The organism is Polaromonas sp. (assembly GCF_039930745.1).
GTDB lineage: Bacteria > Pseudomonadota > Gammaproteobacteria > Burkholderiales > Burkholderiaceae_C > Polaromonas.
Genome location: NZ_JBDTTH010000020.1, coordinates 1 through 55897, shown reverse-complemented (window position 1 = coordinate 55897; position 55897 = coordinate 1). Strand labels below are relative to the sequence as shown.

Genomic DNA, 55897 nt, shown 5'->3' with positions numbered 1-55897 from the left:
GCGTTGGCCGGGTTCACGCCAGGGCTCCAGCCAGGGCCGATCCCAATCGACAGGCAAAGCAGAACCCGGCGCGCCAGCGCTCATCCGTTCCTGGCTGCAGCCGGCCGGGACTGCCTCTTGTCGCGCACCATCACGGTGGACTTGCCTTCGTCAGCAATTTCGAAAAGCTGGGTCGCCACCAGCAGCTTGGTCAGCGTGGCGTAGCCGTAATTGCGATGGTCAAACGAGGCCTGGTTGGCGATCTGGGTCCCGACTGCCCCAACGCGCGCCCAGCCCTCGTCGTCGGCCGCGGCCTGTACGGCATTGCGCAGCAGCATGACCAGCTTGGCGTCCTGCTTGAGCTGCGCCGGCGTGGCACGCAGGGGCGCAGCGGCCACAGCGTCGGCTTCTTCCTTGCCGCCTGCCGGCGTGTCCACTGCGACCATGGGGCGGAGCTTGTCGAGGTACAGAAAGCGCGAACAGGCATTCACAAAGGGTTCGGGTGTTTTTTGCGCACCAAAGCCATAGACCGCGGCGCCCTTGGCGCGCAGGTGCATGACCAGTGGTGTGAAATCCGCGTCGGACGAGACAATGCCGAAGGCATCAGGCCTGTCGGTGTAAAGCAGCTCCAGCGCGTCGATCACCATGGCCATGTCGCTGGCGTTTTTGCCTTTGCTGTAGTCGAACTGCTGCATGGGCCGGATCGCGTGTTCGTGCAGCGCTTCTTCCCACCCCTTGAGCTCGTTTTTCTTCCAGTTGCCGTAGGCACGGCGAATGTTCGTTTCGCCGAAGGTGGAGAGTTCGTTAAGGATCAGGTCGATTTTGGAGGCCGGCGAGTTGTCGGCGTCGATCAGCAGTGCGACGCGCGGTTTGCGTTCCATCAGGACCTCCCGTTGCTAGTGAGCTTCCATGCCAGCGCTTCACCCGAGCGCAGGGGTTTGAGTTCGGCCTCGCCAAAGGCAAAACTCTCCGGCGGCGTCCAGCTCTCTTTTTTCAACGTGATGGTGCCGGTGTTGCGCGGCAGGCCATAGAAGTCGGCGCCATTGAAGCTGGCGAAAGCCTCCAGCCTGTCCATGGCGCCCACGGCGTCAAAGGCCTCGGCATACAGCTCCATGGCCGCATGGGCGGTGTAGCAACCAGCGCAACCGGTGGCGTGTTCCTTCAGGTGGGCCGGATGCGGCGCGCTGTCGGTGCCCAGGAAAAACCGCGGATTGCCACCGGTGGCCGCTTCCACGAGGGCGACGCGGTGGGTTTCGCGTTTGAGCACCGGCAGGCAGTAGTAGTGGGGGCGAATGCCTCCGGTAAAAATGGCGTTGCGGTTGTAGAGCAGATGGTGTGCCGTGAGGGTGGCGCCCGTAAAGCGGTTCGCCTCGTGCACATACTGCGCGGCCTCTTTGGTGGTGATGTGCTCTAACACGATCTTGAGTTCGGGAAAATCGCGGCGCAGCGGAATCAGCTGGGTGTCAATGAACACCGCCTCGCGGTCGAACAGGTCAATCTCCGGGCTGGTCACTTCACCGTGCACCAGCAGCAGCAGGCCCTCGCGCTGCATGGCTTCCAGGGTCTTGTAGGTCTTGCGCAGGTCGGTCACGCCGGCATCGCTGTTGGTGGTGGCCCCGGCCGGGTAAAGCTTGGCGGCCACCACACCGGCATCTTTCGCCCGCTTGATCTCGTCGGGGGGCAGGTTGTCGGTCAGGTACAGGGTCATCAGCGGCTCGAAAGCCGCACCGGCCGGCACGGCGGCCTGGATGCGCTCGCGGTAAGCGACAGCCTGCGCGGCCGTGGTCACCGGCGGGCGCAGGTTAGGCATGATGATGGCGCGGCCAAACTGCGCCGCGGTGTGCGGGACGACGGTGTTCAGAGAATCGCCATCGCGCACATGCAGGTGCCAATCGTCGGGGCGAGTGATGGTGAATTGAGTCATGTCGCCATTGTCCCAGACCGGCGCCTCGAAGGTCAGTGCCAGCGACCACCACGGAACCGGCGTCGCCGACCGTAGGTGGCGCCCCCCCGGCGGCCCAAAGAGCCGCCTCGGGGGCGTGCTCAATGCGCCAGGATCTTGTCCAGGAAGTCCTTGGTGCGCGGCTGGCGGTTCTCGGGGTGGCCAAAGAACTCGTCGGTGGAGCAGTCCTCAAGGATGCGGCCGCCCACATCAATGAAGATCACGCGGCTGGCCACCTTGCGGGCAAAACCCATCTCGTGCGTGACCACCATCATGGTCATGCCTTCTTTGGCCAGCTTGACCATCACGTCGAGCACCTCACCAACCATCTCAGGGTCGAGCGCGGAGGTGGGCTCGTCAAACAGCATCACGATCGGGTCCATGCTCAGCGCGCGGGCGATCGCCACGCGCTGCTGCTGGCCGCCCGAAAGCTGGCCGGGGTATTTGTCCTTGTGCGCCATCAGGCCCACGCGGTCCAGCATCTTGAGGCCGCGGGTCTTGGCTTCGTCGGCGCTGCGGCCCAGAACCTTGATCTGCGCGATGGTCAGGTTTTCGGTCACGCTCAGGTGCGGGAACAGCTCGAAGTGCTGGAACACCATGCCGACGCGGCTGCGCAGCTTGGGCAGGTTGGTTTTGGGATCGTGCAGGCCCACGCCGTCGACGAAGATCTCGCCCTTCTGGATCGGCTCCAGGCCGTTCACGGTCTTGATCAGTGTGGACTTGCCCGAGCCCGACGGCCCGCACACTACCACCACGTCGCCCTTGTTGATCTTGACGTTGCAGTCATTGAGGACCTGCACCGGGCCATACCATTTGGATACGTTCTTGATTTCAATCATGTTGATGTTCTCCAGGAATCAGTTGACGCAGGGCCGCCCCAAGGCAACTGCAGCCCTCTCGGGGGCAGCGCAGCACACGAAGTGGCAAGCGTGGGGGCGTTGTTCATCGAATGATGGCGATTTTTTTCTGCAGCATCTTCACCAGATACGACAGCGAATAGCAAATCACGAAATAGGCGACGGCGGCCAGGATGTAGGCCTCGCGCGTGTGGCTCAGGTTGGCGCCGGCGATCGAGAAGCCGTGCAGCATGTCATGCGCCGTGATGATGTAGACCAGGGAGGTGTCCTGGAACAGGATGATGGTCTGCGTCAGCAGGATGGGCAGCATGTTACGGAAGGCCTGCGGCAGGATCACCAGTTTCATGTTCTGGCCATAGCTCATGCCCATTGCCTGGCCGGCGAACACCTGGCCGCGCGGAATGGACTGGATGCCGGCACGCATGATCTCGCTGAAGTACGCCGCCTCGAAGGCGATGAAGGTGATGATCGCGGACCATTCGGCCCCGATCGACCGCCCGATCAGCATCGGCACCAGCAGGAAGAACCACAGCAGCACCATCAGCAGCGGGACGGAACGCATGCCGTTGACGTAGATGACGGCAGGCAATTCCAGCGCCTTGATGCCAGACAGGCGCATCAGCGCCAGCAGCGTGCCGAAAACAATGCCGCCCACGGTGGCCACAGCCGTCAGTGTCACACTGAAATAGAGCCCCTTGAGCACATAGCTGCGGAACACTTCAAGCGTGAAGAAGGAAAAGTCGAGTTCGGCCATATCAGTGTCCCCCGTTGCCGGTGGAGGCCACAAAGCCCGGAACCCGCACGCGCTTTTCAACGTAGGTCATGATCCGGTTGATGGTGAAGGCCGAGATCACGTAGAGGATGGTCACCCCCAGGTAGATCTCGACGCCGCGCGAGGTTTCTTCCCCAGCCTGCTGCGCAAAGAAGGTCAGTTCGGTGATGGACACCGCGTACGCCACCGACGAGTTCTTGAAGATATTCATGCTCTCGCTGGTCAGCGGAGGAATGATGATGCGAAACGCCATGGGCAGGAGCACATAGCGGTAGTACTGGAAGGTGGTGAAACCCATGGCCATGCCGGCATAGCGCTGCCCCTTGGGCAGGGCCTGAATGCCGGCGCGCACCTGTTCCGCGATACGCGCCGAGGTGAAGAAGCCGAGACCAAAGACCACCAGCGCCAGTTTGGGCGTCTGGGCAAACGCCGGAAAAAGAACAGGGATGACGTGGTACCAGAGAAAGATCTGGACCAGCAGGGGGATGTTGCGGAACAACTCCACCCAGAAATTGCCGATACGCATCAGCCAGGGGCTATCCGGCAGAGTGCGTATGGTGCCAATGAGCGAGCCGACGATCAGCGCGATTGCCAGCGAAAAAAGCGACACCTCGATAGTCTGCACCCAGGCGGACAGCAGCCAGTCGAGATAGGTCTGTGTCCGGCCCGAGCCGAAGCACCCAGCCACCTTCTCCCGGTCAATCGTGTCCAGGCAAAAAATCTGCCACTCCAGACTCATGACTTCTCCTTGTTGTTATGGACAACAGCCCCGCAATCCGGGTACGGATTGCGGGGCTGGACTTTCCGCTTGACTTACTTCTTGGCGTTGAAGTCTTCAGCAGGCTTGTCGTTGGGCGACTTGATCAGTTCCTTGAGCACGTTGCCCATGGCCAGGTTCACGCTGGTGTTCTTGGGCGGGATCGGGTTCATGAACCACTTGTCGTAGAGCTTGTTGATTTCGCCGTTCTTCATCATGCCCTGAATCTGGGCGTCCACCGCCTTCAGGAAAGCAGGGTCGTCCTTGCGGACCATGATGGCGATGGGTTCGACGTTCAGGGTTTCGCCAACGATGGCGTAGTCCTTGGGCGACTTGGACGAGGCAATCAGGCCGGCCAGGATGTTGTCGTCCATCACGAAGGCGTCAGCGCGGCCCGACTCCAGCAGCAGGAAGCTGTCGGCATGATCCTTGCCATAGACTTCCTTGAAGTTGACATCATTGGCACGCTCGTGCTTGCGCAACAGCGCCACCGACGTGGTGCCCGTGGTGGTGGCCAGGCTCTTGCCATTGAGTTGCGAAATGGACTTGATGCCCGATGCCACTTTGACGGCCGTGCGCACTTCGGTCACGAAGGTCGTGTAGGCGAAGCTCACGTCCTTCTGGCGCGTGGCATTGTTGGTGGTGGAGCCGCACTCGATGTCCACGGTGCCGTTTTGCACCAGTGGAATGCGGTTGGCCGAGGTCACGGGCGTGTACTCGATCTTGGCGGCCGGGGCCAGTGCCTTGATGATGTGCTCGCACAGTTCGACGTGGTAACCGGCGTACTTGCCGTCACCCAGAGTGTAGGACAGCGGAGCCGAGGACTCGCGAACGCCCATCACGATCTTGCCGGAAGCCTTGACTTTGGCGAGCGTGTCGGTGGCCTGGGCAAAAGCGCCGCTGCTGGCAAGCAAGGCAATGGATAAAGCGGCCAGTTTGAGTTTCATGGATTTTCCTTCGGGTTAAGTGAAACGATTGATGAACGCCATTCTAAGGAGGGGCATCGGGGCGAACCCCAAGGTTTACCCCAGCTTCTGGAACGGCATCGGGTGAACTGAACGGCTCCTCCGGAGGGAGGAGGAACAGGAAGTCGGCAGCGCGGGGTTGAGGCCTGGACGGTCGAAAGCAGTCAGCAGCAGATCAAACAAAAAACAGTCCCCAAGACAGTGCATGCGTTTATTGAGATGGAACACCAGCGTCATACCAAGCAGCCTTTGTGCCAACCGGCCGCCAACTTTCGCAGGTCCCGCCGGGGTGCACGCCACCCGCGTTTGCAGAACGTGACGGACTGTAGATTTAGGGACCATGAAAAGCCAATGCTGTTTGCGTGCAGCATTATGCATTTTGTTTATAACCACTAAGGGTTGCTACCAAGGCGCGGTTTGCCGGGTGCCTTGAGCTGGGCCTGGCTTTCCAGGTAGTGCCACAGCGCCTGCGCCGGACTTTTCGCCACGTCCTTGCCGACCGGCCGCTCGCGGTACACACGCACGTCCATGGTCATTTCCAGTCCCGGGCCGGCACTGACCAGCTTCTTGGCCCGAAGTTCTTTCTTGACGGCGCTGAAGGGCAAAAACGCAATGCCGTGGCCTTCGAGCGCCATCGCCTTGAGGCCTTCGGCCATGTCGGTTTCGTACACCCGGTCCAGATGGATGGCGGTGCTCGACTGCTTGAGGATCAGGTCCACCACCCGGCCCAGATAGGCGCCCGGGGCATAACCCAGGTAAGGCAGCGGCTGGCCGGCCCGGCCCGGCAGCCTGAACAACGGTGACCCATCGACGTCGGCCTTGACGAAAGGCGCCAACACCTCCTGCCCCAGGCTGACCATCTCGTAACGGTCGGCATCCAGCTGGAAAGGCTGGGAATCGTGGTGATAGGCAATCAGCAGATCGCAGCTGCCTTCGACCAGGCGCAGCACGGCGTCGTGGACATTAAGCGCAATCAGCCGGCTTTTCATGGGGCCAAACTTCTCGCGCAGGCTGCTGACCCAGGCCGGAAAGAAAGTGAAGGCCAGGGTGTGCGGCACGGCGAATTCGATGACGTCATGGCCGGCCGAATTGTGGCCGCGCAGCATGGCGCGGGTTGACTGCAGGCTTTGCAGCATTTCCAGCGATTCGCTGTATAAGGTTTCTCCGGCCGGTGTCAGGCGTGTCGGGTAGGAGCTCCGGTCCACCAGGTCGGTGCCGGCCCATGCCTCCAGTGCCTGGATGCGGCGCGAGAACGCCGGTTGCGTCACATGCCGCAGCGTGGCCGAGCGGCTGAAACTGCGGGTTTCAGCGAGACTGACGAAATCTTCCAGCCATTTGGTTTCCATGCTTTTTATTATGCGAGCGCGGCTCACGCTTTTGTCTACGGAAATCCCTCATGGCGGGAAGAAGCTCCAGACCGAGCCAGGATTGCTACTAAATAGATAGCTATCAGCCACCGCCCATCAAGGGCTGGAGACCTAAAACACTTAAAATCTATTCGGAACTCTGCTGCAGCGCCCACATGGCCGCATACCGCCCGCGCAGGGCCAGCAGGGCGGCGTGGGTGCCGCGCTCGATGATCTGGCCGGCTTCCATCACGAGAATTTCATGCGCATCAACCACCGTGGACAGCCGGTGCGCCACCACCAGGGTGGTCTTGTTTTCGGCAATGCTACGCAGCTCGGCCTGGATGGCGCGTTCGTTGGCCGAATCCAGCGCCGAGGTGGCTTCGTCAAAAATCATGATGGGCGGGTTTTTCAGCAGGGTGCGGGCAATCGCCACGCGCTGCTTTTCGCCGCCCGAGAGTTTCAGGCCGCGCTCGCCGACCATGGTGGCGTAGCCGGCCGGCGTCGAAGTAATGAAGTCGTGGATGCGGGCGGCGCGCGCGGCTTCTTCCACCTGGGCGCGGCTGGCGCCGGGCTGGCCATAGGCGATGTTGTATTCGACCGTGTCGTTGAAGAGCACGGTGTCCTGCGGCACGATGCCGATGGCCTGGCGGATACTGGCTTGCGTCACCTGCTTGATGTCCTGGCCGGCCACAGTGATGCGGCCTTGCTGGACGTCATAAAACCGGAACAGCAGACGCGCCAGCGTGGACTTGCCGGCGCCGGAAGACCCCACCACAGCCACTGTTTTGCCCGGCGGTATCTCAAAGCTGATGTTGTGCAGGATGGGCCGGGACGCCTCGTAGGCAAAACTGACATTTTCGAAGCGTACGGAAGAGTCCAGCAGCGGGGAGCCCTCACCCCGGCCCTCTACCAGCGGGAGAAGGTGGAAGACCAAGGGCTGCGCGCCGGGTTCGTCGGCGATCTCGCGTTCTTTCTCCATCAGGGTGAACATCTTCGACAGATCGGTCAGGCTCTGCTTGATCTCGCGGTAGAGCACGCCAAGGAAGCCCAGCGGAATGTAGAGCTGGATCATGAAGGCATTGACCATGACCAGGTCGCCCAATGTCATGCGGCCATCCACCACGCCCTGAGTGGCGCGCCAGAGCATGGCCACCAGCCCGGCGGCAATGATCAATTGCTGACCGGTGTTGAGCAGGCTCAGCGTGGTCTGGCTCTTGACGGCGGCGGCACGGTAACGCTTGAGGTTTTCGTCGTAACGGTGTGCCTCGAACTCTTCGTTGTTGAAGTACTTGACGGTTTCGTAGTTGAGCAGCGAGTCGATGGCGCGGCTGTGCGCCGAGGAGTCGAGTTCGTTCATTTCCTTGCGGAACTTGGTGCGCCATTCCGTCACCGTGACGGTAAAGGTGATGTAGAACACCAGCGCGATGATGGTGATGCCGGCAAACCAGACATCGAACTTGACCGCCAGCAGGGTCAGCACCAGCGTCACTTCTATCAGCGTCGGGATGATGCTGTAGAGAGAATAGGAAATCAGCGAATGCACACCGCGCGTGCCGCGTTCGATATCGCGTGTCATGCCGCCGGTCTGGCGTTCCAGGTGAAAGCGCAGGCTCAGCGCGTGCAGGTGACGAAACACCTCCAGCGAAATGCGGCGCGCTGCGCCTTCGGTGGCTTTGGCGAACACCAGTTCGCGCAGCTCGGTGAAGAGCGAGGTGGACAGCCGCAGCAGGCCGTAACCCACCAGCAGCGCGGCCGGCACCACCAGCACGGCCTGCACGTCGCCCGGTTTGAAGCTCATCGCATCCACCAGGTTTTTCAGCAGCAGCGGCACGCCAACGTTGGCCACTTTGGCGCCCACCATGAAGGCCAGGGCGGCCAGCACCCGCCATTTGTAATCCCAAAGATAGGGAAACAGGCGTTGCAGCGTGGCCCAGTCAGAGCGGTTTATTTCAGGTTTAGGGGGCGAGCCGGGAACGGGCGTCGGTTCGGTGGCGGGGGCATAGGAGCGCATCGGAGACAATTGTCCTGTTGTTTTAATTTTCCAATACTGATTGTGCCTATGTCTGATGAATCCAGCCTTCCCCCTGACCCGCTGAGTGTCAAGCTGCCCCTGGACAAGGAGCTGGTGCTCAAGGTGATTCCCATGCCGGCGGACTGCAACGCCAACGGTGACATCTTCGGCGGCTGGGTCATGGCCCAGGTCGACCTGGCCGGCTCGGTGATTCCGGCGCGTTATGCCGAGGGCCGCATGGCCACGGTTGCGGTCAATGAGTTCATCTTCAAGCAGCCGGTGCGGGTCGGTGACATCCTGTCTTTCTATTCAGAACTCACCCGGGTGGGCCGCACGTCCATGACGGTCAAGGTCGAGGTGTATGCCGAGCGCTTCCGTTCGCAGGGGCGCTATATCAAGGTCACCGAGGCCAGCGTGACCTATGTGGCCATCGACGACAACGGCCAGCCGCGGCCGGTGCCGCCCTCTTCTCTGCCGCGTCCGCTATAGTTTTTATAGCTGACAGCGTCCATGCAGCAAGGGCTGGAGGCCAATTTCATCACTAAAACCTGCCGTGCCGCCCCTGGCCGCCGGCGAAACGGGCGGCGTCCTGCAGGCCTTCGCCTATGCAGCCGCTGCCCCGGTCCCACTCCTGCTTGAGTGCCTGTGGCAAGGGCAGGTTCCACTGCGCGTAGGCACTCTGGCGGTCGGCCAGCATGGTCTTCTGGGGAAACTTCGCGAGCTGGTGCGCGAGCACCAGCGCCGCTTCACGCGCCGTGCCCGTGGGCACCACCCGGTTGCATAGCCCCATCTGCAGGGCTTCTGCTGCCTCGACCTTGCGGCCGGTCAGGATCAGGTCCATGGCACGGCCCATGCCGATCAGGCGCGGCAGGCGCACGGTGCCGCCGTCAATCAGCGGCACGCCAAAACGGCGGCAATAAACGCCGAAATAGGCGTCTTCGTCCATCACGCGCATGTCGCACCACAATGCCAGCTCCATGCCGCCGGCCACAGCCGCGCCGCTGACCGCGGCAATCACGGGTTTGGACAGCAGCAGACGGGACGGTCCCATCGGGCCGAGCGGCTGGTGGTCGTCAGCCTCAAAGTCCAGCCCGGCAAACACATCTGATTCACCACCCTGTGATTCGCGCAGCATCTTCGCGCCAGACTGCAAGTCCCAGCCGGCGCAAAAATGGCCGTGGGCACCGTGGAACACCGCGACTTTCGCGCTGATGTCTGCATCGAACGCCAGGAAAGCTTCATGCAAGGCGTGGGCATGTTCGCTATCCACCGCGTTGCGCACGTCGGGCCGGTCCAGCGTGATGATGGTCACCTCGCCTTGCTTCTCTGTATGTGCGCTCACGCCTTGTCTCCCCACCAGCCGACACGCGGTGCGGCAAGGCAAGCGGCCAGCTCGTCGGCATTGACATTGATTTCCATGCGCAGCAAGGCTGCCGCCATGGACTTGCCCAGGTTGTCCAGGCGCAGGTTGCGCGCGCCGCCGCCCTGCAAGGCGTCGTGCAGTACCAGCTTGATCGCCAGGATGTTCGGCAGGTACCAGCACTCGACTTCACCCGGCAGCCAGGGTGCAAAGTGGGTCTGTACGCGCTGCGCCGTCACCTCGCGCGCCAGCACGGCGTAACCTGCCGCATTCCAGGCAAACAGGCCGAAGTCCACCCAGTCGGCCTTGTCGCCACTGCGCGCATGGGCCAGCCGGGCCAGCTGTATTTTTTGGGCAGGTGTGTTCATGTCTGCTGCATCTCCACACATGTCTTCGGCTCAACGAGGCTGCGGTCTATCAGTGCCGGCCAGATGCCCAGCAGCTCGCTGGTGTTGTGCAGGCCGTGGAAACCGCAGGTGTAAGCCGGGCCGCTCAGCCCCATCCACGGGAACAGGCGGCCAAAACCGTCCGCGGTTTTTTTGTCGCGCGTGCGCAGCACCATGCGCACCCAGACTTCGTTGAGGTCAGCCAGCGCCGCGGCATCGGGCATGGGCGCCAGCGCACCATGGGCTGAATTGAGTCCTGGAAACTCGACAAACAGGGCTTCATGCGGCACCGCCTTGTCGGCCAGCTGGCTCTTGACCATCTCCACCGCCGCCAGCGCCTTGTCATAGGCATCGGGCCAGCTGAAGCCCCAAGTCACCTCAGCCTTGAACCCATCGCGGTAGCCACCGACCACCTTGAGCTGGCCGGTACGTGGATGGCCGGTGGCGCCCGTCATGCGCACCCGGTCCTGGCCCAGGTCTTCCAGATGAACCGTGGACAGGTCCAGCACCACGTCGGGCGACACATAGCGGTTCGGGTTGTGCACTTCATACAGCAGCTGCTGTCGCACGGTGTCAAAGTTGATGCGTCCGCCAGTGCCCGGCGCCTTCATGATCACCGCTTCGCCATCCTCGCTGACCTCGGCGATCGGATAACCGATGTGTGCCAGATCGGGAATGCCCTTCCAGGCCTGCAGGCTGCCGAAGTTGCCACCACTCCCCTGTCCCGAACACTCCAGCAGGTGCCCGACCGCCAGGCCCTGCGCCAGGCGATTCAGATCGGCAGGCGTCGTCGGGGCCGGGCCGTCGCCAAGGTTCCAGTCGAACTCATGCACCAGCGGCGCGAGAAAAAGGGCGGCGTCGGCCACACGTCCGGTGATCACGATGTCGGCACCCTGCTGCAGTGCAGAAACAATCGGACGCGCGCCGAGATAGGCATTGGCAAACACCATGCGCTCACGCACGGAATCGAAAGGCGCGCCGTTGAACATGTGTGCCGGTGCGAGCCCGGGAAGCTGCGCCATGACTTCGTCGCCTGTCACAACGGCGACGCGCGCGGTCCATCCTTTTGCAGAAAAAGCATCACGAACGGCGGCCGCAGCACCGGCCGGATTGAGCCCGCCGGCATTGCAGATGAAGCGTACCTTTCGCTGCGCCATCGCCGGCCACAAACGCATGAGCATGGGCACCACGTCCCTGGCGTAGCCGAGGGAAACATCGCGCTGCAGGTCCTTCTGCAGGATGGCCAGTGTGAGCTCTGCGAGGTGGTCGCTGGCGATGTACTGGACACCACCGCGCTCGATGCTTGCAAGCACCGGCTCCCATGCGTCTCCGTAGAAACCCAACCCGGCACCAATCCGGATTGATTTTTTCATTGAATGCAGCTCATGATCAGTCCCGTCAGATTCGAGTCAGGAAGAAAAGCGGCGTGTCCCGCCTTCCGGCTATTGGTTTATTTTTACCAAGCGCCTGCTTTGTAAAAAATAATTGTGGAGTAAAAGTGCAGTTATTGCAATTGATCATCAGCGGCATCGCGCAAGGCTGCATTTACGGGCTCATCGCCCTTGGCTTCGTCCTCATCTACAAGGCCACCGAGACGGTCAGCTTCGCCCAGGGCGAGCTCATGATGCTGGGCGCCTTCGGCGGCCTGGCCTGCATGACCATGCTGGGTTTTCCGTTCTGGCTTTCCATCCTGAGCGCCATCGCCGGCATGGCCCTGTTCGGTGTGTTGCTCGAGCGGCTGGTGATACGCCCCATCCTGGGCCAGCCGGCTTTTTCCATCGTGATGCTGACCATTGGCGTCGGCTACGTGGCACGCGGGCTGATCACCATGATCCCCGGCATAGGCACCGAAACCCACATCCTGCCCGTGCCCTACAAGGACATGATCTGGCAAATCGGCGGCGATGCCAATGCGCAAGGCGCGTTGATCCTCAATGTCGAGCAGATGGTGGTGATTGCCAGCACGGCGTTGATGTGCCTGATTCTATTTGCACTGTTCAAGTACAGCAAGCTGGGCATTGCCATGCAGGCCTCGTCGCAGAACCAGCTCGCTGCTTACTACATGGGCATTCCGGTCAAGCGGCTTAACGGCCTGGTCTGGGGACTGGCTGCCGCGGTGGCCGCCGTGGCGGGCCTGCTGCTGGCGCCGATCACCTTTGTCCATGCCAACATGGGTTTCATCGGGCTGAAGGCTTTTCCGGCGGCGGTGGTCGGCGGCTTCGGCAGCCTGCCTGGCGCCATTGTGGGCGGCTTGATCATCGGCATCGTGGAATCGCTGGCAGGCTTCTACGCCCCAGACGGCATCAAGGACATAGCGGCCTACGTGGTGGTGCTGATCATGTTGATGGTCAAGCCCAACGGCCTGTTCGGCGAGAAATTACGGAAAAAGGTATAGGTATGGCCCCCACGCTTTTCACTTCGTGTAATGCGCTGCCCCCCGAGGGGGCCGCTGCGCCTGCGGGCCGGCAAAGCCGGACCCGCGGCCCCTGCTGGAAAAAGAGTATCCCGCTCCCGTTTTCAGTGCACTCATAAAAAACAGAACACATGCGCTTCATATTTAAAACTGACTACGGGCAGGACATCAAGCTTGCCAAGCACGGCGGCCATATCTTCTGGTACAGCGCGCTGCTGCTGCTGCTGGTGGCCGCGCCCTGGCTCTTTGCCGAGTACTGGCTGGCTCAGCTGACCTTCATCCTGATTTATTCCATTGCCGGCCTGGGGCTGATGCTGCTGGCCGGGTTCACAGGTCTGTTTTCGCTGGGGCACGCGGCCTTTCTCGGCGTCGGCGCCTACACACAGGCGGTCATGACCAATGCGGGCGTGCCTTTTCCGATTGCGCTGGCGTGTGCGGCAGGGCTGTCCGCTGCCGTAGGCCTGGTGGTCGGGTTGCCGGCCCTGCGCGTCAAGGGCATCTACCTTGGCATTGCCACGCTGTCCTTCGGCTTTATCGTCGAGGAAGTGTTTGCACGCTGGGAAAAAGTCACCGGCGGCAACTCGGGCATCCACATCAAGGCGCCCGACCTGTTCGGCTGGAAGCTGAGCAGCGGGGAAGAGTTTTATTTCCTCTGCCTGGTGATCGCTATCGGCGCCACGCTGGCGATTCTGAACTTGCTGCGCTCACCAACAGGCCGCGCATTTGTTGCCATTCGCGATTCGGAAATTTCGGCACAGAGCATGGGCATTCACCTGGCCCGCTACAAGACACTGTCGTTTGCGCTGTCGGCCGCACTGGCCGGCATTGCCGGGGCGCTCTATGCCCACAAGCTGCAGTTCATCTCGCCTGACCAGTTCAACATTCTGCAGTCCATCGACCTGCTGCTGATGATTGTGGTCGGCGGCCTGGGTTCGGTGCACGGGGCTTTCCTGGGCGCCATCTTCCTGATTTCGATGCCGCAGGCCATCGCGCTGGTCAAAGACTACCTGCCGGCCTTCATCGGGCAAGCCCCGGGTCTGCAGGGCCTGGTGTACGGCCTGGTGCTGATTGGTTTTGTCCTGTTTGAACCCCTGGGTCTGTATGGGCGCTGGCTGAAGATCCGCACCTACCTGCAGACCTTTCCCTTCTACCGCAAGGGCATGTTCAAGCGCCAGAAATCTTTTCAAAAATCAGATCGCCTGAAATGAGCCAGATACAAGAAACCGCCGGGCAGCCCCTGCTGTCGGCACGCAATCTCAGCGTCCGCTTTGGCGGCGTGCTGGCTGTGAACAATGTCAGCTTCGATGTCAAGCAGGGCGAGGTGTTCACCCTGATCGGCCCCAACGGCGCCGGCAAGACAACGGTATTCAACCTGATCAGCCGCATCTATACACCGACCTCCGGCGAGATCAAGTACCTGGGTGCCAAACTGATCGACCAGCCGCCGCACAAGATTGCCGCGCTGGGCATCGCCCGCACCTTTCAGAACATCGAACTGTTTGAGCATGCGACCGTGCTGCACAACCTGCTGATCGGGCGGCATACGCATCGGCAAACCGGCTTGTGGAGCGAAATTTTCTTTACGAAGAAAACACGTGAAGCTGAACTGCAGGCACGTGAAAAGGCCGAGCAGATCATTGACCTGCTGGACCTGCAGCACCACCGCGATTCCTATGTGGCCGGCCTGCCCTACGGTGTTCGCAAGGTAGTGGAGCTGGCCCGGGCCTTGTGCACCGAACCCAAGCTGCTGCTGCTTGACGAGCCTTCCTCGGGGCTCAATGTGGAGGAAACCGACGACATGGCCTTCTGGATCCAGGACATCAAGAACGAACTGGGCATCACCGTGCTGATGGTCGAGCACGACATGACACTGGTCTCCAAGGTGTCCGACCGCGTGCTGGCGATGAACCAGGGCGAAGTGCTGGCCATGGGCACGCCACGCGAAGTGCAGAACGACCCTGGCGTGATCGAGGCCTACCTGGGCTCCATCGACGATGTGTCCTCGCTGCGCCGGCAGCACCAGCCGGTCAACTTGCATAGAGGGGAAATCCGCTCATGAGCGCCGTACCTCCACCGGTGAGCGACCAGCCCGTGCTCAAGCTGCTCAACGTCGAAAGCTCCTACGGCCCGATCAAGGCCATACGCGGCGTCAGCCTGCAGGTGCGCCGCGGCGAAATTGCCACCGTGCTGGGTTCCAATGGCGCGGGCAAGACCACCATCCTGAAAACCATCTCCGGCATCATCGACCCGCGCAAAGGCTCCATCGAGTTCAAGGGTGGCAACATCACCGCGCAGGACCCGGCCTACATCGTGCAGCAGGGCCTGAGCCATGTGCCCGAAGGCCGCGAAGTGTTCCCGCTGCTCAGCGTGCGCGACAACCTGCTGATGGGCGCCTACACCCGCAAGGACCGTGACGGCGTGAACCGGGATATCGAAGCGGTGTTCGGCTACTTTCCGATCCTGCGTGAACGCGCGCTGCAGGACGCTGGCCTGCTGTCGGGCGGGCAGCAGCAGATGCTGTCGATCTCGCGCGCACTGATGGCGTCGCCCGACTTGATCCTGCTGGACGAACCCAGCCTGGGCCTCAGCCCCAAACTGACCAAGGAAATCTTCGAGATCGTGGTGCGCATCAACCGCGAACGCGGCACCACCATCTTGCTGGTCGAGCAGAACGCCAACATGGCCCTGAACGCCTCCGACTACGGCTACGTGCTGGAGAACGGCCGCATTGTGATGGAAGACACCTGTGCCCGCCTGCGGGAAAAGGAAGACATCAAGGAGTTCTACCTCGGCATGAAGGAAGACGGCGTGCGCAGCGAGCGCCGCTGGAAGAAAAAGAAAACATGGCGGTAAGTAGGACGCCCCCCCAAGCGGCCTTCGGCCGCCCCGAACAGCCGCCAGAGGCGGCAGCTCTTCGGGTCCGTCCAAGCCTGCACAGGCTGGCTTGGAGCCGCGGCCCTCAGCCCCCACTGGGGGACGCCACTGGCGGCCCGGCAAAGCCGGTTCCGCGGCGGCCTGGAATTAATTCAACTGTCGCCTCTGGCCGTGGAGCTCGAAATGTCTAATCTTTGGGATTTGTCCCACATTCAGCCAGAAACCCGCGTGGTGCTTGAAGGTGAAACCATTCCGGAACTGTTCTGGAACGGTGTGGCGCAGCGCCAGGACAAGGTCTGGATGCGCCAGAAAAAACTGGGCATCTGGCGCAGCTGGTCCTGGAACCAGACCGGCGAAGCCGTACGCGAGATCGCCGGCGGTCTGATCAGCCTGGGTTTTGCGCCTGGTGAATGCGCTTCCATTCTCTCGAACACGGTGATCGAATGGGTACTGGCCGATCTGGCCGTCCTGAGCTGCGGCGGCGTGGCCAACGGCATTTACCCGACCGATGCAGCGTCGCAGGTGCATTACCTGTGCGAAGACTCGCGCACGACCATCCTGTTTGTCGAAGACGACGAGCAGCTCGACAAGGCCCTGGAAGTGCGCACGCAGCTTCCCGGGCTGCGCAAGATTGTGGTGTTTGACATGGAAGGCCTGCGCGACCTCGACGAGGCGGATGTCATCAGCCTGGCCGGCCTGCGCGAACTGGGCCGCAGCTATGTGGCGCAGCATCCCGATGCCGTGGAGACGCGTGTCAAGGCCTGCCGGCCTGAAAACCTGGCCATCCTGGTCTATACCTCGGGCACCACCGGCAAACCCAAGGGGGCCATGCACAGCCACCGCGGGCTGGTGTTCACAGCGCGCGGCTACAACACCCTGGTGGCGCAGGACGAGAACGATGAGCGTATGTGCTTCCTGCCGCTGTGCCACATTGCCGAACGCATGGGCGGCGAGTACTTTGCCATGTACACGGGGGCCAAACTCAACTTTGTCGAAAACCCTGAAACCATTCCTGAAAACGTGCGCGAAATTGCGCCCACGGTGTTTACCGCCGTGCCGCGCGTCTGGGAGAAGTTCTACTCGGGTGTGATGATCGCGCTCAAGGAGGCCAGCCGCCTGCAGCAAGCCGCCTACGCCTGGGGCATTGGCGTGGGCAGCGAGATCGCCGACAAGGTCATGGCCGGCCAGCCGGTGAGCAGCTCACTCAAGCTGAAGTTCACCATCGCCCGGTGGATCGCCCTGGACAACGCGCGCAAGCTCATAGGCATCCACCGCGCCCGCTTCTGCGTGACCGGCGCCGCCCCCATTTCCCCGGAATTGGTCAAGTGGTACATGGCGCTCGGCGTGCCCATGCTCGAGGTCTGGGGCATGACGGAAACCTGCGGCGCCTCGACGGGTGTGCCGGCCAGCCGTATCAAGCCCGGCTCCATCGGCCCGGCCGCAGGTTACAACGAGGTCAAATTGGACCCGGCGACCGGTGAAATCCTGGTGCGTGGCCCGAACGTCTTCATGGGTTACCTGAACCTGCCGGAGAAGACCGCGGAAACCATTGATGCCGATGGCTGGCTCCACACCGGCGACGTCGGTCTTGTGGACGAAGAAGGTTTTTACCGCATCACCGACCGCATGAAAGACATCATCATCACAGCCGGCGGCAAGAACGTAACCCCCAGCGAGCTGGAAAACGAGCTGAAGTTTTCGCCTTACATCACCGATGCGGTGGTGATCGGCGACAAACGGCCTTACCTGACCGCGATCATCATGATCGACCAGGAAAACGTCGAGAAATACGCGCAGGACAACGACGTGCCTTTCAGCAACTATCAGAGCCTGACGCGCTCCACAGAGGTCCAGGAACTGATCCAGGCTGAGCTGGACCGGGTCAACAAAAAGTTCGCACGCGTCGAGCAGATCAAGAAGTTTTTCCTGCTTGAAACGCAGCTGAGCGCGGAAGACGAAGAACTGACACCAACCATGAAGCTCAAACGCAAGCTGGTCGAGAAAAAATACGCCGACACCATCGAAGCGATGTACCGCTAAAACTGGCCCGGATCAGGAACAACTCCAGCAGGGTCGCGCATGTGACAAAACCCTCCCCTCGGACGGTCTTTTTCCTGAAGCATGAACTGCGATGGCAGGGCTGCCCCCTAAGTGAATACGCCAGCTTGACAGGCGCGGGCGAAGGTTAAGAATGCCTAGCTGCAAGCACCCTAGTTTTACAGGAGACATCAATGAAATTCAAAACCACTCTGGCACTGGCCGTCCTGGCGCTCAGTACCAGCTACGCCACAGCCCAGCAAGGCGTGAGCAAGACCGAGATCACCCTGGGTTCGATCCAGGACCTGTCCGGACCGATTGCGGGCTTTGGCAAACAGGCCCGGCTGGGCATGCTGCTGCGGGTTGACGAGATCAATGAGCAGGGCGGCATCAACGGCCGCAAGCTGAAAATCATCGTCGAAGACTCGGCCTATGACCCGAAAAAAGCCGTGCTGGCCGCCCAGAAGCTGGTCAACCAGGACAAGATTTTCATGATGGTCGGCCACATCGGCACGGCGCAAAACCTGGCGGCCATGCCCGTCCAGTTCGACAAGAACGTGATCAACTTCTTCCCCATCACCGCAGCGCGCGAGATGTACGAGCCCTTTCACAAACTCAAGTACTCGTTCGCCGCCACCTACTTCGACCAGATGCGCAACGCAGCGCCCAAACTGGCCAAGGAAAAAGGCGTCAAGAAGGTCTGCACCATGTACCAGGACGACGAGTTCGGCCTGGAAGTGATGCGCGGCGGTGAAGCCGGCCTCAAGACCATCGGCATGGAGTTCGCTGAAAAAACATCTTACAAACGCGGGGCCACCGATTTCTCGTCCCAGGTCGCCAAGATGAAAGCCGCGGGTTGCGAGATGGTTGTGCTCGGCACCATCATTCGCGAAACCATTGGCGCCATCGGTGAATCACGCAAAACCGGTTTCAACCCGGTGTTTCTGGGCTCCAGCGCGGCTTACACGGACCTGATCCACAAGCTGGGCGGCCCGGCCATGAACGGCTTGTACGCCACCATGACGGTGCAGAACCCTTACCTGGACGAGGCTTCGCAGCCGATCCGCTTCTGGGCCAACAAGTACAAGACCAAGTTCAACGAAGACCCGACCGTCTTCTCGGTTTACGGCTACATCATCATCGACACCTTTGCCAGGGCAGCTCAAAAGGCCGGCCCCAACCTGACAACCGACAGCTTCATCAAGGTCATGGACACCCTGTCCAGCCCACCAGACATGTTCGGCGGCGCGCCGTCCAGCTTTTCGCCCACCAAGCGCTTGGGCAGCGATGCCTCGCGCCTCTCACAAATTACCGACGGCAAATGGAAAGTGATGTCCGACTACATCAATTAAGCGTCCAAACGCTGCACGCAGAAGAAAGCCACCTCCGGGTGGCTTTCCTTATGCCTGATCGTCCTGTGACCTATTCAAGCCTCCGAGTGGCAAGCCAGGATCAAGGCATTGCCTGCTTCAAGCGCAGCCCGCCAATCACGCGGTCGGGCGTCCCGCTGGCCGAGATGGCGGGTGTTGAAATCACGATTGTTCTGGGGCACCGCGCCGCGCTGCTCGAGACGTTGTGGCTCGGCCCCGTCCCGGTGCCGTCAAGACAACCCAAAAGCACCATTGCCAGACATATAGCGGCGATGTCCACGACCGTCACGGATTTTTCCACGTCCCCTCCTTGCAACAGGGCAAATTCTGGTCGCCTCCACCTTTACGCCAGCCAAAATCGCGACCTTCTGTCTTTGGCTTTTCTTAAGCTTGGAGCAGGCACAATCGCGCGATGCATATCCTGCTCATCGAAGACGACATGGATTTGGGGCGGGCCTTGCAATCTGCGCTCAAGGTCGAAGGGCTGACCAGCGAATGGCGGCGCCGGGCAGTTGATGCGCCTCGCGGCGTCGATGCCAGTTTCGTGGACTGCATCCTGTTGGACCTGACTTTGCCTGATGGAAGCGGCTTCGATCTGCTGGCGCGCTGGCGGCGGGAGGGAGTCCAGGTGCCCATCATCGTCATCACAGCGCGATCCGCCGTGGAGGACCGCCTGGCAGGGCTTGACGGCGGCGCCGACGACTTTGTGGTGAAACCTTTTGCCATTGCCGAGCTGATCTCCCGCATCCGCGCCGTGCTGCGGCGCGCGGCGCGCCAGGCTAGCGAAACCTGGACGCTGGGGGACCTGGTCATCGAACCCCGACGTCACCAGGCTCAGCGCTGCGGCGAGCCCATCGAGTTGTCTGGACGCGAGTTCCAGCTACTGCTCGAACTGGCGCGCGAACCCGGAGCCGTGGTCGCCAAGGGCGTGTTGGCGCAAAAACTCGATCCCCTGGGTGAACCGGTCAACTTCAGTGCCATCGAAGTCCACGTCTCCAACCTGCGCCGCAAGATTGGGGCCGAGCGCATCCGTACCGTGCGGGGTGTGGGTTACATGTTGGCATCATGAACCCGTGGCTGAAAAAGGCTCATGCCTTCCTGGTTGAACCCACGCTGGCGCGGCGCAGTGTCCTGATGGTGATGCTGGCCTTTGTTCTGGTGTGGGCCGTCCTGCTGGGATACATCTATATCCAGGCCAAACAAACCATAGCCAACAACTCGGGCTTCCAGAAATTCGGCAATGCGCTGACTCTCGCGCTGACCGATGTGGATGACCGTGCGCAAGCCACCTCCGTCGTTGCGGCGACAGCAGTATGGGTCAATATCCGCCGCCGTGAAATCGGTGTGCTGCCGGGCCGCATGCTGTTTGAGCTGCTAGATCGCAACGGGCAGCGAATATACGCATCTGCTGCGCTCGAGACCCAGACACTGGACCGCAGGCAAGCGCAACTGGCGGAGCAGGTGTTGCATGGCGAGATCTACCGCGTGTACCAGGGAGATACACCACGGTGGAAACTGCGAATCGCAGAACCCAAACGCAGCGACGCTGACCTGTTGGCGTACAACGGGCGTTTCATACTGCCTTACCTGCTACTGGCATTACCCTTCGTGCTGCTGCCGGTTTCGCTTTCGGTGCGCCACGGCCTGCGTCCCCTGAAGGAGTTGGCTGCGCGTATTTCACGGCGCAATGCCAATGATCTCGATCCCGTGGACTTCAAGGCCCGGCATCGCGAACTCAAACCTTTGGTGCACGCGCTCGATGCCATGCTGATCCAGTTGCGCCAGAAAGTGGAGCGCGAACGCGCCTTTGTTCACGACGCTGCCCATGAAATCAGGACGCCGATGGCGGTGATCGCCGCTCAGGCACATGCCTTGTCAGGGGCAACCAACAGCCAGGACCGGGAACACGCGCAAGCTCACCTCGAACAGGCGATCGCACGCGCTTCCCATCTCACCCAGCAGTTGCTTGAGCTCGCATCGCTGGATGATGCGCAACGTGCCGCACCCAGGCAGGTCGATGCCGCACAGCTCGTGCGGCAAATCATTGCGCAGGCCGCGCCGCAAGCCATGAAGCGCAGCATCGACTTGGCGCTTGACGCCCCCGACAGTCTGACAGCGCGCATCGATGTCCCGGCCTTCCAGTCGATTGTGGAAAACCTTCTCAACAATGCATTGCGTTATGTGCAGGGCGGCGCGCAAGTGGCTGTGACGCTAAAGGACTGCGACGATGGTGATGTCAGCAGCCTCATGTTGTCCGTCGAAGACGACGGGCCCGGCATTGCCGCCGCAGACCGCCAGCTTGTGTTTGAACGCTTTTACCGAGCTGTAAATCCCGAAACACCTGGCTCCGGCCTTGGTTTGGCCATTGTCAAACAGGCCGTCACCCGGATGGGAGGAAGTGTGCTTGTTTCTACTGGCCTGAAAGACCAGGGAGCGGGATTCCACGTGTCTCTTCCGCTGGTGCGGTAGGCACAACACGCGCTTTCAGGAGACGATGTAAGCCCCTGCCCCGGTGGACAGCAGTTTGCCGTCGGCACCCAGAAACTCCATGCGGGTGCTCGCCACGCGCGAGCCCAGGCGCATCACTTCGGCACGCAACTCAAAATACTCGCCGATGCCGGGGCGCAGGTAGTCCACACGCAGATCGATGGTGCCTAGCTTGCTGAAGCGCTGGAGGCGCTGCAGCGGCGACTCGTCCATGTGGCGGGCACCGATGGCGGCCATCACGGCCAGCCCGCCCATGGCGTCCAGACCCGCGCTGATCACCCCGCCATGGATGCGGTTGTGTGCATAGTGGCCGATCAGGTGTTCCCCCATGGTGATGCGGGCGGTGACGCGGTCCGGCTTGAGCGAGGTGATCTTCAGCCCCAGCACGCGGTTGAAGGAGATCTTTTCCTCAAAAAGCGTTTTCAGGCCGGCAACAAACTCGGGCTCGAAGTCAATCGCAGCAGTGGCAGGAGGGGTGGACGTCATAGGCCCAATTGTCGTGCAGCCAGGTCTTTCATGATTTCCTCGGCACCGCCGCCAATCATCATGACCTTGACCTCGCGGTAAATGCGCTCGCTTTTGGTGCCGCGCATGAAACCCATACCGCCCAGGATCTGCACCGCCTGGTCAGCGCAGAACTGCATGGTTTGCGTCGCATGGTTCTTCAGCATGCAGACATGGGCCACCCAGTCGGGGCTCTGGTCCCCGTCATCGGCGCGATCCGCCACCGCATCAACCCAGGCCTGAGTGGAAGCAATGCGCATCTGCATGTCCACCAGCTTGTGGCGAATCACCTGCTTGTCGACCAGCGTGCTGCCGAAGGTCTTGCGCTGGCGCGCCCAGTCCAGTGCCTCGTCGTAACAGGCCTGGGCAAAACCCAGCGCCGCGGCCGACATTCCCATGCGCTCGCCATTGAAGTTGCCCATGATGATCTTGAATCCACTGCCCTCCTCGCCCAGAAGATGGCTGGCCGGCACACGCACGCCATCAAAGCGCAACTGCGCGGTGTCCGAACACCACCAACCCATTTTCTCCAGCCGGCTGCGGGACAGGCCTGGGCTGTCGCCAGGCACGAGGACCATCGAAATGCCGCTTGAGCCTTTGCTGCCGGCGTCACCGGTGCGCACCGCCACCGTGATGAAATCTGCGCGCATGCCCGAGGTGATGAAGACCTTCTCTCCATCGATCACATAATCGGCCCCATCACGCCGCGCAGTGGCGCGCAGCGCCGCAACGTCCGAACCACCGCCGGGTTCCGTGATCGCCAGCGCCGCAATCTTTTCCCCACGCAGTACTTGCGGAATCACCGCCTGCTGCAGCGCCATCGATCCATAAGCGAGTACCGGCGGCAGGCCAATGTTGTGCGAGAACAGGCTGGCCAGTACACCGCCGCTACCGCCGTAGCGGCACAGGGCCAGGGTCATCGCATTGCGCAGCCGCCAGGATGCCGGGGTGCCACCCAGCGCTTCCGGGTAGCCGAGCGCCAGCAGGCCCAGTTCGGCCGCCTGGCGGTACAGGGCACGCGGGAATTCGCCAGCGTCGTCCCACTGGCCGACATGTGGTGCGATCTCGCGCTGGGCAAAACGTTTGACCGACTCCGTGATGTCGGCCCATGTCTCCGGATCAACAGTGGGGATCATGCTTCGAACCTCAACAAAACCTGGCCCGGCGTCGTCTGCTGGCCGGGCTCCACCGCAACGGCGGCCACGACGGCATCACGCGTCGCGCAGACCGCGTGTTCCAGCTTCATTGACTCAATCACCAGCAGCGTGTCGCCGCGTTTGACCGATGCCCCGGCGCCGACCCTGACAGCGATCACCTTGCCATTGAAGGGAGCCTTCAGTTCCGTGGCCTGGCTGCCGGAAGAAACCCCGGCCGCGGGTTCAAAACTCACGTCCTGCAGCCAGACGTCGGTAGCCCCGACCTGCACATGCCAGCGCCCGTCGGCGACTTGGCAAGCCCGCACCGTGTTGCCGAGGCCATCAATCGTGACCCGCGTCTGCCCCGCACCAACACGCACACAGGAGGCGGTCTGCCGCACCGAGCCGGCAGAAACATCCAGGCCGCCCTGGCCGGTTTCCGTGACGTGGACAGTGAACACCCGCTCGCCGTGCAACATGCGCAGGGTTTTTGTAAACGGGCATGGCAAAAACTGCGCCGCACCGTCGCCGAAGTGCAGGCCCAGAACAGCGGGCAACAATACCTGCGCCTGCCGCTCCTGCAAGTTTGTCCGGATGCTGTCGCCGTGTTCGGCCAGAAAGGGAATCAGGGCCTGGCCCGCGCGGAACACCGGGTGCCCCAGGCAGGCGGCCAGGAAGGCACGGTTGGTCGGCAAGCCCAGCACTTGCGTGTTGGCCAGGGCTGAGATCATCTTCTCGATGGCTTCGCCACGGCTGGCTCCGTGAACAATGAGTTTGCCCAACATGGAGTCGTAATGCGGCGTAACCTCGCCGCCGACCTGCAGCGCATGGTCAAACCGCGCATGCCCAGGTTCGGCGAAATGCTGAACCCGTCCCGCATGCGGCGCAAAGTGGTCGTCCTCGGCGCACAGTCGCACTTCGATCGCGTGCCCACGAAACACCACCTCTTCCTGGTGCAACGGCAGAGCCTCGCCTTGTGCAATACGCAATTGCCACTCCACCAAGTCCAGGCCGGTCACAGCTTCCGTAACGGGATGCTCCACCTGCAGCCGCGTGTTCATTTCCATCAAATAGAAATTAGCCCCCACGCTCCCCACTTCGTGTGGTTCGCTGCACCTTGCAGGCCGCCGCTCGCCGGAGGCTTCGCTTCTGGTGCCTGTCCAAACCTGCGCGGGCAGGTTCGGAGCCGCAGGCACCAGCCCCGGGGGGGCGCTGCGCCTGCGGCCCGGCGAAGCCGGTTCCGCGGCCCCGGCTGGTAAAAAGGGAGCCTCCACTAAAAACTCCACCGTACCGGCGCCCACATACCCGGCCGCCTGCGCCAGCGCCACCGCACAGGCACCCATGCGTTCGCGCAGCTCGGCGTTCACTGCCGGGCTCGGTGACTCCTCGATCAGCTTCTGGTGGCGCCGCTGCACCGAGCAGTCGCGCTCACCCAGGTGGATGCAGTGACCGTACGCATCGGCAAACACCTGCACCTCCACATGGCGCGGCTGCAGCAGTGCGCGTTCGAGCAGCAACTCGCCACTACCAAAAGACGACAGGGCTTCGGAGCGTGCACTCGCCAGCGACGCCTGCAACTGGGACGGCTCCAGCACCAGGCGCATGCCGCGGCCACCACCACCCGCCGTGGCCTTGACCATCACCGGGTAGCCGATGCGTTCGGCCTCGGCGGCAAAACGGGCGTCAGACTGGTCCGCGCCCTGGTAACCGGGCAAACAGGACACTTTTTTTTCGAGGGCGAGTTGTTTGGCGGCCGCCTTGTTGCCCAGCGCGCGTATCGCATCCGGCGGCGGGCCGACCCAAACCAGGCCGGCGTCCAGCACCGCCTGTGCAAAGTCGGCGTTTTCGCTCAGGAAGCCGTAGCCTGGGTGCACGGCATCGGCCCCCGAGACCTTCGCGGCGGCCAACACCTTGTCGATGCGAAGGTAGGTGTCGGCCGAGGAATCACCGACCAACGCCACGGCGCCGCCAGCTTCGTGCACATGCAGGGCCTGCGCGTCAGCATCGGAATACACGGCCACCGTCGAAATCCCCATGCGGTGCGCGGTGCTGATAATGCGGCGGGCGATTTCGCCCCGGTTCGCAATCAACAAGCGGTGAATCGTCATGGCAGTCATGCTGCCCACCCGGGCTTGCGCTTTTGCGCAAAGGCTGCCAGCCCTTCGGCGGCTTCCGGGCTGCGCAAATTTGCTGCAAATTTGATAGCTGCTTGCGCAGGCAGGTCATGGACTGAGGCCTGATTCAGTATGAAAAGTAAAGCCTTGGTGTGGGCCACGGCACCCGGGGCCGCGCGCCGCAGGGTGCTGATGCGACTGGCCACTGCGGCCAGCAGATCATCAGCGACCTCGTCAACCAGGCCTTGGGCCAGGGCTTGTTGCGCAGAAAGTTTTTCTCCGGACAACATCATCTGCCGCGCCAGCCTGTCGCCCAGGCGCCGATGTACAAAAGGCGCAATCTGGGCCGGCACGATGCCCAGCGTCACTTCCGGCGTGGCAAACACTGCGGAAGGTGTCGCCAGCACAAAGTCCCCGCAGCACACCAGCCCCAAGCCTCCGCCCATGGCCGGCCCGTCCACCGCCACCAGCAGCAGCTGCGGCAGCGCGCCCAAGGCGTTGAGCAGATGGCCGAAGCCGGCATTCATCGCGATCAGGGGGTCGGTTTCTCCGGCCGGAAGCGCCTGGCCTATCGATTGGGCAAAACCACCCAGGCTGCCGCCCGCACAGAAGGAGCCGGCGCTGCCTTGCAGCACGACGAAGCGCAAGGCCGTGTCCTGCGCGGCGCGTTCGCAGGCCTGTGCCAGCGCCGCCACCACCTCGTCGGTCAGCGCGTTGCGTTTGGCCGGGTCGTTAAGGGTCCAGTGCTCAACTTCTCCGGACCGGAAAATCTGCAGCTTGTCGCTCATGGCCGTCGTCATCATCACGCGGCAGGTTTCTTGCCGCTTTTGGCCAGCCCCATGTACTTAGCGATGATGCTCATCATCACCTCGTCGGCGCCGCCGCCTATGGAGGCCAGCCGGCCGTCGCGAAACATGCGCGCCACCTTGTTCTCCCAGGTAAAACCCATGCCACCCCAGAACTGCAGGCAGGTGTCAGGCACCAGGCGGTTCAGCCGCCCGGCCTTGAGCTTGGCCATGGATGCCAATTCGGTCACGTCCTGGCCCTGCACATAGAGTTCGCAGGCGCGGTAAGTCATGGCGCGCAGGCTCTCCACCTCGGTCTTCATCTCGGCCAGCTTGAACTGCACCCACTGCTGGTCGGCCAGGGTGGCGCCGAATAATTTCCGGTCGTGGGCCCACTCCACCGTCCAGTCAATGCAATTGGTGAGCGACTGGATGCAGCTGGCCGCGCACCAGAGTCGCTCTTCCTGGAACTGCATCATCTGGTACATGAAGCCCGAGCCCTCGGCGCCTATCAGGTAGCGCTGTGGCACCCGCACCTCGTCGAAATAAATCAGGCCGGTATCGCTGGCGTTCATGCCTATCTTTTTGATTTTTTTACCGACCTCGATGCCCTTGCGCAGCTTGCCCTTCTCGCGCATGGGCACCATGACCAGGCTTTTGTTCTTGTGTTGAGGCCCGTCGCCGGTGTTGACCAGCATGCACATCCAGTCAGCCTGCAGGCTGTTGGTGATCCACATCTTCTGGCCGCTGATCACATAATCGTCACCGTCTTTGCGGGCATGGCTCTTGATGGAAGCCACGTCGCTGCCGGCCCCCGGCTCACTCACACCGATGCAGCCAACCATGTCGCCCGCGATGGCCGGAGCGAGGAACTCTCGCTTGAGTTCGTTGCTGCCGAAACGCGCCAGCGCCGGCGTACACATGTCGGTCTGCACGCCGATGGCCATGGGAACGCCGCCGCAGTCGATGTGGCCCAGGGCTTCGGCCATGGCCACACCGTAGGAATAGTCCAGCCCCGCGCCGCCGTATTCCTCGGGTTTGGTCAGGCCCAGCAGGCCCAGATTGCCGAGTTTCTTGAAAACTTCATGGGCCGGGAAAATTTCAGCCGTTTCCCATTCGTCCACATGCGGGTTGATCTCGGCGGCTATGAAACGCTTGAGGGTTTTCTGGATTTCCAGGTGTTCGTGGGTGTATTGCATTTTTGTCTCCTTGAGGAATGTGGTTCACATTCGCGCCACACCAAACTGCATGGGCCGCAACTGCCGCGCTTGCGCCTCTGCACACATGGCCAGGCATTGCGCAAGCACCGCGCGCGTGTCGCGCGGATCGATCACACCGTCGTCGAGCAGCAGGCCCGAGGTGTAGAAAGCATCGGCCTGCGCCTCGAACACTGCCACGATCTTGTCGAACTGCGCCTGCGATTGCACGGCGTCAATGGGGATGCCCTTGCGAACCATCGCGGCCTCGGTGACGATCTGCATGGTGCGTGCCGCCTGCTCGCCGCCCATCACTGCGGTTTTGGCGCTTGGCCAGCTGAACAGGAATCGCGGTGCATACCCCCGGCCGCACATACCGTAGTTGCCGGCGCCAAACGAGGCGCCACACTGGATGGTGATCTGCGGCACGGTCGCGTTGGTCACCGCCTGGATCATCTTGGAGCCGTGTTTGATCATGCCGCCCTGCTCGCTGTCCTTGCCGACCATGTAGCCGGTGGTGTTCTGCAGGTAAACGATGGGATGGCCCAGTTGGCACATCATCTGGATGAAATGCGTGGCCTTGTTCGCACCCGCCACGTCAATGGGGCCGTTGTTGCTGATGATGCCCACCGCATGGCCGCCAATCGCCGCCTGCACACAGACGGTGGCAGCGCCGTACAAGGCCTTGAAGGGCAGGAAATCCGAGCCATCGACCAGCCGCGCAATCACCTCATGCATGTCCACCGGTTGGCGCAGGTCATCGGCCATCAGCCCGAGCAGCTCATCAGCCGGATACAGCGGCTCGCTTGCTCCTGAATTTGTAGCTGCTTGCGCCCGTTCCATATGGGCTGGAGCCCGATTCGACCATGAAATCCGGGCCACCTGCTGCCTGGCCAGGCCCAGCGCCTGGCGGTCGTCTTCGGCCAGTTGCTCGCCCAGGCCCGACACACTGGTGTGCATTTCGGCACCGCCCAGTTCTTCTTCCGTCGCCACCTCCCCGGTAGCCGCCATTAGCAAAGGGGGACCGGCCAGAAAGGCTCGCGAGCGGTTCCTCACCATGATCACCACATCGCTCAGGCCTGGCATGTAAGCACCGCCCGCCGTGCCGGAGCCGTGCTGCACCGTGATGACCGGAATGCCCGCCGCCGACAGACGCGCCAAGTTGCGGAACAGCGCCCCACCGTGGACAAAGCCCTCCACGCGGTAGCGCATCAGGTTGGCGCCGGCACTTTCCACCAGATGAATGAAGGGCAGCTTGTTTTGCAACGCGATTTCCTGCACGCGCAAAATCTTGTCCAGTCCCATGGCCTGGATGGCACCGGCCTCGATGCCGGAATCGCTGGCCACCACCATGCAGCGAGCGCCTTCGATAAAACCGATGCCCGCCACGATGCCGCCCCCGGGGACCGACTGCGCCGAGTCTTTGTTGTCCTGCATGAACCCCGCCAACGAACACAAAGGAAGGTAAGGCGCACCCGGGTCCAGCAGCAGTGCGACCCGCTCACGCGGCAACAGCTGGCCGCGCTTGTCGAACACCGGCCTTGATTTTTCCGAGGCCTGGGCGGCGCGTGCCTCGATGGCACGCAACGCGGCGATACGCGCCAACATGGCGTCGCGCCGCTGCACAGCCACGCTGCCTTGCGCATTCCAGGCAGACTGGAAGATGGTCATGACTGGAACAACTTTGGCGTGCTGGCCAGATGGAAGCCGTCAAACGGTTTGATCGCATCGCGCTGCTGCTCCTCGGCGTCAGGCAGGCGCAGGGGCCAGCCCATGCGCACCTGCGGGCGAGCGCCATCCACACGCAGCACGGTGCCGCTGATGAAACTGGCTGCCGGGCTGAGCAAAAAAACAATCGCGGCCGAGGTTTCTGCTTCGGTGCCAAAACGGCCCAGCGGCACGGTGGTGCGCATCTCGCGCAGCATCTCCCCGGCTTCGGGCGGGTAGTGGTCCATGCCGCTGGAAGCAATGTAGCCGGGCGCTACCGCGTTGACGCGGACTCCGTTGTGCGCCCATTCGACGGCAGCCGTTTCGGTGAAGCTGACCATGCCGGCACGCGCTGCGCCGCTGTGGCCCATCGACGGCATCGAACCCCAGATGTCTGCAACGATGTTGACCATGCTGCCGCCGTGCGCGGCCATGGACTGCAGATAACACTCGCGCGCCATCAGAAAACCACCGGTCAGGTTGGTGTTGATGACCGCTTCCCAGCCTTTGGCGCTGATACTTTCCAGCGGGGAAATGTACTGGCCGCCCGCATTGTTGACCAGGCCGTCGATGCGGCCATGGGCCAGCACCACCGCCGCCACCGTGCTCTGCACCGCTTCTTCCTGGCGAATATCGCAGGGGTGAAAACTGGCGCGGCCGCCGGTGGCCACAATTTCGCCGGCCACGTCATGCAGCTTGGCGAGTTTTCGTCCTATCAGCACCACATGGGTGCCCAGCGCCGCCAACTCGTGCGCGGTGCAGCGGCCAATGCCGGAGCCCCCGCCCGTCACCACCACCACCTTGCCGGCAAACAGGCCGGGACTGAACACCGATTGATAACTCATGCGCGGTTTCTCCTCATGGGTTTCTGCAGGCTTTCCCCGATAAACAGCGCCATCGCCGCATCGGCCAGCTCATCCAGCGACGCACCTTTTTTGGCATCAAACCATTGCACCGACCAGTTCAGCGCCCCGAAGATCAGCAGGCGGGCCAGCTTCACCGGGCACTGCAGACGGCCATCGCTGCTGAGCGCCTGGAGCACGGGCTCCCAGACCGATTCGTAATCGCCTTGCAGCCTGGCCAGCGAAGCCCGCTGTTTGGCCGTGATGGAGCGCGACTCGTACAGCATCACGGGAATGAAATCGCTGCCCGTTCCGAGCAGCACATCAAAATGGTTGCGGATCAGCAGCCGCAGCAAGGCCGCTGCATCGGGTGCGTCCTGCGCCGCCGCGGCCAGCGCCGCCGTCTGCCGCAGGATGGCTGAGCGCATGCCTTCGTCCATCACCGCATACAGCAGCGCGCCTTTGCTTTTGAAATGGTAGAACGGCGATCCGCTGTGCATGCCCACGGCGGCAGCGATGTCGCGCGTGCTGGTCGCATCGAACCCCTTGCGCCGGAACAGCTTTGCCGCGGCATTGACCAGCTCGACCCGGCGGTTGCCGTCGTCGCGCTCGTCGATGGTTTTGCGCGGTCGGCCGCGTGGCCGTTTTTCTGCGAGAGCGGGCAGGGAATGACCGTCGGCAACAGCGTGAACAGCGGAACGGGTGCGTACGGCAGGTTTGTCCATGGACACAGACCATAACAAAAGCCGCTATTTTTAGCAAGCACGTGCTTTGTAAAAATAGAACTGGCTGGCCACCACAGCTGGTGGCAACTCTTTACACAAAAGCGTCGGGGCTTTGTGCGGCGTACACCTGGCCGGCCCACCATCAAGGCTCACCAACCACTGGAGTTTCTCCATGAAATCGAAAGCCCTTGTTTGCGCCATCACCCTGGCATCGCTGGGTTTCAGTTCGCTCTCATTTGCCGAGGGCTACGACCGGCGTGGCCGGGGCGCCGAGCCACAGCGTTTCGAGCAGCCCGGCCCTATGCACCGGGATGGGCATGATTTCAACGCCCGCCATCTTGACCGCCAGGACATGCGTCATGATCGGTACGCCGACGCGCGCGGCCCACGCTTTCACCGCGGCGACCGCGTACCCACGGAGTACCGCCACCGGGGCTACGCCATGAACAACTGGCGTGCGCAGCACCTGAACGCGCCGGCCCACGACCAGCAGTGGGTGCAGGTGGGTGCGGACTATGCACTGATTGCGATTGCCACCGGCGTGATTGCGCAGCTGGTGCTTAGCCGCTAGCGACGGTGGTGCATGCGGAATCCGCTTTCACACGCACTACATTTTCGATAGCTGCCTGCGCCCGTGGGATAAGGGCTTCGGTCATTTTTCATGAATAGTTGCAGCTACTCAGTCCTGCGCCGCGCTTGCCCTCACCCCTACCCTCTCCCAGAGGGAGAGGGAAAAAGACGAGCCTCTTCTTTTTCCCTCTCCCTCTGGGAGAGGGTTAGGGTGAGGGCCTCCCGATGTACGTGTGGCCAGGGAATGCTGAGTAGTTACGAATAACTGGAGGACTCGCCGCCAGCTAAAACCTGTCGTTGCCCCGCAAACCCAGGTTGTTGATTTTTGTCTTGCGCAGCATTTTCAGCAGCAGGTTGCGGCAGCTGCGCAGCAGGGGATAAAGCAGGCGAGCCCGCCACTTCGAGCGGAACACCCAGTGGTTCAAGCGGTTGAAAACACCCGAGGGACTGCCCATCAGCGACAGCGCGTGAATCGCGTCCGCGCCGTAGTACAGGACGTCGCCGACCTTGAGTACCATGCCCTGGTCAATATCCAGGCCGTGGTGCGTGATCTCCTGCATGACCGCGCTGGACTTCCGCGCATTCACGAGTTTCAGGGTCCCGACCGTGTCGCGGATCCGGACCATCCTGCAGTAGTTGTCACAGGCGGGGCATTCGTCGTCGTAAACCAGCAGGATGTCGGAGTGTAGGGTGGGCACCAGGCACTCGTCTTTGGCGTTCGCGCGGGCCAAGCTTACGGCTGCCTGCGCAAGGTCGGCAAACCCACGCCGGCAGCGTCGAAGCCGCCGTCAACGGCCAGCACCTGGCCGTTGACATAACTCGCGGCCTCACTGCAAAGAAAACCCGCGACCGAGGCGATTTCTTCGGTGGTGCCGTAGCGGTTCAGCGGAATGGCGTCGTGATAGTCGGCCCGGATGGCCGCACTGTGCACCAGCCTGGCCATCTCGGTCTCGACCGGACCCGGCGCAATGGCGTTCACGCGAATGCCGACATTGCCCAGTTCAACAGCCTGCTGCTTGGTGAGATGAATCAGCGCAGCCTTGCTTGTGCCGTAGGCAGAACGCAGCGTGCTGGCGCGCAGCCCGGAGATGGAAGCGATGTTGACAATGCTGCCGCCACCCGTCTTCTGCATCACGGGTGCACAGGCCTGGGTGCAGAGAAAGACACCGTCCAGGTTAGTCCCCATCACGTAGCGCCACTCCTCGAACGTCGTTTCGGCCAGGGGTTTGAAAACGGCTACGCCGGCGTTGTTCACGAGCGCATCGATCCGGCCAAACACGGCCTCTACCTTGTCAACCGCGGCCTGCACCTGTTTCGGGTCAGACACGTCGCAGTGGATGGCCAGTACATGGCTGGCCCGGTCCAACGCGCCTGCCGCTTGCGCCAGTGTGGTGGCGTCGATATCTATCAGTACCACGCGATGGCTGTTCGCCAGGAACCAGCGCCCCATGGCAAGGCCGATGCCGCGTGCACCGCCGGTGATCACGGCAACCGGCAACAACGATTCGTCAGGCTTCATGAGATGTGCTTGTAAAAAGGAGAGCTGCCGCAAAGAAGGCAGTGAGCGCAACTATATAGGTCAGGCTAGGGAGTCAGTTCCCGTGCGCGCTCAAGCAGCAGCTCACGCTCGCGCATGTTCTGCGCCAGCGTTGCGGCGCGCTCGAATTCCACGCGCGCCTCGGCATGGCGCCCCAGCTTGGCGAGCAGGTCGCCGCGCACACTCGGCAGCCACTGGTAGTTTTGCAGGGACTTTTCCCCGCGCAACATGTCGATGATTTCCAGCCCGGCGGCCGGCCCAAAGGCCATGCTGACGGCGACCGCGCGGTTGAGTTCCACCACGGGCGACGGCGCCGTCTGCGCCAGCGCGTCGTACAGGGCGGCAATACCTGCCCAGTCGGTCTGCCCGGCCGTGGGCGCACGCGCATGGCAGGCGGCAATGGCTGCCTGCAGCGCATAAGGGCCCAGCACATGCACAGACGACCCAGCCAGCGCCTGTGCACGGTCGAGTGCCGCCAGGCCACGCCGGATCAGCAGGTGATCCCAGCGTGCGCGGTCCTGGTCGGGCAGCAGCACCGGCCTGCCTGCCGCATCGACCCGGGCCGCCATGCGCGAGGCTTGCAGCTCCATCAGCGCAAGCAGGCCATGCACCTCGGACGCATCTGGCGCCAGGCCGGCCAGCATGCGACCCAGGCGCAGCGCTTCGTCCGTCAGGGCGGGCCGCATCCAGTGGTCACCCGCGGTGGCGGTGTAGCCTTCGTTGAACACCAGGTACACCACCTCCAGCACCGAGGCCAGGCGGGCGCCGAGTTCGTCACCGCGCGGCACTTCAAAGGGAACACGCGCCTCGGCCAAGGTGCGCTTGGCGCGCACGATGCGCTGGGCAATCGCCGGCTCGGACACCAAAAAGGCGCGGGCAATCTCGTGCGTGGTCAGGCCGCCCAGCAGCTTGAGCGTGAGCGCCGCCCGCGCCTCTGTTGAAAGCACGGGATGGCAGGCGGTGAAGATGAGGCGCAGCAGGTCGTCGCCGATATCGTCCTGGCGGGCCTCGTCCAGTGCATCAACAAAATCCGGCACGATCAGGGCCTCCTGTGCTTCAAGGTCATGACCGATCTGCTCGAGCTTCTCGCCCTGCATCTTCCGGTGCCGCAGATGGTCCAGCGCGCGGTTTTTCGCGGCGGTCATCAGCCAGGCACCGGGCTTGTCCGGCACGCCCTTGCCGGGCCAGCTTTCCAGCGCGGAAACCAGCGCGTCCTGCGCCAGTTCCTCGGCCAGACCGATGTCTCGCACCATGCGCGCGACCACGGCCACGATCTTCGCGGACTCGATGCGCCAGACAGCTGAAATCGCTTCATGGGTGGAGGAATGCATGGATCAATGGTACCGGTATGCGAACGCCCGGGGCGACAAGCGAAGACCGTCGATCTTCATACCAGCCGGGGCCGCGGATCTGGCTCCGCCAGTCCGCAGGCGCAGCGGCCCCCTCGCGGGGCAGCGACCCACACGCAGTGGGGGAGCGTGGGGGCTCAATTAGACATCCAGAACACTTCCCAAACATGGCCATCAAGGTCGGTGAAGCCGTGGCTGTACATGAAGCCGTGGTCCTGTTGCGGATTGGGAGCCGTGCCGCCGGCGGCCAGCGCCTTCTTCACGAGCTCGTCCACCTCGGCGCGGCTTTCACACGACAGGGCGATCAACACCTCGGTAGTTTTGGTGGCGTCGGCGATCGGCTTTTTGGTGAAGCCCTGGAAGAAGGGCTCGACCAGCAGCATCACGTAGTTGTGGTCTTCGCTGACCACCATGCAGGCGCCCTGCTCGTTGGTGAATTGCGGGTTGAAGGAAAAACCCAGGCTCTTGAAGAAGGCCTGGCTTTTTTCCATGTTCTTGATGGGAAGGTTGACGAACATCTGGCGGGACATGGGGTTCTCCTTGAAAGACGAAAGTAGATAACGCTGGTTCAGGTCTTCTCGGCCTGGGTCTTGAGATCGGACAGGCCGGCCTCAAAGGCGCCACCCACCATCTGGTCCATGTTGAAGACCACACCCATCACTTTGGCGAGAAAGGGCTGGGCGCCCTCCATCGACCAAGTGACGCGGGTGCTGCCATCCTGCGGCGTCAACTCGAAGTTCACGGTGTTGTGCGTTTCCATCAAGCCCGTCATGTGCAGGTCCATGGTGACGCGGGACGGCGCGTTGGCCTGGGTAATGCGCATGCTCCCGCTGTTGCGGCCGCGAAAGTCGTACACGGCGCCAAGGCCGGCGGCCGGGCCGCTATAACTGCCGCTGGCATCCGGATCCATTTTGACAAACGGGTTCCAGCTGTTCATTTGCCGTAGGTCGTTGACCAGCGGGAAGATGCGCTCCGGCGGCGCCGCGATGCTCGCCGTGCGTTCGACGCGGAAGCTATCGGGCTGGCGTGTTGCCAGCAGCAACACGACAGCGATGGCCAGCACGGCCAGGCCGAGAATCACAAGCAAAGTGGTCTTGATCATGGCTGTTCCTTATTTCTGGCTGGGGGTGTTCATCTCGCGGAAGCGCTCGACCTGTTCGCTGGGCGCGAAGTCGTCCAGCTCATACAGCTGGCGCACCTCGATCACGGCCGGTGCGTTTTCGCCCACGGGGTTGGGGTAGCGGCGCGACCATTCCAGTGCTTCCTCGCGGCTGCGTACCTGGATGGTGGTGAAGCCGGCAATCAGTTCCTTGGCCTCCGTGAAGGGTCCGTCGATCACGGTGCGTTTCTGGCCGTCATAGTGGATGCGCCAGCCCTTGCGGCTGGGCTGCAAGCCGCTGCCGTCCAGCAGTACGCCGGCCCGGGACAACTCCTCGTGATAGTCGGCCATGGCGGCCATCAGCTTTTCGTCAGGGGTTTGTGGGGTCGTCTCGGCCTCGAACTCGGGCGTGGACTTGACGATGATCATGAATCGCATGCGGTTCTCCTTCGTAGTGAGCCTGGAAGCCGGGGCCCGGCGGACCCGCACAACAACGGCTTCTACCTCCACGACGAACCAGGCGCTGCGAAATCGACAGACTTACGCCCAAAAAAACCTTTTGTTACTTTTTTGTAATCGCACTCAGGCGAAGCAGGGGCCGAGCGAGCGCACTTCAATGGTGGCCCACTCCGCTGCCGGGCACTGGGCGGCAATCGCAAGCGCCTCTTCGCGCGTGGCGCAGTTGACCAGGAAAAACCCACCGACCATCTCCTTGGCTTCGGAAAAGGGCCCGTCCAGCACCTGGGGCCGCCCGCCCCTGACCTGCACCTGGGCCGCGTCGTCCTGGGACGCCAACGACTCAGCGGCGAGCAGCAGGCCGCGCGCCTTCAGATCCGCGCCGAAATCCAGCATGCGCCCATAAACAGCGCGCCCCTCAGCCTCGGTACGCGTCAGCCGCTGGCCTTTCGGTTCATGAATCAAGAGCATGTAAGTCATGGCATTCCCGCAATAAAAGTTGCTGGCGATGATACGCGCGTCGGCCAGCGTCAACCAGTGGCCAGGTAGACATACAAACCCTCGACCGGCCGCTGCTGATCCTCACGCAGCGGCGCGCGCAGCAGCTTCGTCACTTCAAAGCCGTGCTCGTGGGCCAGCCGGCGAATGTAGGTTTCGGAGTGTGCATAACGCAGGCTGGGGAGCAACACGAGTTCTTCTTCATCAGCCGCGCGCTCGACGGTAAAGCAGAACAGGCCGCCCGGCCGTAAAACACGGGCCACCCCCGCGAACACTACAGAAAGGTCGCCCACATAAATGAAGACATCAGCTGCCAGCACCAGGTCATCGCGGCGCTCGGCACCACGCAGGTAGTCCGCCACGTCAGCGTGGATCAGCGCGGTGTAAACACCCAGCGCGCGCGCCTTGTCCAGCATGCCGCGCGAAATGTCCACACCGTCCACACGATCAGCCAGCGGCGCTATCAGCGGCCCGCACAACCCGGTGCCGCAACCCAGGTCGAGCACGGAACTGAAGCGACGCGGCTCGCCCCGTGCCAGATGCCGGATCAGGACCTCATGCGCGCGGTAGCGCAGAACACCCACGAGATGGCTCTGGAACTCCGCAGCGTAATCATCAAACAGGTACTCCACATACTCTCGTGGCGCAGTGGCCGGCGCCTCGGCGCCGCGCACCGAAGCAAGAAAATAGCCGTTGATCTGCGGATCGGCGCCCAGCGCGAGCGCTTTCTCGAAACACGCAGCGGCGTCTTGCAAACGGTTCATTTCGCGCAGCAGCGTTCCCCGGTGGCTCCACGCCTCGGCCAGCCCGGCGTCGCGCGCCAGCGCCTGCTCGAAGGAACCCAGTGCCTCTTCGGGCCGGCCCAGCCGCACCAGCGCCTGGGCATGCTGCGTCCAGAGCAATGCGTTGCCGTCATCCAGCGCCAGGGCCTGTTCGTAACAGGCCAGGGCCTGAGCATGCTGCGCGAGGCAGGCGTGCGCCAGCCCCAGGTAAGACCAGGCTTCGATATTCCCGGGTTCGGCCGCGGTGGCCTGTTCGAGCAGCGGTAGCGCCTCGGCTTCCTTGCCGAACTTGACCTTTGTGGCGCCCAGGTTGGTGAGGGTGGAGGCGCGGCCGGGTACCAGTGCCAGGGCAAGCTCAAAACAGCGCTCGGCCTCGGGTAGCGCACCGGCCTGGAAATGCCCAAGGCCTTCCAGAAAGCTTTGCCGGGCGCGCTCAAACACTTCGTTCATGAAACCCCTTTTTCAACAGGCTTCATTGTCCGCCGAACACCTGACGCCAGACTAATCCACGAAAAAGTCAGGAATGAATTTTTTGGTTCCGGGTGTCACCGAATACTTCTCCAGGTCGGTCACACCGTGGGCGGCCAGCAATTCGTCGTCGATGTAGAAATTGCCGGTGGCCAAGGCGGTGCTGGTGAGAATCAGCCAGGCCGCATCGGACAGGATCTCCGGCTTGCGGCACAGCTTCAGGTCCACGCCGGGAATCATCTGCAACGCCGCCGTGGCAATGGCGGTGCGCGGCCACAGGCTGTTGACGGCGATGCCGTATTTTTTGAATTCGCCCGCATGGCCCAGTGTGCACATGCTCATGCCGTACTTGGCCATGCTGTAAGCCGTGTGGTTCTCGAACCAGTGCTGCTTCATGCTCAGTGGGGGCGACATGGTCAGAACCTGCGGGTTGCGCCCGGCCTGTGCAGATTTTTTCAGCTCAGCCAGGCAGGCCTGGGTACACAGGTAGGTACCGCGCGCGTTGATGCCGTTCATCAGGTCGTAACGCTTCATCGGGGTGTGTTCGGTGTCGGTCAGGCTGATGGCGCTGGCGTTGTTGACGAGGATGTCGATGCCGCCAAAAGTTTCCACCGCCTTAGCCACCGCGGCCGCGACAGCCTCTTCCTCACGGATATCCACCGCCAGCGGCAGCGCCTGCCCTCCGGCTGCTTTCACCGCTTCTGCAGCGCTGTAAATTGTGCCCGGCAGCTTGGGGTTGGGGTCGGTGGTTTTGGCCAGGATCACGATGTTGGCGCCATCGGCCGCCGCACGTGTGGCAATGGCCAGGCCAATGCCGCGCGAAGCGCCGGTGATGAACAGGGTTTTGCCTTTGAGACCGGGGACTGAACTCATGACGACTCCTTTACGCTACAAAATTAATAGCTGGTTGCGACCGCTACATATGGGCTGAATGCCATTTTTATGCTCAAACTCTGAGGAAGCCTGGATGGCGCCCTGCTTTTGCAAAAGCGCCTCCCCTTCTTGCACCGCCCTTCGACCTCGTACTTCAAACTTGGCTGAAATCCGGCTTGCGCTTTTGCATAAACGCGCCGAAGGCTTCCTTGGCTGCGGGCTCCTGCAGCATACGGCCGAAGCTCGCGCCCTCCTCTGCCATCTGCTGGATCACCAGCGCCTGCTGGCCTTTTTTCATCAGGCGTTTGGTCTCGACCAGTGAGGACAGCGGCTTGGCAGCGAGCTTGCGCGCAATCGCCTGCGCGATGCCATTGGCTTCGGTCGGCGGCACGACCCGGTTGACCAGGCCCACCTCCATCGCGGCTTCGGCCATGAAGGGCTCGCCCAGCAGCAAGGCTTCGGCGGCGCGGTGGTAGCCCAGCATCTGCGGCACCAGCAGGCTGGACGCTGCCTCAGGGCACAGGCCCAGGTTAACGAAAGGCATGGAGAAAGCCGCGTTGTCCCCGGCGTAGACCAGATCGCAGTGAAACAGCAGGGTGGTGCCCACACCCACGGCCGGGCCGCAGACGGCGGCAACCAGCGGCTTGGGGAAGGCTGCGATGCCTCGCAGAAAGCGAAACACCGGCGAGTCCATGCCGGCAGGCGGCTTGTTCAGGAAGTCGCCAATGTCGTTGCCGGCGGAGAAGATGCTCTCCTGGCCCTGCAACAGCACCACACGCACAGTGGCGTCCGCTTCGGCCGCAGCCAGCGCGTCAGCCAGCGCGCCGTACATGGCAGAGGTGATGGAGTTCTTGCGCTCCGGCCGGTTGAAGGTGATGGTCATCACACCGGCTTCGGTGTGGGTGAGGATGTCTGTGCTCATGTGGTTTCCAGTGCTTGTTTGACAAAATCGAGCCGGTCCTGCCCCCAGTGCATCTGCCCGTCGACGAAAAAAGTAGGGGCGCCGAACACGCCCCGTTCGACCGCTTCCTGGGTGACGGCCTTGAGGCGGTCTTTCACCGCGGGATCAGCGGCCAGCGCAAATATCGCTGCCGGATCAAAGCCGGCCGCCTGCAAGACCTCGCCCACCACCTGCGGGTCGTTCATGTTTTTCCTGTCCACCCAGATCGCCCGGTACACCGCTTCCACAAAAGGCACGAAGCGGTCAGCTTGCTGCATCTGCAAGGCAGTTGCGGCGCGCATCAGGGTCAGGGTGTTGATCGGAAAATGCGGGTTCTCTTCAAAAGCGACACCATAACGCGCTGCGAAGCGACCCAGGTCGCCCATCATGTAGCGGCCCTTGGCCGGAACGGTGGTGGGTGAATGGTTGCCCGTGGCCTGGAACACACCACCGAGCAGCATCGGCTTGTAATCAATGGTGCCGGCAGCTTCACGGCAGACATGTGGCAGCTGCTTCCAGGCAATGTAGGCGGCCGGACTGCCCACATCAAAAAAGAACTCGACGGTTTTTGTCATCAGAACTTCTCCAGGTAGGGCCGCAGGTCGATCTCATGCGTCCAAGCATCGCGCGGCTGCTTGTGCAGCATCCAGTAGGTGTCGGCGATGTGCTCGGGGTTGAGAATGCCGTCCTCGGCCTTCAGCGCGTACCGCTCAGGAAAGTTGTCGCGGATGAAGGCGGTGTCGATGGCGCCATCCACCACCACATGGGCCACATGAATGCCGCGCGGCCCGAGCTCGCGCGCCATGCTTTGCGCCAGCGCGCGCAACGCCATCTTGGCGCCCGAGAACGCCGCGAAGTGCGCACCGCCGCGCAGGGACGCCGTGGCGCCGGTGAAGATGATGGTGCCTTTGTGGCCCTCACCCCCGCGCTGCACCATGCGTTTGGCGACTTCACGGCCATTGAGAAAACCACCGAAACAGGCCATCTCCCAGATCTTGAAATATTTGCGCGCGCTTTCTTCCAGGACACTGCTGGGCGCATTGGCGCCGATGTTGAAGACCAGCACCTCGATCGGCCCGAGCGTGCTTTCGATTTGTTCAACCAGCGCGACAACTTCTTCTTCCTTGCGCGCGTCAGAGGCAAAGCCATGGGCCGTGCCACCGTCCGCTCGAATCTGTTCGAGCAGCGGCTGCAGCTTGTCGAGGCTGCGGCGCGTCACGCAGGCGGAGTAGCCCTCGCGCGCAAAGCGCCGGGCAATCGCACCGCCGGTGGCGTCACCCGCGCCGATGACCAAGGCCACTTTGTTCATGACCAAGTCTCCGACGGGCCGCCCCTAGGAGCCTTGCGCCCCCTCGGGGGGCAGCGACGACACGTCAGTGCGGTGCGTGGGGGCATATTCATTCTTTGTAATAGACGACCTGGTGTGTCGTCACCAGCAACTCACCGGCCTCATTCCACAACTGCGCCGTCTGGTCAAAGTAGCCATTGCGAAATGCCTGGGCCTGCGTCTGCCCCAGCAGGTGGCCGCTGCCGGTTGCCTGCAGCAGAGCCGCATCGGCATGGTAGTACACCGTCATCGACACTGTGCCGATCGGCACCAGCACCGGCCGGCGCCGCCAGACCCGGGGGAAAAACACATCCGACAACGCGGTCAGCGAGGCAAAATCCAGCGGGCGCGGCGGGTCGTCGCGCAGCCACAGCCGGGTACGGCTGATGCCCTGGTCAGCACCGTTCCATTCGACCGGAATCGCGCCTTCGGCAAAACGCATCTCATAACGCTTGACCCACTCCACGCGCGCCGGACCTGCGGCACGCGGAACATCAGCCGCTGCCGGAACATTCGGCATGGTGTGTTCATCAGCGCCCCAGGTGTCGCGCCGCAAGCCGAAAAAGGCGGTGCCTGTCAGCACGGTCTCGCCGTTCTGCTGCATTTCGATCACCCAGTGCTGGGTCGAGCGATTGGTGCGCGCAGGCCGCGCCGTCACGGTGAACGGACCATCGGCCAGCGCTGCCGCAAAGTTGACAGTCAGCGAAATCGGATCACCCAGGCGCTGCGGGTGCTGCAGCACGGCGTTCAGTGCCTGCGCCGCCGTGACGCCGCCGAAGGGCCCGACCATGTTGGCGTAGGCGGCACTCGTGTGGCCGAGAAATGTGCCATCGTCCTGCACCTGCAGGGCGATGGCTTCATCGAAAGGGTGAGAATTCATGGAACCAGTATGCCGCTGCAGCGGCCATCAGGCAGTCGTGCCGGCGACGCTTGTGGCGGCCGAAGCGGGCGCCATTCGCTCCAGCATGTCCACCGTTCGCGGCCACAGGCTCTGGCTGAACTGCTGGCGGAAAAATCCGAAATGCCCGATGCGTTTGACACCCAGATCAGCCGGCGTGATGCGCTCAAAGCTGCGCTCAGTGCCGGTGTACAGATTGATGAGGTTTTGCGTGCCACGCCAGGTCATCAGTTCGTCGTCGGTGATGGACAAGGCCAGCACCGGAAAAGTCGCCTGCGCATAAGCCAGGCGCGCACCCTCGCCCTCGGCGCCCACGCTGTAGAGCGGATCCAGGCACCACTTGCGCCACTGCAGCATCACACCCGCCGGCAGGTCACCGACCTTCTTCAACTTGCGCCCGGGAAAATAGCCGCACAGGCGCGTGGACAGCGGCACCAGCACGTACCAGAAATAGAGAATCATGCGTCTGAGTTGCGGCGCGTTGTCGCGCCAGTAGCCGCTGCCGGCGGCGATACTGACCAGCCCGTCCACCTTGCCCTGGTTTTTCAGGAAACCCGGCAGTTGCGCACCCAGGCTATGGGCATGTGGCAAAGCCGCCTTTGCCGAATCGACAACCGCTTCATAGTCGCTGGCCCAGTCGAACAGATCAGCCTTGAAGCCGCGCAGGGTGCCACCCGGCGTGCCCGGCAAGGACTCGCCGGAACCGCGGTAATCAAACGTCGTCACGCGAAAACCCTGGCCTGACAGCCACTCCGCAAACGGCGCGTAGTAGTCCTGCCGAACCCCCATCGCGCCGCCAATCACCACACTCGCACGCGCAGTTTCCGCCGGGTCATAGATCCGCAAGGAGAGTTGTGATGTGCCCGATTCAAGAACCTGCTTTTGCATGACTTTTCCCTTAAACAACCACGTAGCCGCCGGGGCGTAGCGAGCGGGATGCAGTGCTAGGCGCGGGCGCCCGAAGAAAACCGGAGCGACCTAAAGGGTCGTGAGGATTTTCTTCGGGCTGCAACAACGCAATGCGCCCACGCAGTAGCCTATCTCCAGGGCATAGCGAGCGGGATGAGCTGCAAGGCGGCCGGAGCGGACCCACCGGAACGTACTTCAGGTACGTGAGGGTGGGGAGCACCGGACCAACGCCGCAGATCGCCCGCGTAGTAGCCCAACCCTACACCCGTTCAAAGATGCCTGCGGCGCCTTGCCCCATCCCTACACACATCGTCACCATCCCATACTTCAGCTGATGCCGATGCAAGGCATGAATCACCGTCGCGGCGCGAATCGCACCTGTCGCGCCCAGCGGGTGGCCCAGCGCAATCGCGCCACCCATCCGGTTAACCTTGCTGGCATCAAGGCCCAGGGTATTGATCACCGCCAGCGATTGCGCAGCAAAAGCTTCGTTCAGTTCATACCAGTCGATGTCGCCCTGCTTCAGGCCCGCATAACGCAGCGCGGCCGGAATCGCTTCGATCGGACCTATGCCCATGATGTGCGGCGGCACGCCCTTGGCGGCGTAGCTGACAAAGCGTGCGAGTGGCTTGAGGCCATGTTCCTTCACAGCTTTTTCGCTGGCCAGGATCAACGCGCCGGCGCCGTCGGAGGTTTGCGAGCTGTTGCCGGCGGTGACCGAGCCGCGCGCGGCAAACACGGTCTTGAGCTTGGCCAGGCCTTCGAGCGAGGTGTCGGGACGCGGGCCTTCGTCCAGGCTCACGGTACGGGTCTTGCTGATCACCTCGCCGCTTTCGAGATCAGGTGAACGGTCGGTGACTTCGACTGGCGTGATCTCGGCGGTGAACTCGCCGTCCTTCTGCGCCTTGATGGCCTTCTGATGCGATTCGAGCGCAAACTGGTCCTGCGCGTCGCGCGACACTTTCCACTGCTGTGCTACCTTCTCGGCGGTCAGACCCATGCCGTAGGCAATGCCGATGTTCTCGTCGTTGGCAAACATGGCGGGCGACAGCGAAGGCGAGTTGCCCGACATCGGCACCATGCTCATGCTTTCAGTGCCGGCGGCAATCATCACATCGGCCTCGCCGACACGAATGCGGTCGGCCGCCATCTGGATGGCGCTCAGGCCGGAAGCGCAAAAGCGGTTCACGGTGATGCCGCCCACGCTGGTCGGCAAGCCGGCCAGCACCGCGCCAATACGCGCAATGTTCAGGCCTTGCGGTCCCTCGGGAATCGCGCAGCCGCAGATGATGTCTTCGATGGCTTTCGGATCCAGCGTTGGCACTTGCGCCAGCGCGGCTTGCAGCGCGCGCACCAGCAGGTCGTCGGGACGGGTGTTGCGGAAAAATCCCCGGTGCGAGCGCCCAATGGGCGTGCGCGTGGCGGCAACGATGTAGGCTTCCTGGACTTGTTTGGCCATGATGTCAGTTCCTTTGATTCTTTACTTAACTTTTTCGCGGGCCGGACGGAATCCAGGCCCACACAAATTCACATTCGACCGGGTTCACGCCGGCCTCGTCAGTCACGGTGACTGCCACGGTCACTTCACCCTTGTCGCTGGCCTGCATGGCGGCGCGCTGCTCGTCGCTCAAGGTGGCCACGGCCCGGAGCGATCCGGTCGCGCGCTTTTTGAACGCCATCTTCAACTCTTTGGCCAGCGGTGTGCAGTCGTCCCGCACATTCATGCCCACCACCATGCCGGTGGCGGTTTCCGCCAGCAGGTTCATCGCCGAAGCATGAATGCCACCAATGTGGTTTTGCACCTTCTTCTCGTTCCTGATACCGATCTCGACCCTGCCCGTCGTCATCTGCAGAAAGTCCAGCCCCGCCGTGCCCGTGAAAGGCACGGCGCGGTGCATCACCACACCCCGAAACCAGGTGCGCGCAAACGCAGGCAGGTCCGACAGCCGGTCCAGCTGGCGCTCAAGGCGGTTGGGAGAATGAGTGGTCATGGCCTTCATTGGTTGAATAAGCGAGAAGTGCGCGGCTGAGCAAGCGTAGCGAGGGATCGTCAGGCTAGGCGCGGGTGCCCGAGAGCAACCGGAGCGTACTTCTGTACGTGAGGATTGGTCTAGGGCTGCAACGACGCATGGCGATTCCGCAGTAGCTTGATCAGTTGCGCACAGGTTTGCCCGTGCTCATCATTCCCATAATCCTCTCTTGAGTTTTGGGATGTTCGAGCAACGAGCAGAAGGCCTTGCGCTCCAACGTCATCAAGTACTCTTCCGTCACCAGCGAACCCGCATCGACATCGCCGCCGCACACCACGTTGGCGATCAGGCTGGCAATGTGGAAGTCATGCGGGCTGATAAAACCGCCGTCGCGCATGTTCACCAGTTGGCCCTTGATGGTGGCCAGGCCGCTGCGGCCCACCACCGGGAATTGGCGTTTGTGCGGCGCGCGGTAGCCGGAGTTGAACAGGGCACGCGCTTCGTTGAGCGCGACAAACAGCAACTCGTCCTTGTTCGGCACGATGACATCGCTGTCGAGAAGATACCCGATCTTGCGGCTTTCGATCGCGCTGGTACCGACCTTGGCCATGGCCGCGGCGGTGAATCCTTCGGTGAGGAAAGGCAGGATGTCCTTGTTGGTGGACGCGGCGGCATTTTCCGCGGCACGGCGGGCGATGTAGGCCAGACCGCCGGCGCCGGGCACCAGGCCCACTCCGACTTCAACCAGACCGATGTAGCTTTCCATCGCGGCCACGCGCTTTGCCGAGTACACCGCCATCTCGCAACCACCGCCCAGCGCCAGGCCGCGAATGGCCGACACCACGGGCACGGCCGCATAACGCAGCTTGAGCATCACGTTCTGCAATTCGGCCTCCGCGCCTTCAATCGCCTTGGCGCCGCCCATCATGAAAGCCGGCAACATGGCCTGAAGGTCAGCGCCGGCGGAGAACATCTCGTCGTTGGACCAGATCACCATGCCTTTGTAGCTTTTTTCGGCGAGGTCTACACCCATCGCCAGGCCTTCGGCGACATCGGGGCTGATGGCGTGCATCTTGGTCTTGATGCTGGCAATGACCACGTCGCCCTGGTCACCGTCCAGCGTCCACAAGCGGATCGCATCGTCTTCATGCAGCGTGGTGCCTGCCGTCTGGAACGCAAGGGCGTTGGAACCCAGCACGTTCTCCGGAAAGAACTGGCGCTTGTAGACCGGCAGCTCGCGGCGCGCAATGAATTTGTTGGCAGAAGCACTCCAAGAGCCTTCGGCCGTGTGCACACCACCGGCGGCGACCACCGAACCCTTGAACACCCAGTCGGGCAGTGGCGCCTTGCTCAGCGCGCGGCCGGCATCAATGTCTTCCTTGATCCAGTTCGCCACCTGCAGCCAGCCAGCTTCCTGCCAGAGCTCGAAAGGGCCCTGTTTGGCGCCGAAGCCCCAGCGCATCGCAAAGTCAATGTCGCGCGCGGTTTCGGCAATGCTGGCCAGGTGCACGGCGGCGTAATGAAACTGGTCGCGCAGGATGGCCCAGAGGAAACGCGGCTCGGCGCCTTCGGCTTCGCGCAACAGCTTCAGCCGCTCGCCGGCCGGTTTTTTGAGCATGCGGCCCACCACTTCATCGGCCTTGGCGCCGCCAGCAACATACTCCATGCTCTCCGGGTCCAGGCGCAGGATGTCGCGGCCGACTTTTTTGTAAAAGCCGGCTCCGGTTTTCTGTCCCAGGCTTTTGGATTCCAACAGTTTCGATAGCACGGCCGGCGTGCCGTAGATATCGGAGAACGGATCTTCCACCTTTCCGCTGCCGACAGGGCCGAGGTTGTCCTGCAGCGTCTTGATGACATGCGCCATGGTGTCCAGGCCCACCACATCGGCAGTGCGGAAAGTGCCGGAACTGGCGCGGCCCAGCTTCTTGCCGGTGAGGTCATCGACCACGTCGTAGCTCAGGCCAAAGTTCTCGGCTTCCTTGATGGTGGCCAGCATGCCGGCAATGCCGACGCGGTTGGCAATGAAGTTGGGCGTGTCATGTGCGCGGATCACGCCTTTGCCCAGCCCGCTGGTCACGAAGGCTTCGAGGTCGTCGAGCACTTTGGGTTCGGTAGTCGGCGTATTGATCAGCTCGACCAGCGTCATGTAGCGCGGCGGGTTGAAAAAGTGGATGCCGCAGAAACGCGGCTTGATGGCTTCGGGCAACGCCTCGCTCAGCTTGGTGATCGACAGGCCCGAGGTGTTGCTGGCCACGATGGCGCCTTCGCCGATGAAGGGCGCTATCTTGTGGTACAGGTCGGTCTTCCAGTCCATGCGTTCGGCAATCGCCTCGATGATCAGGTCGCACTCTTTCAGAACATCCATGTGTTCTTCGTAGTTGGCCTGCTGGATCAGCGCCGCATCTTCCGGCACGCCGAGCGGTGCGGGCTTGAGTTTTTTCAGGCCTTCAATGGCTTTGATGACAATACCGTTCTTCGGGCCCTCTTTGGCAGGCAGATCGAACAGGACGACAGGTACCTTGAGGTTGACCAGATGGGCGGCAATCTGCGCACCCATCACGCCGGCGCCGAGCACCGCGACTTTTTTGACTTGGAAACGTGACATGGTTAAGACCTGGTTGGGGTTATCTGGTTGAAAAATTCGAACACGGCGCTCCAGTAGCGCTGTGGTTCGTCGCGCATGCCATGCGTGTGGTCGGCGTGTTCAAGAACCAGGCGCTGGATGCGTTCCGGCCGCGAAGCGGCTTGCTGCAACGCGTCGCCGAAATGCACCGGCGTCCAGCGATCGGCCTGGCTGTGGATGAGCAGCACGTCCACATCGCGCATGCTGGCGAGGTGATGAACCGGCCGAAGGTGCAGTTCACTTTCGGGATTGATACGCCGGCCCACAGTGAGCACCGCATGGGCCAAGGGGTAGGCTTTCCAGAAATCGGGCAGCGTGGGCGGGCAGCCCTCGGCCACGACCTTGTCGAAAGGGAAGTCCGCCTCGGCGATGGCGCTGAGCGTATTGATCGCACCAAAGGAAGCCGTCAGCGCATGCACCGGCAGGCCGGGAAAGGCGCTGCGCGCCCACTGCCCCACGGACAACACGTCGCCGGGGAAATCGAAATTGGTCGAAGGGCTTTCGCCGAAACCGTTGAAGTCAAAGGCCACCACGTGAAAGCCTGCATCCAGCAGCTTTTGCGCGTGCCCGTGGCGCAGCCAGAAGCCCTTGCAGGCTAGGCCCATGGGATGGGCACACACCACCACGCCGTGCGCGGCAAGCGGCGTGCGCGCCACGATGGCCTCCAGCCGGCTCGTGCTGCGGCTGGCAACCTGCACCCGCTCCCAGCCTTCCTGCGGCACACCCGCCGGCCAGCGCCAGGGCTTCATGAACCGGCCGAAAAACGGCTTCTTGAGCAGGTGGTGCCCATACCAACGGCGCTCCGCCGGGCCGCTACCCTGGCCGATGCGCAGGGCCCGGGAAATAGCCTCACCCATGGCGTGCCACCGCTTGAGTCGGGTTCATGGCACACGCACCCAGGTCTGGGTCCGTCCGAAGGGGCCGAAGGAGCCGCGCACTTCCAGCTTTTTTCCGCCGTCGATGGGCGTCATGCGCAGCGTGTAATCGCGTCCGTTTTCGGGGTCGAGAATCTTGCCGCCTTCCCAAACATCCTTGCCTTCCGCCTTTTTGGCGCCGCGGATGATCTCCAGGCCCAGGATGGGCTGGTCCTTGCGTTCATCACTGCATTTGTCGCAGGTGTCGTCAGGCTTGACGTCCTTCCCGAGGCGCTTGTCGATCTTGCCGCTGAGCACGCCGCCGCTCTCGACAATCCGGATGTCGGCTTTCGCCTCGCCGGTCTTGTCGTCGATGTTGCGCCACAGTCCCACCGGCGTCACCTGGGCCAGCGCGGGCAGGGAAAACACTCCGAAAATGATAGCTAATGAGGCACGGTACATAAGGGCTCCAGTGCTAAAAGGCTTGATAAATCGGGCCATCAGGCCAGTGCGGCGTCAGTGTCCATCAGCACCTTGCTGCCGCTGCGCGCGGTGCGCATCAGCGTCGCGGTCTCAGGGAAAAGCTTGGCGAAGTAAAAGCGCGCAGTCTGCAGCTTGGCCTGGTAGAAGGGGTCGGTGTTGCCGGCCGCCACTTCGCGCAGTGCCACCTGCGCCATGCGGGCCCAGAAATAACCAAACACCAGGTGGCCGGCGACACGCAGGTAGTCCACCGCGGCGGCGCCCACTTCGTCGGGATTCTGGAAACCCTTGAAGCCCAGCTCGGTCGTGAACTTGGTCATCTGGTCAGCCAGGTAAGCCAGCGGGTTGATGAACTCGGCCATCTTCTCGTTGACGCCTTCCTCGGCTACCAGCGCGCCTATCAGTTTGCCGAATTTCTTCAGCGTGGCGCCGTTGTTGCCCAGCACCTTGCGACCCAGCAGGTCCAGCGACTGGACGGTGTTGGTGCCTTCGTAAATCATGTTGATGCGGTTGTCGCGCACAAACTGCTCCATGCCCCATTCCTTGATGAAGCCGTGGCCGCCGAAGACCTGCATGCAGGCGTTGGTGGCGATGTGGCCGTTGTCGGTCAGGAAGGCCTTGACGATGGGTGTGAGCAGCGCGACGACTTCGGCTGAGTCCTTGCGCACCTTTTCGTCGGGATGGTTGATTTCCTTGTCGAGCAGCAGCGTGCAATAGATCGCCAGTGCACGGCCGCCTTCAGCATAGGCCTTGGCCGTCAGCAGCATCTTGCGCACGTCGGGGTGCACGATGATCGGATCGGCCGGCTTGTCCTTGGCTTTCACACCCGACAGGCTGCGCATCTGGATGCGGTCCTTGGCGTAGGCCAGCGCGTTCTGGAAAGCCACCTCGGTCAGGCCCAGCGACTGGTTGCCCACACCGAGGCGCGCGGCATTCATCATCACAAACATCGCGGCCAGGCCCTTGTTAGGCTGGCCGACCAGGCTGCCGCTGGCGTTTTCCATGACGATCTGCGCGGTGGCGTTGCCGTGGATGCCCATCTTGTGTTCCAGGCCGGAGCAGAAGATGCCGTTGCGCTCGCCCAGCGAACCATCGGGCTTGACGTTGAACTTGGGCACGACAAACAGGCTGATACCCTTGCTGCCTTGCGGCGCGTCCGGCAGGCGGGCCAACACCAGGTGCACGATATTGCCGGCCATGTTGTGTTCACCGGCGCTGATGAAAATCTTGTTGCCGGTGATTTTGTAGCTGCCATCGGGCTGCGGCTCGGCCTTGCTGCGCAGCAGGCCCAGGTCGGTGCCGCAATGCGGCTCGGTCAGGCACATGGTGCCGGTCCACTCGCCGCTGACCAGCTTGGGCAGGTAGGTTTTTTTCTGCTCGTCGGTGCCGTGCGCGTGCAGGGCTTCATAAGCGCCGTGCGACAGGCCCGGGTACATGGTCCAGGCCTGGTTCGCCGAATTCAGCATCTCGTACAGGCACTGGTTCAGCACAAAAGGGAGGCCCTGGCCGCCGTATTCGGGGTCGCAGGACAGTGCCGCCCAGCCGCCTTCAACATATTTGGCGTAGGCCTCCTTGAAACCCTTGGGAGGCGTCACCTCATGCGTGGCCTGGTCGAGCTTGCAGCCTTCGGTGTCGCCGCTGATGTTCAGCGGAAAGGTCACCTCGGCCGCAAACTTGCCGGCTTCTTCAAGCACGGCATTGATGGTGTCGACATCCACCTCGGCGTGTTTGGGCAAGGCCTTGAACTCGTCGGTCACCTTGAGCACTTCGTGCATGACGAATTGCATGTCGCGCAGCGGCGGGTTGTATTGAGGCATGGGGAAGTCCTTTGAAGGGGATTAAACGGAAGAGGAGGAAGAAGAATCAGGCACCGCCCGGGCCATACCGGTGAGCGATGCGGAAGTGATAGGCGGCGACAGCGCCAGAGCGGCGTCATTGCCGTAACGCGCCAGGATGCTCTGGAAGGCCCGCAAGGTGCGGTCTATCGAGCCAGGTGTTTTGAGGAAACGGGCCTCGTAATGCAGGGCCAGGATCAGGCCATGGATTTCGAAAGCAATCTGGCGCTCGTCGGCGTCCGCGTGCAGGTGGCCGGCCTCCTTGGCCAGCACCACGGCACGGTACATGGCAGCCAGCCAAGTTTGCACCGACGTGGCCAGCGCATCGCGCACCGGGCCGGGCCGGTCGTCAAACTCAACGGCGCCGCTGATGAAAATGCAGCCCGACTGCAGTTCCACCGCCACACGTTTCATCCAGTTGCCGAACAGGGCCTGCACACGCGGCAAGCCTTTGGGCTCTTTCAGGGCGGGGTAAAACACCTCTTCCTCAAAACGCGCGAAATACTCGCGGATGACGGAGATCTGGAGTTCTTCACGCGAGCCGAAGTGGGCAAACACGCCGGACTTGCTCATGCGCATGACCTCGGCCAGGGCGCCTATGCTCAGGCCTTCGAGACCGATCTGCGTGGCCAGGCCCAGCGCCGCATCAATGATGGCGGCCTTGGTCTGCTGGCCTTTTTGCTGGCTTTTGGCAGCGCCAGCCACCTGCAACCCGGAAAGGGAGCGGGCGGCACGGGCAGTTTTGGCAGGCAATTCAGTGACGGACATGGCATCCAGACAAATAAAACGAACGGTCGTTCTATTTTGCAGTATTTCCATGTCCCCACGCAAGCAGCGGGATTTTCTAGAGAAGTTTTTCTAAGCCAGTCAAGGGTAAACCCTAGAGGCTGGCTTCGCACGGCTTCAGGCCGGGTTCAAAGCTTGAAGGGTACGACCACCTGGCGCTGCTCACCCAGGCCTTCAATGCCCAAGGCCATCACGTCGCCTTTTTTCAGGTACAGCGGCGGCTTCATGCCCAGGCCAACGCCGGGAGGCGTGCCGGTAGTGATCACATCGCCCGGCAGCAGGGTCATGAACTGGCTGACGTAGCTGACGATTTTGGCGACGCTGAAAATCATGGTCTTCGTGCTGCCGGTCTGCATGCGCTTGCCGTTCAGGTCCAGCCACATGGCGAGTTTTTGCGGGTTGGGCACGTCGTCGCGTGTCACCAGCCAGGGGCCTAGCGGGCCGAAGGTGTCGCAGCCCTTGCCCTTGTCCCAGGTGCCGCCGCGCTCGATCTGGAATTCGCGCTCGCTGACGTCGTTGATCGTGCAATAGCCGGCAACAAAATTCAGCGCGTCCTTTTGCGACACATAACGTGCGCGGGTGCCGATCACCACGCCGAGTTCAACTTCCCAGTCGCTCTTGACCGAGCCCTTGGGCAGCATGACCGGGTCGTTGGGGCCCTGGATGCAGCTGGTGGCTTTCATGAACACCACCGGCTCGGGAGGAATTGGCAGTCCCGACTCGGCGGCATGGTCGGCGTAATTCAGGCCGATGGCAATGAACTTGCCAACACCACCGACCGGGCTGCCGAAACGCGGCTTGCCCTTGACCAGTGGCAGGGTGGTGGTTTTCAGCTTGCGCAGCTTAGCCAGCGCGGCATCGCCGAGCTGGTCAGGGCCAACGTCGGTAATCACGCCGCTGAGATCGCGCAGCTTGCCATCCGCATCAATGAGGCCGGGCTTTTCTTTGCCCGGGTTGCCATAACGAACGAGTTTCATGGTTTTTCCTTTTTAAAAACAAGTGAAAAGTGGAGGCGTCCAGAAATTCGATTATCGGGATGCAGGGCAAGGCGCACGGCGCGCAGCAACCGGAATGCACTTGGGTGCATGAGGATTGCGAGCACCGCCGAACATCCAGGTTCGCTCACGCTCCGTGCAGCCATGCGCCCGAGATTCGGATTTATGGATGTCTCCATCAGTAAGTGGAGCGTCCACCCGACAGGTCAAACACCGCACCGGTCGAGAAAGAACATTCTTCGGTGCACAGCCAGCCCACCATCGCGGCCACCTCTTCGGGCGTGCCGAAGCGGCCCATGGGGATTTTCGACAGCATGAAGGCAATGTGTTCAGGCGTCATCTGGTCAAAGATGGCGGTCTTCACCGCGGCGGGCGTCACGCAGTTGACGCGCACGCCAGTATCGGCGAGTTCCTTGCCCAGCGACTTGGTCAGCGCGATCACGGCGGCCTTGCTGGCGCTGTAGGCACTGGCGTTCGGGTTGCCGTCCTTTCCGGCCACCGAGGCAATGTTGACGATGCGCCCATAGTTGTTGGCGCGCATATGCGGCGTCCACTCGCGGCAGCACAGGAACAGGCCGTTGAGGTTGACTTCCATCACCTGGTGCCAGTCGCCCACCGGATAGTCCCAGAGCTTGACATTGGGACCGGTGACGCCGGCGCTGTTGACCAGCGCGTCAACCCTGGAAGCAATGCGCAACGTGGCCTGAACAGCGGCCTGCACCGATGCATGTTGCGATACATCGACCGTCACCGCCGAGGCCTTGAGCCCTAACGCGGCAACCGCTTTTTCGGCTGCGTCCCCGTCGCGGTCCCACAGAGTGACACTTCCGCCTGACTGAATGAGGCGCTGCGCGATGGCATAGCCTAGGCCTGTTGCCCCGCCCGTGACCACAGCATGCCTGCCTTCGAAGTCGAGTCGGTTCATATGGTCATGCCACCATCGACAGAGAACAACTGACCCGTTGCAAAAACCGACTCGTTGCTCGCCAGGTACACCACGATGGGCGCAATTTCATGCGCCTGCGCCATGCGCCCCATGGGCTGGCGCGCGACAAAATTCTTGCGCGCCTCCACCGGATCGGCATAACTGTTGATGCGGTCTCCCAGAGAAGGCGTGTCCACTGTGCCGGGCGCAATGGCATTGCAGCGTATGCCCTGGCCCACAAAGTCCGCGGCCACCGACTTGGTCAGTCCCACCACCGCCGCCTTGCTCGCGCCGTAGGCAAAACGGTTGGGCAAGCCCTTGAGGCTGCCGCACACACTGGCCATGTTGATGATGCTGCCGCCGCCGTTCGCCAGCATTTTGGGCAGCGCTGCCTGGATCATCCAGAACTGGGCGCGCACGTTGAGGTTGAAAGCAAAATTCCAGTCCTCGTCCGTGGCCTGCAGGATAGTGCCGTTGTGCACAAAGCCCGCGCAGTTAAACAGGATGTCGAGCGCCGGCATGCTGTTTATGAGCTTCTGGATGGCCGTCTTGTCGAGCACATCAAGCTTCGTCACGTGGATGTTGGGAACGCCCGCATAGGTTTCGAGCAGCTTCTCATTCACATCGGTGGCCCAGACCTGCGCGCCTTCTGCCGCCATCGCCAGCGCGCTGGCCCGGCCTATGCCCTGCCCGGCAGCAGTGATCAGTGCGGTTTTTCCTTGAAGTCTCATGTCATTTCCTTTGCTTGCCAGCTTGTTGGAGGTTTAGGGTTTAGCCGGATGCCGGTTGGCCGGAATCATGGGATTATTAATTGGTCTGACCACTTGTCCAATTCTGGCTAACCCTTAATACCCACCCTGCCCTTTTCATGCCGCTGCAAACCGTCGAACCGCAACGCCTGTACCGCCAGATTGCCGAGCAGCTGCGCTCGCTGATCGGCAAGGGCGAGTTTGGCCCGGGCACGCGCCTGCCGGCCGAGCGCGATCTGGCCAAGCAGCTGGGCGTGAGCCGCCCTTCCGTGCGCGAGGCCCTGATCGCCATGGAAGTCGAAGGCTGGGTGGAAGTTCGCACCGGCTCTGGTGTTTATGTGCTGGACCGGTCCAAGCGGACACTGCGCAGCAATGGCCCGCAGCTGACCCCTGCCGAATGGGGTCCGCTGGAGCTGATCCGCGCACGCCGCGTGGTGGAAGGCGAAATCGCCTCCATGGCCGCCGACCAGGCCAGACGCAAGGACACGGACACCATGCGCGCCGCGATCGACGCCATGATCAGCGATGCCAACCGGGGTGTGCTGCCGCTGGAGGGCGATCGCGCCTTTCACACCGCCATCGTCGGGTCCTGCGGCAACGTGGTGCTGATCGAGACCGTCCAGACCTTCTGGGATTCGCGCCGTGGCCCACTGTTCACGCGGCTGGGGGGTTACTTCGAAACCATGAAGTCCTGGCAGTCGGCGATTTCCGAACACGAAGCCATTCTTGCCGCCATCTGCGCGCACGACAGCGCCGCCGCCCGCACCGCGATGCATGCCCACATGGACAAGTCCCATGCCCGATTCAGTGCGAGCTGGCGCCGCGCTAAGACGATGAGCTGATTTCCGCCAGCGTTTCCATTCCTGCTTTCCCTTTTTTTAACCGAGGAGACAACATGACCAAACGATTGACAATCAAAGCCATCGCCTGCTGCGCCATCCTGGCGGGCGGCATGGGCAGCTTGGGCCTGGCCCAGGCACAGACCAAGCTCAAGTGGGCACACGTGTATGAGACGTCGGAGCCGTACCACAAGTGGTCGGTCTGGGCCGGCGAGGAATTCAAAAAGCGCACCAACGGCAAGTACGAGATTCAGGTCTTCCCGGCTTCCAGCCTGGGCAAGGAAAGCGACATCAATCAGGGCCTGCAGCTTGGCACGGTGGACATCATCCTGACAGGTGCCTCTTTTGCCTCCAACTCCTACCCGCGCCTGGCCGTGAGTTATTACCCTTTCACTTTCCGCGATGCCGATCATGTGATCGCCTACGGCAAAAGCGACATTTTCAAGGAGTTGACAGAGGGCTACAAAAAGGCAACGGGCAACACCGTGACCGCCCTGACCTACTATGGCGCGCGTCATGCCACCAGCAACAAGCTGTTCAAGAACTGCGACGAGATGAAGGGCATCAAGATGCGCGTGCCGGACTCCCCGGCCTACACCGCGCTGCCGCGTGCCTGCGGCGCCAACCCGACACCCATCGCCTTCGCCGAGGTCTACCTGGCGCTGCAGAACGGCACGGTGGATGCGCAGGAAAACCCGCTGCCCACCATTGAGGCAAAAAAATTCTATGAAGTGCAGAAGAACATCATTCTGACCGGCCACATCTCTGACGCGTTGTTGACCGTGATATCGCCAAACCTCTGGAACAAGCTGTCACCGGCCGAGCAGAAGATCCTCTCGGAAGTGACGCAGGAAGCCGCCGTCAACGCCACCAACGACATCCGCAAACGCGAAGGCGAACTGGTTGAGGAGTTCAAGAAAAAGGGCAACAACGTCGTGACCGTGGACCGCGCCGATTTCCAGCAACGCGTGCTCAAAGCCATCACTTTTGAATCGATGAAGCTCGACAAGAAAGACTGGGACCGCGTGGTCGGCCTCAAGTAAGGTCAGCCAGGGGCCGTACCGGGCTGCCTCAACAGGCAGCCCGTTCCTACCACTCAGGATCATCAGACTATGAAGATAGAAACCATTGACGAGATGGCCCCCGTGATGGGTGCCGACGGCGAATTTCATGCCCAGGACGAGGCCATCGACCTCTCTGGCACAACCCTTGAAGGCTGGGTGGCGCTGGGCTTTTTCTGGATCCTGGGCGCCACGGTGTTCTACCAGTTCTTCACACGTTATGTCATGAACGATTCGGCCGCGTGGACCGAAGAAATCGCGCGTTATCTGCTGATTGCCGTGGTCTTCACCGGGGCCACCATCGGCGTGGTGAAAAACAACCACATCCAGGTTGATTTTTTCTACAAGTTCATGTCGAAGCCGGTGGCACGCGCCCTGGCCACACTGGTGGACGTGATGCGCATCGGATTCTTCGCTGCCGCCACCGTGCTGACCGGAATGATGATGAGCAAGCTGGGCAGCAACTCGCGCATGACCATGGTCGACCTGCCGATGAACTGGGTGTA

Annotated in this window: 58 protein-coding genes (1 of these 58 cut by a window edge); 13 read left to right on the top strand and 45 right to left on the bottom strand. The window is 62.2% G+C overall.

The genetic code is table 11. From position 1 onward, the window contains the following. The 9 genes from ABI660_RS09195 to ABI660_RS09155 form a co-directional block, all read right to left on the bottom strand. Positions 1 to 84, bottom strand: partial view of a DUF3025 domain-containing protein gene (locus ABI660_RS09195; RefSeq protein WP_348067134.1) — the 5' end (the start) only. Its footprint begins 666 nt before the window's first position; 84 of the gene's 750 nt are visible here — the first part of the coding sequence; its start codon is at positions 82 to 84; the stop codon falls past the left edge of the window. Beyond that, the gene (locus tag ABI660_RS09190) at positions 81 to 860 is read right to left on the bottom strand and encodes an NYN domain-containing protein (protein WP_348067132.1); all 780 of its coding nucleotides are present in this window, start codon (positions 858 to 860) and stop codon (positions 81 to 83) included. The genes ABI660_RS09195 and ABI660_RS09190 overlap by 4 nt, the downstream gene beginning before the upstream one ends. Further along, entirely contained in the window at positions 860 to 1903 is a 1044-nt protein-coding gene (gene pyrC, locus ABI660_RS09185; RefSeq protein WP_348067130.1) for a dihydroorotase, read from the bottom strand. Before pyrC ends, ABI660_RS09190 begins: the two co-directional genes overlap by 1 nt. A 119-nt stretch (positions 1904 to 2022) precedes the next feature. After that, positions 2023 to 2760 (bottom strand): amino acid ABC transporter ATP-binding protein, encoded by a 738-nt coding sequence (locus ABI660_RS09180; RefSeq protein ID WP_348067128.1) that lies wholly within the window; start codon positions 2758 to 2760, stop codon positions 2023 to 2025. Positions 2761 to 2863: 103 nt separating this feature from the next. Beyond that, positions 2864 to 3532, bottom strand: coding sequence for an amino acid ABC transporter permease (locus ABI660_RS09175; RefSeq protein ID WP_348067126.1), 669 nt, complete (start codon positions 3530 to 3532; stop codon positions 2864 to 2866). Position 3533: 1 nt separating this feature from the next. Continuing rightward, entirely contained in the window at positions 3534 to 4289 is a 756-nt protein-coding gene (locus ABI660_RS09170) for an amino acid ABC transporter permease (RefSeq protein WP_348067124.1), read from the bottom strand. Between the two features lie 74 nt (positions 4290 to 4363). After that, positions 4364 to 5254: an amino acid ABC transporter substrate-binding protein gene (locus ABI660_RS09165; RefSeq protein ID WP_348067122.1), complete on the bottom strand. Its 891-nt coding sequence runs from the start codon at positions 5252 to 5254 to the stop codon at positions 4364 to 4366. A gap of 410 nt (positions 5255 to 5664) precedes the next feature. Beyond that, positions 5665 to 6618 carry a LysR family transcriptional regulator gene (locus tag ABI660_RS09160; protein ID WP_348067120.1) on the bottom strand — a complete coding sequence of 318 codons (954 nt, stop codon included), beginning with the start codon at positions 6616 to 6618 and terminating at the stop codon, positions 5665 to 5667. Positions 6619 to 6766: 148 nt separating this feature from the next. Continuing rightward, positions 6767 to 8632: an ABC transporter ATP-binding protein/permease gene (locus ABI660_RS09155; RefSeq protein WP_348067118.1), complete on the bottom strand. Its 1866-nt coding sequence runs from the start codon at positions 8630 to 8632 to the stop codon at positions 6767 to 6769. Between the two features lie 48 nt (positions 8633 to 8680). Between ABI660_RS09155 and ABI660_RS09150 the strand changes: the two genes are divergently transcribed. After that, the gene (locus ABI660_RS09150) at positions 8681 to 9121 is read left to right on the top strand and encodes an acyl-CoA thioesterase (protein WP_348067116.1); all 441 of its coding nucleotides are present in this window, start codon (positions 8681 to 8683) and stop codon (positions 9119 to 9121) included. A 52-nt stretch (positions 9122 to 9173) separates the two neighbouring features. Here ABI660_RS09150 and ABI660_RS09145 read toward each other — a convergent pair whose 3' ends face one another. Genes ABI660_RS09145 through ABI660_RS09135 form a run of 3 tightly spaced genes read right to left on the bottom strand, consistent with a single transcriptional unit; the run spans position 9174 to position 11751 of the window. Beyond that, positions 9174 to 9974 (bottom strand): crotonase/enoyl-CoA hydratase family protein, encoded by an 801-nt coding sequence (locus tag ABI660_RS09145; protein ID WP_348067114.1) that lies wholly within the window; start codon positions 9972 to 9974, stop codon positions 9174 to 9176. Then, on the bottom strand, positions 9971 to 10360 hold the full coding sequence (locus ABI660_RS09140; RefSeq protein WP_348067112.1) for a hypothetical protein: 390 nt from the start codon (positions 10358 to 10360) through the stop codon (positions 9971 to 9973). The genes ABI660_RS09145 and ABI660_RS09140 overlap by 4 nt, the downstream gene beginning before the upstream one ends. After that, a complete protein-coding gene (locus ABI660_RS09135) occupies positions 10357 to 11751 on the bottom strand; it encodes an acyclic terpene utilization AtuA family protein (protein WP_348067111.1) in 1395 nt (464 codons plus the stop codon). The genes ABI660_RS09140 and ABI660_RS09135 overlap by 4 nt, the downstream gene beginning before the upstream one ends. A gap of 125 nt (positions 11752 to 11876) precedes the next feature. On the opposite strand from ABI660_RS09135, the gene ABI660_RS09130 reads away from it, so the two are divergent. The 6 genes from ABI660_RS09130 to ABI660_RS09105 all read left to right on the top strand — a co-directional run bounded on the left by ABI660_RS09130 (position 11877) and on the right by ABI660_RS09105 (position 19054). Beyond that, positions 11877 to 12773, top strand: a complete 897-nt coding sequence (locus tag ABI660_RS09130; protein ID WP_348067109.1) for a branched-chain amino acid ABC transporter permease — start codon at positions 11877 to 11879, stop codon at positions 12771 to 12773. Between the two features lie 149 nt (positions 12774 to 12922). Then, positions 12923 to 13999: a branched-chain amino acid ABC transporter permease gene (locus tag ABI660_RS09125; protein ID WP_348067107.1), complete on the top strand. Its 1077-nt coding sequence runs from the start codon at positions 12923 to 12925 to the stop codon at positions 13997 to 13999. Then, positions 13996 to 14850, top strand: coding sequence for an ABC transporter ATP-binding protein (locus ABI660_RS09120; protein WP_348067105.1), 855 nt, complete (start codon positions 13996 to 13998; stop codon positions 14848 to 14850). The genes ABI660_RS09125 and ABI660_RS09120 overlap by 4 nt, the downstream gene beginning before the upstream one ends. After that, a complete protein-coding gene (locus ABI660_RS09115) occupies positions 14847 to 15644 on the top strand; it encodes an ABC transporter ATP-binding protein (RefSeq protein ID WP_348067103.1) in 798 nt (265 codons plus the stop codon). The genes ABI660_RS09120 and ABI660_RS09115 overlap by 4 nt, the downstream gene beginning before the upstream one ends. A gap of 204 nt (positions 15645 to 15848) precedes the next feature. Then, positions 15849 to 17705: a long-chain fatty acid--CoA ligase gene (locus ABI660_RS09110; RefSeq protein ID WP_348067101.1), complete on the top strand. Its 1857-nt coding sequence runs from the start codon at positions 15849 to 15851 to the stop codon at positions 17703 to 17705. A gap of 191 nt (positions 17706 to 17896) precedes the next feature. Beyond that, positions 17897 to 19054 carry an ABC transporter substrate-binding protein gene (locus ABI660_RS09105; protein ID WP_348067099.1) on the top strand — a complete coding sequence of 386 codons (1158 nt, stop codon included), beginning with the start codon at positions 17897 to 17899 and terminating at the stop codon, positions 19052 to 19054. Between the two features lie 100 nt (positions 19055 to 19154). On the opposite strand, the gene ABI660_RS09100 is transcribed toward ABI660_RS09105, so the two are convergent. Then, positions 19155 to 19373: a hypothetical protein gene (locus ABI660_RS09100; RefSeq protein WP_348067097.1), complete on the bottom strand. Its 219-nt coding sequence runs from the start codon at positions 19371 to 19373 to the stop codon at positions 19155 to 19157. Between the two features lie 111 nt (positions 19374 to 19484). Here ABI660_RS09100 and ABI660_RS09095 point away from each other — a divergent pair, with 111 nt between their 5' ends. Both ABI660_RS09095 and ABI660_RS09090 read left to right on the top strand, forming a co-directional pair. After that, a complete protein-coding gene (locus ABI660_RS09095; protein WP_348067095.1) occupies positions 19485 to 20141 on the top strand; it encodes a response regulator transcription factor in 657 nt (218 codons plus the stop codon). Beyond that, complete coding sequence (locus ABI660_RS09090; RefSeq protein ID WP_348067093.1) at positions 20138 to 21541, top strand: HAMP domain-containing sensor histidine kinase; 1404 nt, start codon at positions 20138 to 20140, stop codon at positions 21539 to 21541. Before ABI660_RS09095 ends, ABI660_RS09090 begins: the two co-directional genes overlap by 4 nt. A 15-nt stretch (positions 21542 to 21556) precedes the next feature. On the opposite strand, the gene ABI660_RS09085 is transcribed toward ABI660_RS09090, so the two are convergent. Genes ABI660_RS09085 through ABI660_RS09050 form a run of 8 tightly spaced genes read right to left on the bottom strand, consistent with a single transcriptional unit; the run spans position 21557 to position 30568 of the window. Next, the gene (locus ABI660_RS09085) at positions 21557 to 22045 is read right to left on the bottom strand and encodes a thioesterase family protein (RefSeq protein ID WP_348067091.1); all 489 of its coding nucleotides are present in this window, start codon (positions 22043 to 22045) and stop codon (positions 21557 to 21559) included. Next, positions 22042 to 23199, bottom strand: a complete 1158-nt coding sequence (locus ABI660_RS09080; protein ID WP_348067089.1) for an acyl-CoA dehydrogenase family protein — start codon at positions 23197 to 23199, stop codon at positions 22042 to 22044. Before ABI660_RS09080 ends, ABI660_RS09085 begins: the two co-directional genes overlap by 4 nt. Beyond that, entirely contained in the window at positions 23196 to 25301 is a 2106-nt protein-coding gene (locus ABI660_RS09075; protein WP_348067140.1) for a biotin carboxylase N-terminal domain-containing protein, read from the bottom strand. Before ABI660_RS09075 ends, ABI660_RS09080 begins: the two co-directional genes overlap by 4 nt. Before the next feature lie 11 nt (positions 25302 to 25312). Then, entirely contained in the window at positions 25313 to 26101 is a 789-nt protein-coding gene (locus ABI660_RS09070; protein ID WP_348067138.1) for an enoyl-CoA hydratase-related protein, read from the bottom strand. A gap of 14 nt (positions 26102 to 26115) precedes the next feature. Next, entirely contained in the window at positions 26116 to 27297 is a 1182-nt protein-coding gene (locus ABI660_RS09065) for an acyl-CoA dehydrogenase family protein (RefSeq protein WP_348067087.1), read from the bottom strand. 24 nt (positions 27298 to 27321) lie between these two features. Beyond that, the gene (locus tag ABI660_RS09060; protein WP_348067085.1) at positions 27322 to 28965 is read right to left on the bottom strand and encodes a carboxyl transferase domain-containing protein; all 1644 of its coding nucleotides are present in this window, start codon (positions 28963 to 28965) and stop codon (positions 27322 to 27324) included. After that, positions 28962 to 29846, bottom strand: coding sequence for an SDR family oxidoreductase (locus ABI660_RS09055; protein ID WP_348067084.1), 885 nt, complete (start codon positions 29844 to 29846; stop codon positions 28962 to 28964). Before ABI660_RS09055 ends, ABI660_RS09060 begins: the two co-directional genes overlap by 4 nt. Continuing rightward, positions 29843 to 30568, bottom strand: a complete 726-nt coding sequence (locus tag ABI660_RS09050; protein ID WP_348067082.1) for a TetR/AcrR family transcriptional regulator — start codon at positions 30566 to 30568, stop codon at positions 29843 to 29845. Before ABI660_RS09050 ends, ABI660_RS09055 begins: the two co-directional genes overlap by 4 nt. A 172-nt stretch (positions 30569 to 30740) precedes the next feature. Here ABI660_RS09050 and ABI660_RS09045 point away from each other — a divergent pair, with 172 nt between their 5' ends. Next, entirely contained in the window at positions 30741 to 31139 is a 399-nt protein-coding gene (locus tag ABI660_RS09045; RefSeq protein ID WP_348067080.1) for an RcnB family protein, read from the top strand. 283 nt (positions 31140 to 31422) lie between these two features. On the opposite strand, the gene ABI660_RS09040 is transcribed toward ABI660_RS09045, so the two are convergent. The 24 genes from ABI660_RS09040 to ABI660_RS08925 all read right to left on the bottom strand — a co-directional run bounded on the left by ABI660_RS09040 (position 31423) and on the right by ABI660_RS08925 (position 53473). After that, positions 31423 to 31836: a DCC1-like thiol-disulfide oxidoreductase family protein gene (locus tag ABI660_RS09040; protein ID WP_348067078.1), complete on the bottom strand. Its 414-nt coding sequence runs from the start codon at positions 31834 to 31836 to the stop codon at positions 31423 to 31425. A 35-nt stretch (positions 31837 to 31871) separates the two neighbouring features. Beyond that, a complete protein-coding gene (locus ABI660_RS09035) occupies positions 31872 to 32657 on the bottom strand; it encodes an SDR family oxidoreductase (protein WP_348067076.1) in 786 nt (261 codons plus the stop codon). Between the two features lie 65 nt (positions 32658 to 32722). Then, on the bottom strand, positions 32723 to 34006 hold the full coding sequence (locus ABI660_RS09030; protein ID WP_348067074.1) for an RNA polymerase sigma factor: 1284 nt from the start codon (positions 34004 to 34006) through the stop codon (positions 32723 to 32725). 155 nt (positions 34007 to 34161) lie between these two features. Further along, entirely contained in the window at positions 34162 to 34554 is a 393-nt protein-coding gene (locus ABI660_RS09025) for a VOC family protein (RefSeq protein ID WP_348067072.1), read from the bottom strand. Between the two features lie 38 nt (positions 34555 to 34592). Continuing rightward, on the bottom strand, positions 34593 to 35126 hold the full coding sequence (locus tag ABI660_RS09020) for an SRPBCC family protein (protein WP_348067070.1): 534 nt from the start codon (positions 35124 to 35126) through the stop codon (positions 34593 to 34595). 9 nt (positions 35127 to 35135) lie between these two features. Further along, entirely contained in the window at positions 35136 to 35561 is a 426-nt protein-coding gene (locus ABI660_RS09015) for a YciI family protein (protein ID WP_348067068.1), read from the bottom strand. A gap of 144 nt (positions 35562 to 35705) precedes the next feature. Beyond that, entirely contained in the window at positions 35706 to 36059 is a 354-nt protein-coding gene (locus ABI660_RS09010; protein ID WP_348067066.1) for a YciI family protein, read from the bottom strand. Positions 36060 to 36109: 50 nt separating this feature from the next. Next, complete coding sequence (locus tag ABI660_RS09005) at positions 36110 to 37309, bottom strand: tetratricopeptide repeat protein (protein ID WP_348067064.1); 1200 nt, start codon at positions 37307 to 37309, stop codon at positions 36110 to 36112. A gap of 51 nt (positions 37310 to 37360) precedes the next feature. Continuing rightward, on the bottom strand, positions 37361 to 38200 hold the full coding sequence (locus ABI660_RS09000; protein ID WP_348067062.1) for an NAD(P)-dependent oxidoreductase: 840 nt from the start codon (positions 38198 to 38200) through the stop codon (positions 37361 to 37363). A gap of 154 nt (positions 38201 to 38354) precedes the next feature. After that, a complete protein-coding gene (locus tag ABI660_RS08995) occupies positions 38355 to 39122 on the bottom strand; it encodes an enoyl-CoA hydratase (protein WP_348067060.1) in 768 nt (255 codons plus the stop codon). Next, a complete protein-coding gene (locus ABI660_RS08990) occupies positions 39119 to 39715 on the bottom strand; it encodes a 2-hydroxychromene-2-carboxylate isomerase (RefSeq protein WP_348067058.1) in 597 nt (198 codons plus the stop codon). Before ABI660_RS08990 ends, ABI660_RS08995 begins: the two co-directional genes overlap by 4 nt. Continuing rightward, positions 39715 to 40449 carry an SDR family oxidoreductase gene (locus ABI660_RS08985; protein ID WP_348067056.1) on the bottom strand — a complete coding sequence of 245 codons (735 nt, stop codon included), beginning with the start codon at positions 40447 to 40449 and terminating at the stop codon, positions 39715 to 39717. The genes ABI660_RS08990 and ABI660_RS08985 overlap by 1 nt, the downstream gene beginning before the upstream one ends. 88 nt (positions 40450 to 40537) lie before the next feature. Next, positions 40538 to 41347, bottom strand: a complete 810-nt coding sequence (locus ABI660_RS08980; RefSeq protein ID WP_348067054.1) for a thioesterase family protein — start codon at positions 41345 to 41347, stop codon at positions 40538 to 40540. 27 nt (positions 41348 to 41374) lie between these two features. Further along, positions 41375 to 42253: an alpha/beta fold hydrolase gene (locus tag ABI660_RS08975; protein ID WP_348067052.1), complete on the bottom strand. Its 879-nt coding sequence runs from the start codon at positions 42251 to 42253 to the stop codon at positions 41375 to 41377. Between the two features lie 280 nt (positions 42254 to 42533). Then, positions 42534 to 43733, bottom strand: a complete 1200-nt coding sequence (locus ABI660_RS08970) for an acetyl-CoA C-acyltransferase (protein WP_348067050.1) — start codon at positions 43731 to 43733, stop codon at positions 42534 to 42536. Positions 43734 to 43758: 25 nt separating this feature from the next. After that, positions 43759 to 44265, bottom strand: coding sequence for a DUF4442 domain-containing protein (locus ABI660_RS08965; RefSeq protein ID WP_348067048.1), 507 nt, complete (start codon positions 44263 to 44265; stop codon positions 43759 to 43761). A gap of 160 nt (positions 44266 to 44425) precedes the next feature. Then, positions 44426 to 46849 (bottom strand): 3-hydroxyacyl-CoA dehydrogenase/enoyl-CoA hydratase family protein, encoded by a 2424-nt coding sequence (locus ABI660_RS08960; protein ID WP_348067047.1) that lies wholly within the window; start codon positions 46847 to 46849, stop codon positions 44426 to 44428. A 2-nt stretch (positions 46850 to 46851) separates the two neighbouring features. Next, positions 46852 to 47724 carry an alpha/beta hydrolase gene (locus ABI660_RS08955; RefSeq protein WP_348067045.1) on the bottom strand — a complete coding sequence of 291 codons (873 nt, stop codon included), beginning with the start codon at positions 47722 to 47724 and terminating at the stop codon, positions 46852 to 46854. Positions 47725 to 47748: 24 nt separating this feature from the next. Next, positions 47749 to 48183, bottom strand: coding sequence for a DUF2147 domain-containing protein (locus tag ABI660_RS08950; RefSeq protein ID WP_348067043.1), 435 nt, complete (start codon positions 48181 to 48183; stop codon positions 47749 to 47751). 38 nt (positions 48184 to 48221) lie between these two features. Then, the gene (locus ABI660_RS08945; RefSeq protein ID WP_348067041.1) at positions 48222 to 50018 is read right to left on the bottom strand and encodes an acyl-CoA dehydrogenase C-terminal domain-containing protein; all 1797 of its coding nucleotides are present in this window, start codon (positions 50016 to 50018) and stop codon (positions 48222 to 48224) included. Positions 50019 to 50039: 21 nt separating this feature from the next. Next, positions 50040 to 50804, bottom strand: a complete 765-nt coding sequence (locus ABI660_RS08940) for a TetR/AcrR family transcriptional regulator (protein ID WP_348067039.1) — start codon at positions 50802 to 50804, stop codon at positions 50040 to 50042. Between the two features lie 146 nt (positions 50805 to 50950). After that, positions 50951 to 51799, bottom strand: a complete 849-nt coding sequence (locus ABI660_RS08935; protein WP_348067038.1) for a fumarylacetoacetate hydrolase family protein — start codon at positions 51797 to 51799, stop codon at positions 50951 to 50953. Positions 51800 to 51995: 196 nt separating this feature from the next. Further along, positions 51996 to 52742: an SDR family NAD(P)-dependent oxidoreductase gene (locus ABI660_RS08930; RefSeq protein ID WP_348067037.1), complete on the bottom strand. Its 747-nt coding sequence runs from the start codon at positions 52740 to 52742 to the stop codon at positions 51996 to 51998. After that, complete coding sequence (locus ABI660_RS08925; RefSeq protein WP_348067035.1) at positions 52739 to 53473, bottom strand: SDR family oxidoreductase; 735 nt, start codon at positions 53471 to 53473, stop codon at positions 52739 to 52741. The genes ABI660_RS08930 and ABI660_RS08925 overlap by 4 nt, the downstream gene beginning before the upstream one ends. Before the next feature lie 137 nt (positions 53474 to 53610). On the opposite strand from ABI660_RS08925, the gene ABI660_RS08920 reads away from it, so the two are divergent. From ABI660_RS08920 to ABI660_RS08910, 3 genes are all read left to right on the top strand, one after another. Further along, positions 53611 to 54333 (top strand): FadR/GntR family transcriptional regulator, encoded by a 723-nt coding sequence (locus tag ABI660_RS08920; RefSeq protein ID WP_348067033.1) that lies wholly within the window; start codon positions 53611 to 53613, stop codon positions 54331 to 54333. Between the two features lie 53 nt (positions 54334 to 54386). Next, a complete protein-coding gene (locus ABI660_RS08915) occupies positions 54387 to 55373 on the top strand; it encodes a sialic acid TRAP transporter substrate-binding protein SiaP (protein ID WP_348067031.1) in 987 nt (328 codons plus the stop codon). 69 nt (positions 55374 to 55442) lie between these two features. Beyond that, a partial coding sequence (locus ABI660_RS08910; protein ID WP_348067029.1) for a TRAP transporter small permease occupies positions 55443 to 55897 on the top strand: 455 nt, incomplete at its 3' end.

Coding starts and splice junctions, on each gene's coding strand:
- ABI660_RS09190 (WP_348067132.1), bottom strand. CDS start 860: ATGGAACGCAAACCGCGCGTCGCACTGCTGATCGACGCCGACAACTCG.
- pyrC (WP_348067130.1), bottom strand. CDS start 1,903: ATGACTCAATTCACCATCACTCGCCCCGACGATTGGCACCTGCATGTG.
- ABI660_RS09180 (WP_348067128.1), bottom strand. CDS start 2,760: ATGATTGAAATCAAGAACGTATCCAAATGGTATGGCCCGGTGCAGGTC.
- ABI660_RS09175 (WP_348067126.1), bottom strand. CDS start 3,532: ATGGCCGAACTCGACTTTTCCTTCTTCACGCTTGAAGTGTTCCGCAGC.
- ABI660_RS09170 (WP_348067124.1), bottom strand. CDS start 4,289: ATGAGTCTGGAGTGGCAGATTTTTTGCCTGGACACGATTGACCGGGAG.
- ABI660_RS09165 (WP_348067122.1), bottom strand. CDS start 5,254: ATGAAACTCAAACTGGCCGCTTTATCCATTGCCTTGCTTGCCAGCAGC.
- ABI660_RS09160 (WP_348067120.1), bottom strand. CDS start 6,618: ATGGAAACCAAATGGCTGGAAGATTTCGTCAGTCTCGCTGAAACCCGC.
- ABI660_RS09155 (WP_348067118.1), bottom strand. CDS start 8,632: ATGCGCTCCTATGCCCCCGCCACCGAACCGACGCCCGTTCCCGGCTCG.
- ABI660_RS09150 (WP_348067116.1), top strand. CDS start 8,681: ATGTCTGATGAATCCAGCCTTCCCCCTGACCCGCTGAGTGTCAAGCTG.
- ABI660_RS09140 (WP_348067112.1), bottom strand. CDS start 10,360: ATGAACACACCTGCCCAAAAAATACAGCTGGCCCGGCTGGCCCATGCG.
- ABI660_RS09135 (WP_348067111.1), bottom strand. CDS start 11,751: ATGAAAAAATCAATCCGGATTGGTGCCGGGTTGGGTTTCTACGGAGAC.
- ABI660_RS09125 (WP_348067107.1), top strand. CDS start 12,923: ATGCGCTTCATATTTAAAACTGACTACGGGCAGGACATCAAGCTTGCC.
- ABI660_RS09120 (WP_348067105.1), top strand. CDS start 13,996: ATGAGCCAGATACAAGAAACCGCCGGGCAGCCCCTGCTGTCGGCACGC.
- ABI660_RS09115 (WP_348067103.1), top strand. CDS start 14,847: ATGAGCGCCGTACCTCCACCGGTGAGCGACCAGCCCGTGCTCAAGCTG.
- ABI660_RS09110 (WP_348067101.1), top strand. CDS start 15,849: ATGTCTAATCTTTGGGATTTGTCCCACATTCAGCCAGAAACCCGCGTG.
- ABI660_RS09105 (WP_348067099.1), top strand. CDS start 17,897: ATGAAATTCAAAACCACTCTGGCACTGGCCGTCCTGGCGCTCAGTACC.
- ABI660_RS09095 (WP_348067095.1), top strand. CDS start 19,485: ATGCATATCCTGCTCATCGAAGACGACATGGATTTGGGGCGGGCCTTG.
- ABI660_RS09090 (WP_348067093.1), top strand. CDS start 20,138: ATGAACCCGTGGCTGAAAAAGGCTCATGCCTTCCTGGTTGAACCCACG.
- ABI660_RS09085 (WP_348067091.1), bottom strand. CDS start 22,045: ATGACGTCCACCCCTCCTGCCACTGCTGCGATTGACTTCGAGCCCGAG.
- ABI660_RS09080 (WP_348067089.1), bottom strand. CDS start 23,199: ATGATCCCCACTGTTGATCCGGAGACATGGGCCGACATCACGGAGTCG.
- ABI660_RS09070 (WP_348067138.1), bottom strand. CDS start 26,101: ATGAGCGACAAGCTGCAGATTTTCCGGTCCGGAGAAGTTGAGCACTGG.
- ABI660_RS09065 (WP_348067087.1), bottom strand. CDS start 27,297: ATGCAATACACCCACGAACACCTGGAAATCCAGAAAACCCTCAAGCGT.
- ABI660_RS09060 (WP_348067085.1), bottom strand. CDS start 28,965: ATGACCATCTTCCAGTCTGCCTGGAATGCGCAAGGCAGCGTGGCTGTG.
- ABI660_RS09055 (WP_348067084.1), bottom strand. CDS start 29,846: ATGAGTTATCAATCGGTGTTCAGTCCCGGCCTGTTTGCCGGCAAGGTG.
- ABI660_RS09050 (WP_348067082.1), bottom strand. CDS start 30,568: ATGGACAAACCTGCCGTACGCACCCGTTCCGCTGTTCACGCTGTTGCC.
- ABI660_RS09045 (WP_348067080.1), top strand. CDS start 30,741: ATGAAATCGAAAGCCCTTGTTTGCGCCATCACCCTGGCATCGCTGGGT.
- ABI660_RS09035 (WP_348067076.1), bottom strand. CDS start 32,657: ATGAAGCCTGACGAATCGTTGTTGCCGGTTGCCGTGATCACCGGCGGT.
- ABI660_RS09030 (WP_348067074.1), bottom strand. CDS start 34,006: ATGCATTCCTCCACCCATGAAGCGATTTCAGCTGTCTGGCGCATCGAG.
- ABI660_RS09025 (WP_348067072.1), bottom strand. CDS start 34,554: ATGTCCCGCCAGATGTTCGTCAACCTTCCCATCAAGAACATGGAAAAA.
- ABI660_RS09020 (WP_348067070.1), bottom strand. CDS start 35,126: ATGATCAAGACCACTTTGCTTGTGATTCTCGGCCTGGCCGTGCTGGCC.
- ABI660_RS09015 (WP_348067068.1), bottom strand. CDS start 35,561: ATGCGATTCATGATCATCGTCAAGTCCACGCCCGAGTTCGAGGCCGAG.
- ABI660_RS09010 (WP_348067066.1), bottom strand. CDS start 36,059: ATGACTTACATGCTCTTGATTCATGAACCGAAAGGCCAGCGGCTGACG.
- ABI660_RS09005 (WP_348067064.1), bottom strand. CDS start 37,309: ATGAACGAAGTGTTTGAGCGCGCCCGGCAAAGCTTTCTGGAAGGCCTT.
- ABI660_RS09000 (WP_348067062.1), bottom strand. CDS start 38,200: ATGAGTTCAGTCCCCGGTCTCAAAGGCAAAACCCTGTTCATCACCGGC.
- ABI660_RS08995 (WP_348067060.1), bottom strand. CDS start 39,122: ATGAGCACAGACATCCTCACCCACACCGAAGCCGGTGTGATGACCATC.
- ABI660_RS08990 (WP_348067058.1), bottom strand. CDS start 39,715: ATGACAAAAACCGTCGAGTTCTTTTTTGATGTGGGCAGTCCGGCCGCC.
- ABI660_RS08985 (WP_348067056.1), bottom strand. CDS start 40,449: ATGAACAAAGTGGCCTTGGTCATCGGCGCGGGTGACGCCACCGGCGGT.
- ABI660_RS08980 (WP_348067054.1), bottom strand. CDS start 41,347: ATGAATTCTCACCCTTTCGATGAAGCCATCGCCCTGCAGGTGCAGGAC.
- ABI660_RS08975 (WP_348067052.1), bottom strand. CDS start 42,253: ATGCAAAAGCAGGTTCTTGAATCGGGCACATCACAACTCTCCTTGCGG.
- ABI660_RS08970 (WP_348067050.1), bottom strand. CDS start 43,733: ATGGCCAAACAAGTCCAGGAAGCCTACATCGTTGCCGCCACGCGCACG.
- ABI660_RS08965 (WP_348067048.1), bottom strand. CDS start 44,265: ATGACCACTCATTCTCCCAACCGCCTTGAGCGCCAGCTGGACCGGCTG.
- ABI660_RS08960 (WP_348067047.1), bottom strand. CDS start 46,849: ATGTCACGTTTCCAAGTCAAAAAAGTCGCGGTGCTCGGCGCCGGCGTG.
- ABI660_RS08955 (WP_348067045.1), bottom strand. CDS start 47,724: ATGGGTGAGGCTATTTCCCGGGCCCTGCGCATCGGCCAGGGTAGCGGC.
- ABI660_RS08950 (WP_348067043.1), bottom strand. CDS start 48,183: ATGTACCGTGCCTCATTAGCTATCATTTTCGGAGTGTTTTCCCTGCCC.
- ABI660_RS08945 (WP_348067041.1), bottom strand. CDS start 50,018: ATGCCTCAATACAACCCGCCGCTGCGCGACATGCAATTCGTCATGCAC.
- ABI660_RS08940 (WP_348067039.1), bottom strand. CDS start 50,804: ATGTCCGTCACTGAATTGCCTGCCAAAACTGCCCGTGCCGCCCGCTCC.
- ABI660_RS08935 (WP_348067038.1), bottom strand. CDS start 51,799: ATGAAACTCGTTCGTTATGGCAACCCGGGCAAAGAAAAGCCCGGCCTC.
- ABI660_RS08930 (WP_348067037.1), bottom strand. CDS start 52,742: ATGAACCGACTCGACTTCGAAGGCAGGCATGCTGTGGTCACGGGCGGG.
- ABI660_RS08925 (WP_348067035.1), bottom strand. CDS start 53,473: ATGAGACTTCAAGGAAAAACCGCACTGATCACTGCTGCCGGGCAGGGC.
- ABI660_RS08920 (WP_348067033.1), top strand. CDS start 53,611: ATGCCGCTGCAAACCGTCGAACCGCAACGCCTGTACCGCCAGATTGCC.
- ABI660_RS08915 (WP_348067031.1), top strand. CDS start 54,387: ATGACCAAACGATTGACAATCAAAGCCATCGCCTGCTGCGCCATCCTG.